The 55823-nt window shown below is 70.6% G+C and carries 56 protein-coding genes and 1 pseudogene (2 of these 57 cut by a window edge); 32 read left to right on the plus strand and 25 right to left on the minus strand.

The genetic code is table 11. The features are described 5' to 3' along the window. Window positions 1–78: the 5' portion of a DUF6542 domain-containing protein gene (locus tag M3Q35_RS41370; RefSeq protein ID WP_273938033.1), read on the minus strand. Its footprint begins 378 nt before the window's first position; 78 of the gene's 456 nt are visible here — the first part of the coding sequence; its start codon is at window positions 76–78; the stop codon falls past the left edge of the window. A gap of 135 nt (window positions 79–213) precedes the next feature. Between M3Q35_RS41370 and M3Q35_RS41375 the strand changes: the two genes are divergently transcribed. The 5 genes from M3Q35_RS41375 to M3Q35_RS41395 all read left to right on the plus strand — a co-directional run bounded on the left by M3Q35_RS41375 (window position 214) and on the right by M3Q35_RS41395 (window position 5095). Beyond that, the gene (locus M3Q35_RS41375) at window positions 214–1392 is read left to right on the plus strand and encodes an LCP family protein (RefSeq protein WP_273938034.1); all 1179 of its coding nucleotides are present in this window, start codon (window positions 214–216) and stop codon (window positions 1390–1392) included. 51 nt (window positions 1393–1443) lie between these two features. After that, on the plus strand, window positions 1444–2382 hold the full coding sequence (locus M3Q35_RS41380; protein WP_273938035.1) for a pirin family protein: 939 nt from the start codon (window positions 1444–1446) through the stop codon (window positions 2380–2382). Between the two features lie 97 nt (window positions 2383–2479). Beyond that, window positions 2480–2830 carry a YciI family protein gene (locus tag M3Q35_RS41385; protein ID WP_273938036.1) on the plus strand — a complete coding sequence of 117 codons (351 nt, stop codon included), beginning with the start codon at window positions 2480–2482 and terminating at the stop codon, window positions 2828–2830. After that, window positions 2827–4002, plus strand: coding sequence for an RNA polymerase sigma factor (locus tag M3Q35_RS41390; RefSeq protein ID WP_273938037.1), 1176 nt, complete (start codon window positions 2827–2829; stop codon window positions 4000–4002). The genes M3Q35_RS41385 and M3Q35_RS41390 overlap by 4 nt, the downstream gene beginning before the upstream one ends. Before the next feature lie 127 nt (window positions 4003–4129). Beyond that, the gene (locus M3Q35_RS41395) at window positions 4130–5095 is read left to right on the plus strand and encodes an ATP-binding cassette domain-containing protein (protein WP_273938038.1); all 966 of its coding nucleotides are present in this window, start codon (window positions 4130–4132) and stop codon (window positions 5093–5095) included. On the opposite strand, the gene M3Q35_RS41400 is transcribed toward M3Q35_RS41395, so the two are convergent. Continuing rightward, entirely contained in the window at window positions 5077–6102 is a 1026-nt protein-coding gene (locus M3Q35_RS41400; RefSeq protein WP_273938039.1) for a YncE family protein, read from the minus strand. The two genes, M3Q35_RS41395 and M3Q35_RS41400, sit on opposite strands and share 19 nt — an antisense overlap. A 97-nt stretch (window positions 6103–6199) precedes the next feature. On the opposite strand from M3Q35_RS41400, the gene M3Q35_RS41405 reads away from it, so the two are divergent. After that, window positions 6200–7084, plus strand: a complete 885-nt coding sequence (locus M3Q35_RS41405; RefSeq protein WP_273938040.1) for a LysR family transcriptional regulator — start codon at window positions 6200–6202, stop codon at window positions 7082–7084. A 62-nt stretch (window positions 7085–7146) separates the two neighbouring features. Here M3Q35_RS41405 and M3Q35_RS41410 read toward each other — a convergent pair whose 3' ends face one another. Both M3Q35_RS41410 and M3Q35_RS41415 read right to left on the minus strand, forming a co-directional pair. Then, window positions 7147–8499: a hypothetical protein gene (locus tag M3Q35_RS41410; RefSeq protein WP_273938041.1), complete on the minus strand. Its 1353-nt coding sequence runs from the start codon at window positions 8497–8499 to the stop codon at window positions 7147–7149. Between the two features lie 82 nt (window positions 8500–8581). Beyond that, window positions 8582–9538, minus strand: a complete 957-nt coding sequence (locus M3Q35_RS41415) for a helix-turn-helix transcriptional regulator (RefSeq protein ID WP_273938042.1) — start codon at window positions 9536–9538, stop codon at window positions 8582–8584. A 54-nt stretch (window positions 9539–9592) separates the two neighbouring features. Here M3Q35_RS41415 and M3Q35_RS41420 point away from each other — a divergent pair, with 54 nt between their 5' ends. Continuing rightward, on the plus strand, window positions 9593–10474 hold the full coding sequence (locus M3Q35_RS41420; protein ID WP_273938043.1) for a DNA-3-methyladenine glycosylase family protein: 882 nt from the start codon (window positions 9593–9595) through the stop codon (window positions 10472–10474). Here M3Q35_RS41420 and M3Q35_RS41425 read toward each other — a convergent pair. Next, window positions 10469–11212, minus strand: a complete 744-nt coding sequence (locus M3Q35_RS41425; RefSeq protein ID WP_273938044.1) for an IclR family transcriptional regulator — start codon at window positions 11210–11212, stop codon at window positions 10469–10471. The two genes, M3Q35_RS41420 and M3Q35_RS41425, sit on opposite strands and share 6 nt — an antisense overlap. 664 nt (window positions 11213–11876) lie before the next feature. On the opposite strand from M3Q35_RS41425, the gene M3Q35_RS41430 reads away from it, so the two are divergent. The 4 genes from M3Q35_RS41430 to M3Q35_RS41445 are packed head-to-tail and all read left to right on the plus strand — an operon-like array spanning window position 11877 to window position 14047. Continuing rightward, a complete protein-coding gene (locus M3Q35_RS41430; RefSeq protein ID WP_273938045.1) occupies window positions 11877–12320 on the plus strand; it encodes a hypothetical protein in 444 nt (147 codons plus the stop codon). Then, the gene (locus tag M3Q35_RS41435; protein WP_273938046.1) at window positions 12317–12709 is read left to right on the plus strand and encodes a transcriptional regulator; all 393 of its coding nucleotides are present in this window, start codon (window positions 12317–12319) and stop codon (window positions 12707–12709) included. Before M3Q35_RS41430 ends, M3Q35_RS41435 begins: the two co-directional genes overlap by 4 nt. Next, a complete protein-coding gene (locus tag M3Q35_RS41440) occupies window positions 12702–13331 on the plus strand; it encodes an ABC transporter ATP-binding protein (protein ID WP_273938047.1) in 630 nt (209 codons plus the stop codon). Before M3Q35_RS41435 ends, M3Q35_RS41440 begins: the two co-directional genes overlap by 8 nt. Further along, window positions 13328–14047 (plus strand): ABC transporter permease, encoded by a 720-nt coding sequence (locus M3Q35_RS41445; RefSeq protein WP_273938048.1) that lies wholly within the window; start codon window positions 13328–13330, stop codon window positions 14045–14047. The genes M3Q35_RS41440 and M3Q35_RS41445 overlap by 4 nt, the downstream gene beginning before the upstream one ends. A 3-nt stretch (window positions 14048–14050) precedes the next feature. On the opposite strand, the gene M3Q35_RS41450 is transcribed toward M3Q35_RS41445, so the two are convergent. Next, a complete protein-coding gene (locus tag M3Q35_RS41450) occupies window positions 14051–14980 on the minus strand; it encodes a catalase family peroxidase (protein ID WP_273938049.1) in 930 nt (309 codons plus the stop codon). A 140-nt stretch (window positions 14981–15120) separates the two neighbouring features. Between M3Q35_RS41450 and M3Q35_RS41455 the strand changes: the two genes are divergently transcribed. Together M3Q35_RS41455 and M3Q35_RS41460 are read left to right on the plus strand one after the other, a co-directional pair. Continuing rightward, a complete protein-coding gene (locus M3Q35_RS41455; protein WP_273938050.1) occupies window positions 15121–16053 on the plus strand; it encodes an acyl-CoA desaturase in 933 nt (310 codons plus the stop codon). Between the two features lie 5 nt (window positions 16054–16058). Beyond that, on the plus strand, window positions 16059–17348 hold the full coding sequence (locus M3Q35_RS41460) for a sensor histidine kinase (protein ID WP_273938051.1): 1290 nt from the start codon (window positions 16059–16061) through the stop codon (window positions 17346–17348). Here M3Q35_RS41460 and M3Q35_RS41465 read toward each other — a convergent pair. Further along, entirely contained in the window at window positions 17292–17828 is a 537-nt protein-coding gene (locus tag M3Q35_RS41465) for a DUF2165 domain-containing protein (RefSeq protein WP_273938052.1), read from the minus strand. The two genes, M3Q35_RS41460 and M3Q35_RS41465, sit on opposite strands and share 57 nt — an antisense overlap. 72 nt (window positions 17829–17900) lie before the next feature. Between M3Q35_RS41465 and M3Q35_RS41470 the strand changes: the two genes are divergently transcribed. Genes M3Q35_RS41470 through M3Q35_RS41485 form a run of 4 tightly spaced genes read left to right on the plus strand, consistent with a single transcriptional unit; the run spans window position 17901 to window position 20834 of the window. Next, entirely contained in the window at window positions 17901–18626 is a 726-nt protein-coding gene (locus tag M3Q35_RS41470) for a glycosyltransferase family 2 protein (protein ID WP_273938053.1), read from the plus strand. Then, window positions 18626–19339: a glycosyltransferase family 2 protein gene (locus M3Q35_RS41475; RefSeq protein WP_273938055.1), complete on the plus strand. Its 714-nt coding sequence runs from the start codon at window positions 18626–18628 to the stop codon at window positions 19337–19339. Before M3Q35_RS41470 ends, M3Q35_RS41475 begins: the two co-directional genes overlap by 1 nt. Further along, window positions 19339–20082, plus strand: coding sequence for a glycosyltransferase family 2 protein (locus tag M3Q35_RS41480; RefSeq protein ID WP_273938056.1), 744 nt, complete (start codon window positions 19339–19341; stop codon window positions 20080–20082). Before M3Q35_RS41475 ends, M3Q35_RS41480 begins: the two co-directional genes overlap by 1 nt. Then, window positions 20082–20834 carry a glycosyltransferase family 2 protein gene (locus M3Q35_RS41485; protein WP_273938057.1) on the plus strand — a complete coding sequence of 251 codons (753 nt, stop codon included), beginning with the start codon at window positions 20082–20084 and terminating at the stop codon, window positions 20832–20834. Before M3Q35_RS41480 ends, M3Q35_RS41485 begins: the two co-directional genes overlap by 1 nt. Here M3Q35_RS41485 and M3Q35_RS41490 read toward each other — a convergent pair. From M3Q35_RS41490 to M3Q35_RS41500, 3 genes are all read right to left on the minus strand, one after another. Next, window positions 20813–24787, minus strand: a complete 3975-nt coding sequence (locus M3Q35_RS41490; protein WP_273938058.1) for an nSTAND1 domain-containing NTPase — start codon at window positions 24785–24787, stop codon at window positions 20813–20815. The two genes, M3Q35_RS41485 and M3Q35_RS41490, sit on opposite strands and share 22 nt — an antisense overlap. Before the next feature lie 730 nt (window positions 24788–25517). Continuing rightward, entirely contained in the window at window positions 25518–28241 is a 2724-nt protein-coding gene (locus M3Q35_RS41495; RefSeq protein WP_273938059.1) for a hypothetical protein, read from the minus strand. Then, complete coding sequence (locus M3Q35_RS41500; RefSeq protein ID WP_273938060.1) at window positions 28238–30007, minus strand: HSP90 family protein; 1770 nt, start codon at window positions 30005–30007, stop codon at window positions 28238–28240. Before M3Q35_RS41500 ends, M3Q35_RS41495 begins: the two co-directional genes overlap by 4 nt. Window positions 30008–30331: 324 nt before the next feature. Between M3Q35_RS41500 and M3Q35_RS41505 the strand changes: the two genes are divergently transcribed. From M3Q35_RS41505 to M3Q35_RS41520, 4 genes and pseudogenes are all read left to right on the plus strand, one after another. Then, window positions 30332–31450 carry an agmatinase family protein gene (locus M3Q35_RS41505; RefSeq protein WP_273938061.1) on the plus strand — a complete coding sequence of 373 codons (1119 nt, stop codon included), beginning with the start codon at window positions 30332–30334 and terminating at the stop codon, window positions 31448–31450. Between the two features lie 98 nt (window positions 31451–31548). Then, window positions 31549–32757: pseudogene (locus tag M3Q35_RS41510) on the plus strand (amino acid permease); the annotation flags it as partial. Between the two features lie 108 nt (window positions 32758–32865). Next, window positions 32866–33477, plus strand: coding sequence for a pyridoxamine 5'-phosphate oxidase family protein (locus M3Q35_RS41515; RefSeq protein ID WP_273944671.1), 612 nt, complete (start codon window positions 32866–32868; stop codon window positions 33475–33477). Between the two features lie 95 nt (window positions 33478–33572). After that, window positions 33573–34382, plus strand: a complete 810-nt coding sequence (locus tag M3Q35_RS41520) for a polysaccharide lyase family 7 protein (protein ID WP_273938062.1) — start codon at window positions 33573–33575, stop codon at window positions 34380–34382. A 439-nt stretch (window positions 34383–34821) separates the two neighbouring features. Here the strand turns inward: M3Q35_RS41520 and M3Q35_RS41525 are convergent, their stop codons facing one another. Continuing rightward, window positions 34822–35430: an HD domain-containing protein gene (locus tag M3Q35_RS41525; protein WP_273938063.1), complete on the minus strand. Its 609-nt coding sequence runs from the start codon at window positions 35428–35430 to the stop codon at window positions 34822–34824. A gap of 31 nt (window positions 35431–35461) precedes the next feature. On the opposite strand from M3Q35_RS41525, the gene M3Q35_RS41530 reads away from it, so the two are divergent. Together M3Q35_RS41530 and M3Q35_RS41535 are read left to right on the plus strand one after the other, a co-directional pair. Further along, window positions 35462–35698 (plus strand): hypothetical protein, encoded by a 237-nt coding sequence (locus tag M3Q35_RS41530; protein WP_273938064.1) that lies wholly within the window; start codon window positions 35462–35464, stop codon window positions 35696–35698. Continuing rightward, window positions 35674–35874 carry a hypothetical protein gene (locus M3Q35_RS41535; RefSeq protein WP_273938065.1) on the plus strand — a complete coding sequence of 67 codons (201 nt, stop codon included), beginning with the start codon at window positions 35674–35676 and terminating at the stop codon, window positions 35872–35874. Before M3Q35_RS41530 ends, M3Q35_RS41535 begins: the two co-directional genes overlap by 25 nt. Here M3Q35_RS41535 and M3Q35_RS41540 read toward each other — a convergent pair. Genes M3Q35_RS41540 through M3Q35_RS41555 form a run of 4 tightly spaced genes read right to left on the minus strand, consistent with a single transcriptional unit; the run spans window position 35846 to window position 39622 of the window. Then, the gene (locus tag M3Q35_RS41540) at window positions 35846–36445 is read right to left on the minus strand and encodes a 4'-phosphopantetheinyl transferase family protein (RefSeq protein WP_273938066.1); all 600 of its coding nucleotides are present in this window, start codon (window positions 36443–36445) and stop codon (window positions 35846–35848) included. The two genes, M3Q35_RS41535 and M3Q35_RS41540, sit on opposite strands and share 29 nt — an antisense overlap. Further along, window positions 36442–37269, minus strand: coding sequence for a metallophosphoesterase family protein (locus M3Q35_RS41545; protein WP_273938067.1), 828 nt, complete (start codon window positions 37267–37269; stop codon window positions 36442–36444). The genes M3Q35_RS41540 and M3Q35_RS41545 overlap by 4 nt, the downstream gene beginning before the upstream one ends. A gap of 26 nt (window positions 37270–37295) precedes the next feature. Beyond that, window positions 37296–37952, minus strand: coding sequence for a response regulator transcription factor (locus M3Q35_RS41550; RefSeq protein ID WP_273938068.1), 657 nt, complete (start codon window positions 37950–37952; stop codon window positions 37296–37298). Continuing rightward, window positions 37904–39622 carry a sensor histidine kinase gene (locus tag M3Q35_RS41555; RefSeq protein WP_273938069.1) on the minus strand — a complete coding sequence of 573 codons (1719 nt, stop codon included), beginning with the start codon at window positions 39620–39622 and terminating at the stop codon, window positions 37904–37906. The genes M3Q35_RS41550 and M3Q35_RS41555 overlap by 49 nt, the downstream gene beginning before the upstream one ends. A gap of 71 nt (window positions 39623–39693) precedes the next feature. Between M3Q35_RS41555 and M3Q35_RS41560 the strand changes: the two genes are divergently transcribed. Further along, a complete protein-coding gene (locus tag M3Q35_RS41560; RefSeq protein ID WP_273938070.1) occupies window positions 39694–40164 on the plus strand; it encodes an SMI1/KNR4 family protein in 471 nt (156 codons plus the stop codon). Here M3Q35_RS41560 and M3Q35_RS41565 read toward each other — a convergent pair. The 3 genes from M3Q35_RS41565 to M3Q35_RS41575 all read right to left on the minus strand — a co-directional run bounded on the left by M3Q35_RS41565 (window position 40151) and on the right by M3Q35_RS41575 (window position 43009). After that, entirely contained in the window at window positions 40151–41065 is a 915-nt protein-coding gene (locus M3Q35_RS41565) for an SMP-30/gluconolactonase/LRE family protein (RefSeq protein ID WP_273944672.1), read from the minus strand. The genes M3Q35_RS41560 and M3Q35_RS41565 overlap by 14 nt on opposite strands. Window positions 41066–41155: 90 nt before the next feature. Beyond that, on the minus strand, window positions 41156–42145 hold the full coding sequence (locus tag M3Q35_RS41570) for an asparaginase (protein WP_273938071.1): 990 nt from the start codon (window positions 42143–42145) through the stop codon (window positions 41156–41158). Between the two features lie 27 nt (window positions 42146–42172). Next, window positions 42173–43009: a phosphotransferase enzyme family protein gene (locus M3Q35_RS41575; protein ID WP_273938072.1), complete on the minus strand. Its 837-nt coding sequence runs from the start codon at window positions 43007–43009 to the stop codon at window positions 42173–42175. 130 nt (window positions 43010–43139) lie between these two features. Between M3Q35_RS41575 and ctaD the strand changes: the two genes are divergently transcribed. The 7 genes from ctaD to M3Q35_RS41610 all read left to right on the plus strand — a co-directional run bounded on the left by ctaD (window position 43140) and on the right by M3Q35_RS41610 (window position 49394). After that, complete coding sequence (gene ctaD / locus M3Q35_RS41580; RefSeq protein WP_273944673.1) at window positions 43140–44882, plus strand: aa3-type cytochrome oxidase subunit I; 1743 nt, start codon at window positions 43140–43142, stop codon at window positions 44880–44882. Window positions 44883–44965: 83 nt separating this feature from the next. Next, window positions 44966–46192, plus strand: a complete 1227-nt coding sequence (serB, locus tag M3Q35_RS41585; RefSeq protein ID WP_273938073.1) for a phosphoserine phosphatase SerB — start codon at window positions 44966–44968, stop codon at window positions 46190–46192. Further along, the gene (locus M3Q35_RS41590; RefSeq protein WP_273938074.1) at window positions 46189–46950 is read left to right on the plus strand and encodes an aminoacyl-tRNA hydrolase; all 762 of its coding nucleotides are present in this window, start codon (window positions 46189–46191) and stop codon (window positions 46948–46950) included. The genes serB and M3Q35_RS41590 overlap by 4 nt, the downstream gene beginning before the upstream one ends. After that, window positions 46947–47303, plus strand: a complete 357-nt coding sequence (locus tag M3Q35_RS41595; protein WP_273938075.1) for an OsmC family protein — start codon at window positions 46947–46949, stop codon at window positions 47301–47303. The genes M3Q35_RS41590 and M3Q35_RS41595 overlap by 4 nt, the downstream gene beginning before the upstream one ends. A 166-nt stretch (window positions 47304–47469) precedes the next feature. Continuing rightward, complete coding sequence (locus M3Q35_RS41600; protein WP_273938076.1) at window positions 47470–47982, plus strand: DUF2231 domain-containing protein; 513 nt, start codon at window positions 47470–47472, stop codon at window positions 47980–47982. A gap of 35 nt (window positions 47983–48017) precedes the next feature. After that, the gene (locus M3Q35_RS41605) at window positions 48018–48455 is read left to right on the plus strand and encodes a hypothetical protein (RefSeq protein ID WP_273938078.1); all 438 of its coding nucleotides are present in this window, start codon (window positions 48018–48020) and stop codon (window positions 48453–48455) included. 186 nt (window positions 48456–48641) lie between these two features. Beyond that, a complete protein-coding gene (locus M3Q35_RS41610) occupies window positions 48642–49394 on the plus strand; it encodes a dienelactone hydrolase family protein (protein WP_273938079.1) in 753 nt (250 codons plus the stop codon). Here the strand turns inward: M3Q35_RS41610 and M3Q35_RS41615 are convergent. From M3Q35_RS41615 to M3Q35_RS41645, 7 genes are all read right to left on the minus strand, one after another. Continuing rightward, on the minus strand, window positions 49391–51421 hold the full coding sequence (locus tag M3Q35_RS41615) for an ATP-dependent DNA helicase (RefSeq protein ID WP_273938080.1): 2031 nt from the start codon (window positions 51419–51421) through the stop codon (window positions 49391–49393). The two genes, M3Q35_RS41610 and M3Q35_RS41615, sit on opposite strands and share 4 nt — an antisense overlap. A gap of 32 nt (window positions 51422–51453) precedes the next feature. Continuing rightward, the gene (gene lipB, locus M3Q35_RS41620) at window positions 51454–52080 is read right to left on the minus strand and encodes a lipoyl(octanoyl) transferase LipB (RefSeq protein WP_273938081.1); all 627 of its coding nucleotides are present in this window, start codon (window positions 52078–52080) and stop codon (window positions 51454–51456) included. A gap of 5 nt (window positions 52081–52085) precedes the next feature. Beyond that, window positions 52086–52475, minus strand: a complete 390-nt coding sequence (locus M3Q35_RS41625) for a type II toxin-antitoxin system VapC family toxin (RefSeq protein WP_273938082.1) — start codon at window positions 52473–52475, stop codon at window positions 52086–52088. After that, complete coding sequence (locus tag M3Q35_RS41630; protein WP_273938083.1) at window positions 52472–52735, minus strand: type II toxin-antitoxin system Phd/YefM family antitoxin; 264 nt, start codon at window positions 52733–52735, stop codon at window positions 52472–52474. The genes M3Q35_RS41625 and M3Q35_RS41630 overlap by 4 nt, the downstream gene beginning before the upstream one ends. A gap of 33 nt (window positions 52736–52768) precedes the next feature. After that, window positions 52769–53356 carry a biotin transporter BioY gene (locus tag M3Q35_RS41635; RefSeq protein ID WP_273938084.1) on the minus strand — a complete coding sequence of 196 codons (588 nt, stop codon included), beginning with the start codon at window positions 53354–53356 and terminating at the stop codon, window positions 52769–52771. A 71-nt stretch (window positions 53357–53427) separates the two neighbouring features. Continuing rightward, window positions 53428–54057, minus strand: coding sequence for a glycosyltransferase (locus M3Q35_RS41640; RefSeq protein WP_273944675.1), 630 nt, complete (start codon window positions 54055–54057; stop codon window positions 53428–53430). A gap of 2 nt (window positions 54058–54059) precedes the next feature. Then, window positions 54060–54452 (minus strand): hypothetical protein, encoded by a 393-nt coding sequence (locus M3Q35_RS41645; protein ID WP_273938085.1) that lies wholly within the window; start codon window positions 54450–54452, stop codon window positions 54060–54062. A gap of 294 nt (window positions 54453–54746) precedes the next feature. Between M3Q35_RS41645 and wecB the strand changes: the two genes are divergently transcribed. Beyond that, on the plus strand, window positions 54747–55823 hold the 5' portion of the coding sequence (wecB, locus tag M3Q35_RS41650; RefSeq protein ID WP_273938086.1) for a non-hydrolyzing UDP-N-acetylglucosamine 2-epimerase. 87 nt of this gene lie beyond the right edge of the window; 1077 of the gene's 1164 nt are visible here — the first part of the coding sequence; it begins with the start codon at window positions 54747–54749; the stop codon falls past the right edge of the window.

Genomic DNA, 55823 nt, shown 5'->3' on the forward strand with positions numbered 1-55823 from the left:
GGTGGTCACCAGCGGCAACAGGATCGCTGCCCACCAGGGCAGTCCCCACGGACGCGCGGTCGTCGTCTCGGTTTCCATGCTCCCTCTTCACATCGTCCCGTTCAGGGTAGAGACGTCGGACCCGGGCGATGGGTTGCGTCGCAGAACACAGGCAACCGGATCGGGGGCACCGGCGTCAGCCGTGGTGGGGGAGTACGAAGCCGGGGAGGAACAGTGCGCTCAGTCAGACCCGCCGTGGTCACGGGCAGAACCGTGGTCGCGGTGGCCTCGGTCGCCGTGATCGGCCTGTCCGGCTACGGCTGGAGCCTGCTCAGCCAGGCCCAGGCGCACCTCACCACCGACAACGTGATCGAGCACCACACGCCGCCGGCCGCGCCGGCCACCATTCAGCACCAGGACGGGCAGGACACCAACTTCCTGCTGGTCGGCATCGACAGCCGCACCGACGTGCACGGCAATCCGCTGCCGCCGGACGTGCTGGCCTCGCTGCACGCCGGCCCGGACGACCACTTCCTGAACACCGACACGCTGATCGTGGTGCACGTGCCGGGCGACGGCGGCAAGGCGTCGGCCATCTCCATCCCGCGCGACTCGTACGTGGACATCGCCGGCGGCTACGGCAAGCACAAGATCAACTCGGCGTACTCGATCGGCATGAACAACCACGGCGGCTCGCAGACCGAGGGCCGCAAGACGTTGATCCAGACGGTGGAGAAGTTCACCGGCGTCACCATCGACCACTACGCCGAGATCAACCTGTACGGCTTCGACCTGATCAGCCAGGCGCTCGGCGGCGTGCCGGTGTGCCTGAACCACGCGGTCGACGACAGCGAGTACTCCGGCGCGGTGTTCCCGGCCGGCCAGCAGACCCTGTCCGGCGTGCAGGCGTTGCAGTTCGTGCGCCAGCGCCACGGGCTGGACAACGGCGACATCGACCGCGAACGCCGTCAGCAGGCGTTCCTGGCCTCGGCCGTGCACCAGCTGCTGTCGGTCGGCACGTTGACCAGTCCCAGCAAGCTCAACGACATCATCACCGCCATGCAGAACTCCATCGTGCTGGACCAGGACTGGAACCTGTTGCAGTTCGCCCAGCAGGTGCAGGGCATCTCCGGCGGCAATATCACGTTCGACACCATCCCGATCGTCAACATCACCTACTGGACGCCGGCCGACGGCGACGCCGTGCAGGTCGACCCCGAGCAGGTGCAGGCCTTCGTGGCCGACAAGTTCGGCGACGGGCCGGCAACGCCGCCGACGTCCACAACGGACACTCCGCCCTCGTCGCCGACCGGCAAGGCGGCGGCCGACGGCAGCCGCAAGTCGCCGATCATCCCGGACACCACGACCAACCCGCCGTCGATCACCGCCACCGGCGTCACCTGCGTGAACTGAGCCCGGCCCTGTCATAGTGGTGACCAGCGCACTTCTGACAGGGGCCGGGCGATGAGCAACCAGTGCACCAATCCATCCCTTGAGACGTCCGATGTCGCCGTCGAGGACGTCCGGCTGCTCGAGGCGCGGGCCGTGCCGCTCGGCGGCCTGCGGGCGATCAAGGTCGACCGCCTGCTGCCGCACCGCACGCTGCCCACCGTCGGGGCCTGGTGCTTCCTGGACCGGTTCGGGCCGCAGCACGACGACATGACCGTGCTGCCCCATCCGCACACCGGCCTGCAGACCGTGACCTGGCCGTTCGCCGGCGAGGTCCGGCACCGCGACAGCCTCGGCAGCGACGTGCTGATCAAGCCGGGGCAGCTCAACCTGATGACCGCCGGCCGGGGCATCTCGCACTCCGAGTTCTCCCTCGGCGACCGGCCGCTGCTCGACGGCCTCCAGCTGTGGCTGGCCCTGCCGGCCGCCGCCGACGCCGTCGCCCCGTCCTTCGAACAGCACGCCGACCTGCCGGTCTTCACCGACCACAGCCTGCGGGCCCGGGTGTTCATCGGCTCCATCGGCGACGTCACGTCACCGGCCACCACGTACAGTCCGCTGGTCGGGGCCGATTTCTCGCTCGCCCCTGGCGACACCGCGACCGTGCCGCTGCGGACCGACTTCGAACACGCCCTGGTCGTCGTCGATGGTTCGCTAGCAGCGCTAGGACACGACCTGCCGTCCGGGCCGATGCTCTACCTCGGCACCAACCGCGACCACGTCACCGTGACGAGTGACAGCGGCGCCAGGGCGATCTTGCTCGGCGGCGCTCCGTACGAGGACGACCTGGTCATGTGGTGGAACTTCGTCGGCCGCAGCCACGACGACATCGCCGCGGCCCGGGCCGAGTGGGAGGACGGCGACCGCTTCGGCGTGGTCCGCGGCCACGACGGCGCGCGCATCCCGGCCCCGCCGCTGCCCGGCGTGCGCCTGACGCCCCGCCGACGCCGCTGAAGATTTTTTCGGCGGGGTGTCCATGGGCGGTCCCGGCCGTTCGTCCTTAGGGTGTCGGTCGGCGGACAGAGCCGGCCCGCATCACTCGGGAGCAGCCATGACCACGTACCTCGCCCTGATCTACACCCCCGAAATGGACTGGGACCAGTCCAAGCCCGCCGAGATGAGCGGGGAGTACGCCGAGTTCAACCGGGCCGCGGCGGCCGTGCTGCGCGGCGGCAACGCCCTCTACCCGACCGCCACCGCCACCACCGTGCGGGTCAGCGGCGGCAAGGGCGGCGACGTGCTGACCACCGACGGCCCGTACGCCGAGACCAAGGAGGCGCTGACCGGCTACTACGTGCTGGAATGCGCCGACCTGGAGGAGGCCGTGAAGACGGCGGCGCAGATCCCGGCGGCCTGGAACGGCGGGGTCGTCGAGGTCCGGCCGATCGTCCAGTTCTCGTGACCACCGCCGGTGACGCGGTCGCGCGGCTGGTACGCGAGGAACGGGCTCGCGTGCTGGCCACGCTGATCCGCGTCACCGGCAGCGTCGACCTGGCCGAGGACGCCACCCAGGACGCGGTGGTGCGGGCGCTGGAGACCTGGCCGCGCGACGGCGTGCCGGCCAATCCGCGGGCCTGGCTGCTGGTCACGGCCAAGCGCCAGGCCATCGACCACATCCGCCGCGAGGGACGCCGTACGGACAAGGAGGCCGCCGCGATGGAGCCTCCCGTGGACGAGGCCCCGGAGGAGGTCCGGGACGACCTGCTGCGGCTGGTTTTCACCTGCTGCCACCCGTTTCTGTCACTGGACGCGCAGGTGGCGCTGGCCCTGCGCACGCTGGCCGGCCTGTCGACGGCCGAGGTGGCGCGGGGTCTGCTGGTGCCCGAGGCGACCATGGCCAAGCGGCTGGTGCGGGCCAAGCAGAAGATCACCGGAGCCGGCATCCCGTACCGGGTGCCGGCGGCCGAGGAGTTGCCGGACCGGCTGGCCGGGGTGGCCACCACCGTCTACCTGATCTTCAACGAGGGCTACGACGGCCGGCCTTTGCTTGCGGCGGAGGCGATCCGGCTCGGGCGGGTGCTGGCCGAGCTGATGCCGGACGAGCCGACCGTGCTGGGTCTGCTGGCGTTGATGCTGTTGCAGGAATCCCGTCGGGCGGCCCGAGCCGGCACGGTGCTGCTGGCCGATCAGGACCGGTCGCTGTGGGACGGCGCCGCGATCAAGGAGGGGGTTGAGCTGGTCGGCGTCGCGTTGCGGCGGACGCCCGACCGGCCCGATCGCTACGTCGTGCAGGCCGCCATCGCCGCCTGTCACGCGTTGGCCCCGTCTTACGACGAGACCAACTGGGACTCGGTCGTGTCCTGGTACGACGTGCTGCTGACCGTGCACGACACGTCGGTGGTCCGGCTCAACCGGGCCGCCGCCGTGGCCGAGCGGGACGGGGCTGAGGCCGGGTTGGCGCTGGTCGACGCGATCACCGGTCTCGACGCGTACCCGTGGTGGCACGCCAGCCGGGCCGAGCTGCTGCATCGCTTGGGGGATAAAGACTCCGCCCGCGTCGCGTTCGACCGGGCGGTGGCCGCCGGGATCAACGCGCCGACGGCCGAGCACCTGCGCCGCCGGATATTCGATTGACGGCGTGATCGGCGGGCTGCCATTTTTGGCACATCATGTTGAGCTGACACCTGCTTACCCCAGGCCCGCGTCCGAGGCGTCGACCCGGCGGGTATGTCCGCATGCTTGACTCGCGGTAGGTGTCCCCATGACTGCTGTTTCCCTTGCGCCTGCTCAGCTCGCGGTCCGTCCCGGTGACCGGGTCGGCGTCGTCGGCGAGCACCGATCTGCTCTGCTGCGCCAGCTGTCCGCCCCGGATCTGCTGACGCTCGACGATCCTGTCGACGTGCCGGACGGCGACCGGATGGTGGTGGCGACGCACGATCGACTGCTGCTCGATCGCTTCGCCACCAGCATCATCGAGGTCGACGGGCCGCGGATCACCCGCTACCGCCACGGTTATGCCGGCTACCTGGCCGAGAAGTGGTCCGCCCGCAAGCGTTGGGAGCGGGAGTACCTCGCCTGGGTCACGGCGATCGAACGCGGGGCCGACCACCTGTGGCACGACCCCGTGCCCCGGCCACCCGACCCGATGCGGTTCGAGACCCACAACTCCGGCGGTCTCGTCGCCAGCGGTCTGCCGAACGTCGGCCGGCTTCACCTCGAACCGGGATCTCGTTTGCTGGTGGACGGTTCCGGCGCATCGCAGCTGCTGTCCGTACTCGCCGGACAACGCCGGCCGGGCGCGGGTTCGATCGTCCGCAGTGGACGGATTGGGTACCTGCCGCGGGAATGCGTTGTGCGGACGCCGGATCGCTCCGTGCTGGCGATGTTCGCCCGTGGCCGGCAAGGCACGTTCGACGAGCACGCCGAACGGCTGCTGTCCCTGGGCCTGTTCGACGACACCGAGCTGTCAACGTCGGTCGGCGCACTGTCCCGGGATCGCCTGCGGCGCCTGGACCTTGCCCGACTGCTGGCGTCCTCAGTGGACGTTCTACTGCTCGACGAGCCGACGCTTGGTTTGCCGCCCGTGCTGGCCGAGGAGTTGGAGGTCGCCCTGGAGCACTACGCCGGGGCCGTGGTCGCCGTCTCCAGCGACCGCATGTTCCGGTCCCGCTGGACCGGGGCGAAGCTGACGCTGCGCCCCGGCTCCCGTCAGGCCGCTGGGATGTAGGCCAATCCGTGCGCGCCGGCGATGCCGCCGCGCGGGATGGCGAGGGTGTCCAGCACCGTCGGCCGGGTCGGCACGGCCAGGTCGACCACGGTCACCGTGGAGTCGAAAATGCCGGCCAGATAAGCCCGATCGCCCTCGGGCGAGGACGTCAGGGTGAGCGCGCCGGCGCCGGCCGGGGCCGAGCCGACCGGCTCGACGGTGGTCGGCGACGGCCCGGCCCACACCGTCAATCGGCCGTCGGACTGTTGGTTCGGGCCGAACGCGACGCCGTTCGGCCCGAGCTCGCCGGCCAGCAGCAGGCCGGTCGACGTCCAGTGCACCGGGATCACGAACCGTTCGGTCGGCAGCGTCCGCACGATCGTGCCGGTCCGGGTGTCGATCAACCGCACGCCCGGCTCCGCGCCGCGGGTACTGGCCTTCGGTGCGGCCACGGCGATCGTCGAGCCGTCGGGGCTGACCGCGATGCCCTCACTGCCCGGCACGGCGATCTTGTCCACCAGCGCGCCGGTGGCCAGTTCGACGACCGTGACGTACGGGGCTTCTTTGTTGGTGGCGTAGCCGAGGTCTCCGTTGATGGCGAACCAGTGCGGACCGGGGGCCAGCGTGTCGATCCGCCGCAGCACACGACGGCTGACCGTGTCCAGCACGACCACCCCGCCGGTGCCGGCCGGCCCGGCCTCGACGCTGACGTAGAGCAGTCGCCGGGCCGCGTCCAGCGCCAGCCCGTGCGGGCCGTGCTCGGGCGACAGGTCCAGCACCTCGATGATCTTCCCGCCGTCCGGGTCGATCACGGTGAGCTGGTGGTTGCGGCCGGCATTCTTGTCGTAGTAGCCGTCGTGATACGTGGTGGTGCAGTACAGCAGGCGATGCTCGGCGTCGAACAGCAGCTCGTGCGGCTGGGCCGGCACGGTCAGCACCGTCCGCGCGCCGTGGTCGACGGCGTCCAGCAGGGTGACGGTGGCGGCGCCCTGGCTGACCACCGCGAGTTGGTCACCGGTGTTCGGCATGGTGGCCCTCCTTCGTTGTCGTGCCACCAACGCTAGGAGCGCTCCGACCGGTCGTGCCACGCAAAGATGACAATGGATAGTTGCGTACGCTGCAACTATGGAACTCGACCTGAATCTGCTGCGCGTGTTCGACGCCCTGCTCCAGGACGGCAGCGTGACGGGCGCGGCTGAGCGCCTGCACCTGTCCATCCCGGCCACGAGCCGGGCGTTGGGCCGGCTGCGGCGGGCCATGGACGACCCGATCCTGGTGCGGGCCGGCCGTGGCATGGCCCCGACGCCGTTCGCGCTGCGCACCGCGCCTCGCGTGCGGTCACTGCTGGACGAGGCCGCCGCGCTGATCAGCGCCGACCGCGAGGTCTCGGTCGCCGACCTCAAGCGGACTTTCACCTTGCGTATCAACGATGGCGTGGCCGCCACGCTCGTCACGGCCGTGATGGACGCCGTCGCGGCCGTCGCGCCCGGTGTGGTGCTGCGTTTCGTCGCCGAGGGCAGCGAGAGCACCGAGGCCTTGCGTGACGGCTCGATCGACATCGACATCGGCGTGGTCGACGACATCGCCCCGGACATCCGCACTTTGGCCCTGTACCGGGAACATCTGGTCGGCGTCGTCCGGGCGGACAGCCCGCTGAGCCGACGGCCGACCCTGGCCCAGCTGTGCCGGCATCCGCACGTCTCGGCGTCACGTCGGGGCCGGTCCCGCGGACCGCTCGACGACGTGCTGGAAGCCGTTGGGCGGCAACGGCATGTCGCCGCCGTCGTGCCGACCTTCGTGGTGGCCCTGCATCTGGTGGCGTCGAGCGGGCTGATCGGCATGGTGCCGTCACGTCTGGCCGCCATGTATGGCGAAACCGTTGGCGTGCGGTCGTTTCCCATCCCCGGAGGGTTGCCGGAGGTGGAGGTCACCATGATGTGGCACGCCCGTCTGGACGCCGATCCCGCGCAGCGCTGGCTGCGCGACGTCATCCTCGGCGCAGTGTCCTGATGTCGCACATGCGCTTCCCACTTGCCGCGGAGACGCAAATGGGAAGCGCATGTGGCAGTGGATCAGATTGTCTTGAGCAGTGCGGCGCTACCGGCCGGCACGGTGATCGTCACCGTGTGGCCGTGCACGCCGACGAGCTTCGGCGCCGGGTGGAACGAGCCGCTCTTGTCCACACCCGAGCCGGCGATGGTGATCGCCGTCGAGTTCAGCGACGGCGCGGTCAGCACGTACTCGGTGGCCATCATCGCCGTCGAGCGCAGGGTCACCGTGAACGTCTGCGCCGAGGTGCCCTTGTTGTTGACGATGACGTTGTTGCCGATGCCCCAGGCCGTCACGTTGGTCGCGCCGGTGACGGTCGCCGGGTGCAGCGCGCCCGTGCCGGCCAGCGTCCACAGCAGTTCGCCGTAGAAATCGCCCTGCACGCCCACCGGGACCAGGCCGTCGTACTTGATCGGCGAGTAGTTCAGCGGCCACTGCGTCGAGGTGCCGCCGTGGAAGTTCACGCCGTCACCGTTGTGCGCCGCGATGCCGTACATGAAGTCCAGCGACCACAAGGAAGCCGCCTGCACGTTGCTCACGCCGGCGGTGCCGCCGTGGTAGTAGGAGTTGGCCTCGCTCATCCGCCACTGCGGGATCTGGTTGGCCGCCTTGGCGTTCTGCAGCGCGGTCTCGTCCTTCTCCTCGTAGCCCTTGCCGTTGGAGGCGAGCATGCCGTCGATGGTGCCGGTGGTCATGTCGCCGATGTAGCTGTGCATAGTGAGGATCTTCAGCCCGTTGGCCTTCTCCTTGGTGGAGAACGGGGTCAGCCACGCGTTCTGGCCGTTGGTCACGCCGGGACCGTCGAAGACGGCGCCCGGCACCTTGGCCTTGATGGCCGAGACGAAGGACTCGTACGAGGCCTCGTAGGCCGCCTCGGTGCGGTAGAAGTTCGGCTCGTTGCCGATCTCGAACGCGGTCAGGCTGTCGCCGAGCGCCTTGGCCGCCACCGCCGCCTCGTCGGCCGCGAGCGCCGGCGTGCCGGTCTTGAGGTTGAGGCCGTAGATCACGTGCCAGCCGGTCGCCTTGACGAAGCCGGCCAGTTTCTGCACGTCCGGCGGAGCCACCTCGGTGGCAGAGCCGCCGGCCCCGGTCGGGTTCCACGGCGTCAGGTCGACCAGGTTGGCCCCGATGCGCAGCGAGTTCGGGCCGAGCAGCCGGAACAGCCGCACCAGGTCGGTGTCCTTGGCGTCGAACATGCCCGCGCCGACGCGGTCCTTCTCATAGCTGAAGCCGGCGAAGTCCTGGCCGACGTGGCCGTTGGTGGCCTGGCCGACCGTCACCGCCGGCCCGGCCTTGGTCGCCGCCTGGGCCGCGGGCGCGGCCAGGCAGGTCACGGCCAGCGCCACCGAACCCAGCAGGGCTGGGAACCGGATCATGGGTACACCTCCGGAAGCGTCACTCTGGCGGAGGCAGCGGTAATCCTCGCAAGCTGAACCGATTCGGTCAACGGCTGGCCGGCTATCCGTCCGTGCCGGCAGCGCGGGCTGTCCTGGAGCTCAGCGTGCGGAGGTAGTCCCGCAGCTCGGCCGGCTGCTCCACGGTGAAGTCGCAGTCCAGCGTGAGCACCCGGAAGGCGATCCAGCGCACCGAGTCGGAGGTGGCGCGAAGTCGGCAGTTGGTGGCGTCCAACGCCACCAGGTCCGCTTTCGTGCCACCCATCCGGCGGCGGACCGCGTCGATCGGGGCGTGCAGCGTGATCACCGCCTGGTAGCCGGGGGAGCGGCCGAACAGCTTGCTCGACACGTAGGCCGCCGCGTCCTCGGCCGGTATGTCGCGAGGCGTGATCTTGGCCCCGGTCGGGCTCGGCTTCTCCAGCCGGTCCACGCGGAAGATCCGCCAGTCGGCCCGGTCCAGGTCCCACGCCACCAAGTACCACTTTCGTTGCGTGGCGACGAGCCGGTGCGGCTCCACGTGCCGGCCGACGTCCGGGTCCCCGTAGCGGAACCGCAGCCGCTCGCCGCTGGCGATGGCCGCCGAGATCGCGGCCAGGTCGTCCGGCTCGACCGTCGGCCCGTCGCTGCCGAGCAATGCCTGCGTCGCCAGACTCAGCGCCTCGACTCGCCGCCGTAGCCGGGAAGGCAGCACCTGGGACAGCTTGGCCAGCGCCCGTACCGAGGCCTCCTCGATGCCGTCCACCGCCTGGCCCGCCGCCGCGCGCAGGCCGACCGCGATCGCCACCGCCTCCTCGTCGTCCAGCAGCAGCGGCGGCATCGCCTGGCCGGCGGCCAGCCGGTAGCCACCCTCCGCCCCCATCGACGCCTGTACCGGGTAGTCCAGTTCCCGCAGCCGGTCGATGTCGCGGCGGATCGTGCGCGGGCTGACGCCCAGCCGTTCGGCCAGCTCGCGGCCCGACCACTCCCGGGGCATCTGGAGCAGCGACAGCAGCCTGAGCAGCCGGGCCGGCGTGTCCGTCATGCCGTCGACTATATGGGACAGGATCTGACCTACATGGCTCGTAGCGTGGTCGCCATGGACACCGGAACCTTGCCCGCCTGCCAGCCCTTCGACCTGCGCACCTCGATCCGTTTCCTCCAGGGCTTCGGCGCCTGCCGGGGCGACCAGGTGATGACCGAGGACAGCATCACCAAGGCCGTCGCCGTCGATGGCCAGGCGTACGTCTTCCACGTGACGCCCCACCCCGACGGCGTCGCCTACCAGCTGTTTTCCGACCGTCCCGGCACCGACACCGGGCCGGTCCTGCGCAAGATCAGCGACTACCTCAGCCTCTCCGACGACCTCGCCGACTTCTACGCCAAGGCCGCTTCCGACCACCCCGGCTACGCCCGCCTGGTCCAGGACATGCGGGGCCTGCACCACGTCCGCTTCCTCACGTTGGCCGAGGTCGGCGTGTGGGCCGTGCTGACCCAGCGCACCCCGCAGCCCGTTTCACTGAGCCACAAACGCCGGATCGTCGAGGAGTTCGGCCGTCGGATCTCCCACGACGGTTTGGAGTTCATCGCCTTCCCCGAGCTGACCGACCTCCACGGCGTTTCCGCCGCCGAGTGGGCCGCCCTCGTGCGCAACGAACGCAAGGGGCGCTACCTGGCCAACCTCGTCGCCGGTCTGCTCGACATCGGCGAGGACTATCTGCGCAGTGCAAGTTACATCCAGGCCGACCGTGCCCTGCGGGCCATCACCGGCGTCGGCGAGTTCTCCGCCGGCATGATCCTCTTGCGCGGCCTCGGCCGGATGGACCACGTCCCGCTCGACATGCCCGCTTTCGCCGAAGCCATCACCGAGGTCTACGGTCCCGGCTACGACCACCGGAAACTGCGCTCCCGCTACGGCGCCAACCTCGGTTATTGGGCCTACTACCTGCGTTCCGGGCTCGGCGCGTTGAGCCGGTCATAGCATTCTGGTCTGCCTGGAGATGCCGCTGGCCGCCGTGCGGACCGCGAAGGCCAGGCGGTCGATGTCGACCGACGCGGTGGTCACGATCGACACCGCCGCCACCACCTTGCTGCCCGCCGTCACCGGTGCGGCCACCGAGCACGCGCCCAGCGTCATTTCCTCGCGGGAGTAGGCCATCTGTTCGTCCCTTACCGTCTCCAGCGTGCTGGCCAGCCGGTTCGGCTCGATGATCGTGTACCGCGTGAAGCGCCGGAATCCCTTCTCCGCCAACGCTGTCAGCAGCTCCCCGCCGGCCGCCGCCAGCAGCACTTTGCCCACTCCCGTGGCATGTAACGGCAATCGTCCGCCGATGCGGGTCTTCGCCGCCGTCGATCCATTGCCGTTGATGTTCTCCACACACAGCGCCGTCCGGCCGTCCAGCACCGCCAGCTGCACGTTCTCCCTGGTCGCCTCCTGGAGATCTTGCATGTACGGCAGGGCAAGGTCCCGCAGGTTCCGGTAGCCGGGTGCCAGCGCCCCCAGCTTCCACATCCTTGACCCAACCCGATACCTGCCGTCCGGCAGCCTTTCCAGCCATCCGCCCGTGGTCAGCTCGGCCAGAAACCGGTGCGCCGTAGGCAATGGCAGTTCCGTCCGGGCCGCGATCTCCGTCAGCGACAGCGTCGGCGTCGCCGCGTCAAAGGTCGCCAGGACGCTGAGCAGCCTGCGCACCACGCTGCGCCGGGGCTCGTCCGCCATTTGCTCGACAGTCCTTTCACGGGCTGGAAGGCCGCTGTCGACCGTACTCGTGAGTCACCGCACTGTTCCACGTCTCCTTTCGCCCCATAGCGGCAAACGGCCCATCGCCCTCCTACCCCGCCCCCGCTCCGCCTCACCCCGCCTCGCCCCACCTGAGTGGCTCGCTTGGCTTCGGCACCCAAATGAGCCACTCACGTGCCCCGCCTGGAGTGGTTCGACTCCCACGTGAGTGGCTCGCTTGGCTTCGGCACCCAAATGAGCCACTCACGTGCCCCGCCTGGAGTGGTTCGACTCCCACGTGAGTGGCTCGCTTGGCTTCAGCGCCCAAATGAGCCACTCACGTGGCCCGCCCCGCGTTGCTCGACTCCCTACCTGAGTGGCTCACTTGGCGCTCAGTGCCAACTGAGCCACTCACGTGCGACTGCCCCGCCAAGCTCTTTGTCGTGCGAGGCACTTTGTGTTACAAAGTTGGCAGGCGATCGCGAGGGGGTGGGCAGATGGAGAGCGAAGGCGAGTTGTCGCCGGCGGAGTCGCTGGCGCTGATCGAGGGGCAGCGGGCCGAGCTGCGCCGGCGGCGGGGGTACGGCCGGAGCTGATCACGTTTGCCTGGGGACTGGCGTACCTGCTGGGCTTCGGCGGCTGGTATCTGGCGCTGCAAGGCGTCGTGCCGGCGGCCGTGGCCGGCGTGGTGCTCGGGGTCCTCGGCGCGATCGCGCTTGTGCTGCCGATCGTGCTGGGGGTGCGGGCCTCGAAGGGGATGCGCGGCCCGTCCCGCACGGTCGGCGCGATGTACGGAACGGCCTGGGGGCTGTCGTTCGCGGCGAACTCGGTCGTTCAGTCGGCATTGCAGGCGCAGCTGAAGCCGTCCTGGGAGGTCACGAGCCTGATGTGGGCGTCCAGCTCGCTGGCCGTGGCGGGCCTGATGTACCTGGCCGGCGCAATGCTGTGGCGGGACGTGCCGCAGTACGTCCTCGGCGTCTGGATGCTGATCTCGGCCGCCGGCAGCGTGCTGGCCGGCGTGCCGGGCAACTTCCTGGTGCTGGCCTTCGCCGGTGGCGGCGGCATGCTGGTGCTGTCGGCGTACTACACGATCCGGCTGCGCCGATGAGCGAGCCGTGGCCGGAGCTCGACCCGGTCATCCACGCCCAGGCGCGGCTGCGCGTGATGGTGGCGCTGTCCACGCTCGCGCCCGGTGACCGGCTGACTTTCCCGCGGCTGCAACAACTTCTGGACATGACTGCGGGCAATCTGTCCACGCACCTGCGCAAGCTGGAGGACGCGGCGTACGTGGAGATCAGCAAGACCCACGAGCGGCGCACGCCCGTGACCTATGTCGCCCTGACGCCCGCCGGCCGGCGGGCGTTCGAGGCCTACACCGAGGGGCTTCGTGCCCTGCTGGGACCGAGGGGGAACCACCGTGATCATCGAAGTCGAGGGTCTGAGAAAGCGTTACGGGCCAAGGAAAGCGGTCGATGGTGTCACGCTGTCGGTGCGTGAGGGGGAGTTCTTCGGCGTGCTCGGCCCGAACGGGGCCGGCAAGTCCACGCTGGTGGAGATCATCGAGGGCCTGCGTCCCGCCGACTCCGGCACCGTCCGGGTCCTCGGCCGGCCGTCCTGGCCCCGTGATCTGGATCTGTTGGCGCGCTTGGGTATTCAGACCCAGTCGTCCGCCTTCTTCACCCGCCACACCGCCCGTGAGCACCTGCGCCGAGTCGCCGCCCTGCACCGGGTCTCGAGCGTGAAAGCCGATGGGGTCCTGACCCTCGTCGGTCTCGACGACAGCGCCGACACCCGCGTCGAGAAGCTGTCCGGCGGTCAGCGTCAGCGGTTGGCCATCGCCTCCGCACTTACTCACGATCCCGAGCTGCTGTTCCTGGACGAGCCCACCGCTGCGCTGGACCCGTTGGCGCGCAAGCAACTCTGGGGGCTGCTCAAGAGCCTGTCCGATCGAACCGTCATCTACACCACGCATCATCTCGACGAGGCTGAGACCCTGTGCGACCGGGTTGCGATCATCCAACGTGGACAGATCGTTGCCGTCGACACTCCGGTGGGTCTGCGTGAGCGGACCGGCACCGCCACTCTGGAGGACGCCTACCTGGCGTTGGTGGCCGCATGAACGCCGCCGCCGGCGCGTACCTGCTGTCCATGGTGCGCAACAGGATCGCCCTGTTCTTCAGCTTTGCCTTCCCGCTGCTGTTCATCGTCCTTTTCGGACTCATGTTCGGCGGTCCCGGCCGTATGAACCAGCTCAGCGCCGGCGTGCTCGACTGGGCCATCGGCAACGCCGCGATGTTCGGTGTGGTCTACACCATCGTGCAGTGGCGCCGGGACGACCTGCTTCGCCTCGTCCGCACCACTCCCACGCCCATGACGTCCCTGCTCTCCGGCTGGTTCATCGTCACCGTCGCACTGGCCGTCGCTCAGGCCGTGCTCCTGCTCGGCGTTTCCCTGCTACCCGTGTTCGGTCTCACCATCACCACGCCGAGCGTCGTGCTGCTGCCGTTGGTGCTCATCGTCGGCTGCTCGACCTTCTTCGCCATGGGCATCCTCGTCGGCCGCTTGGCTCCCAACCCCGACGCTGTCGCCGCCATCGCCAACTGCGTCATGATCCCCATGGCCTTCTTGTCCGGCTCCTTCTATCCCTTGGAGTTGGCCCCGCACTGGCTCACCGTCGTCTCCAAGTTCCTGCCCTTGACCTACCTCAACGACGCCGTCCGGCAAACGCTTTCCGGCGGCTACGACCTCGCCCCGCCGTTGTCGGCCCTATTCGGCTTCGCCATCCTGTTCGGAGCCATCGGGCTGCGCACCTTCAAGTGGGCCGACAACGGCTAGCGATCACTCGCCGTGGGTGCGGCGGTCGTACGAGACCGAGTAGGCGGCATTGCGCAGCTGCGGGAGGGGGTCGTCGGAGAGCTCGATGCCCGGGGTGAGGTTGGTGGGGTCGAAGATCTGCGCGGCCCAGTGGTCCTGGTCGGAGACCTCGCCGGTCACGGTGAGGGTGCCGACCTCGATGGACGGCCGGTCGGACGGCCAGACCACGGTGGCGTCATGGGTGGGGTCGCTGGGGTCGGCCAAGGTGGCGTGCAAGGTGAACGACACGGGACCGTCGGCCAAGCGGGAAGTCAGCTCGCCGATGAGGAACTGCTCTTCCTCCCGAGCGATCTCGTCGGGGCCGAGGTTCTGCTCGCCGAGGGAGGGGACCCAACGGTAGCGAACGGCCTGGCGGTCGCCGTCGGCGTTGACCCACACGAAAGCGTGCAGGGCCTGGTAGCCGGTGGTGGCGAAGCTGGCCGGCACGCCCATCTCACCCAAGGCCTGGAAGGCGGGGATGGAGCTGGGGTTCGCGCCCAGGAAGGCCTGGAGGTTGACCTTGTCGCCGGTGCCGGCGTCCTTGTCGGCGGCCAGCGCCCGCACGAGGGCGAGGAACTGCTCGGGGGTGGCCACCAGGAACCGAGGAAGGTTCACGCCGATCAGATCCGTGAACGAGCCATCGGGCAGGGCGAACTTGACGGCCATGCCCCGCCCGCCGGGCTGGGTGTCGGGCATCGCGGGATTGCCGCTGCCGTTGGAGAAGCGCACGGTGGCCGACACGGGCGCGCCGGCCAGGTGAGCGGCGGTCGTGTACTTCGCGGCGTCGCCGGAGGGCGTGAAAGTGGCCACGAAGCAGGCCCCACGGGCATGCGCGCGACGGTAGCCGGCGTGCCGGCCGTCGAGGTGCTCCATGGTGTTCACGACCTGGACGGGCAGCGAGGTTTCAGCGGTCATCAGCCAGCGGTTCCAATCGGCGTGGTGGGGGGAGTCGACAGTAGGTCTAAGCCCACCACGAGTTCGGAGTCCAGGCATCCTGACCTGGGCTTCCCCACCCGGCAGTGTTTGGGACACATTCGAACTACCCGGAGGTTCCCGTGTCCACGACGCTGGCCAGGCCCGATATCGACCCCGAGCCGAAGGGCGCCCTGGAACGGACGCTGGTGGCGGTGTTCGTGGTCGTCCCATTGCTAGCACTGCTAGCGGCCATCCCGCTGGCCTGGGGCTGGGGCCTCGGCTGGCACGACATCGTGATCGCGGTGGTGTTCTACTTCGTGTCGGGCTTCGGCGTGACGGTTGGATTCCACCGGCTGTTCACGCACGGCTCGTTCCGCGCCAAACCGGCGCTGCGCACCGGACTGGCCATCGCCGGCAGCCTGGCACTGGAGATGGGCGTGATCGACTGGGTGGCCACGCACCGCCGCCACCACAAGTACGCGGACCGGGCCGGCGACCCGCACTCGCCGTGGCGGTTCGGCTCGGACTGGAAGGCGCTGACCAAGGGCCTGCTGCACGCCCACGTGGGCTGGCTCTTTGATCGTGAGCGGACCTCGGCCGAGCGGTTCTGCCCTGACCTGCTGGCCGATCCGGCGATCAAGAAGGTGAACCAGCGCTTCGAGCTGCTGGTCGCGGTGTCGCTGCTGGCCCCGGCGCTGGTTGGCGGCCTGTGGAGCATGTCGTGGCAGGGTGCCCTGACCGCCTTCTTCTGGGGCTCGCTGGTCCGCATCGCGCTGCTGCACCACGTCACCTGGTCGATCAACTCGATCTGCCACACCTTCGGCGACGAGGAGTTCGAGGTCCGCGACAAGTCACGCAACGTGGGCTGGCTGGCCGTGCTGAGCATGGGCGAGTCCTGGCACAACCTGCACCACAGCGACCCGAGCTGCGCCCGTCACGGCGCGCTGCCCGGACAGGTCGACCCCAGCGCCCGGGTCATCTGGATCTTCGAGAAGCTGGGCTGGGCCACGGACGTGAAATGGCCGGACGCCCGGCGTCTTGCGGCAAAGCGGCTGTCCACGGCCAAGGTATGAGGAGAATGTCGGTTGTGGCCCCACCGATCACCCTGGTGTCCCGCATGATGATGCGACTGCGACTCGTGCCGGTCGCGCTCGGCCTGGCGATCGCCAGCCAGCTGGGCGTGGCCGTGCTGGTCTTCGTGATCGTCGCCGCGGCCCTGATCCCGCTGTGGGTCGGCGTGCCGGCGGTGATCGCGGCGATGGCGCTGTGCCGCCGCTTCGCCGACGTGCACCGATCGGTCGCGGGCAGCCTGCTCGGCCGGGAGGTGCCCCGCCCGTACCGGCCGATCGCCCGCACCGACAACTGGGTGACCCGGTTCCGCATCGCCGCCGCCGACCCGGCCACCTGGCGCGACCTGTCCTGGCTGCTGGCCAACGCCGTCGTCGGCGTGCTGTGCAGCGCGATGGTGCTGGGGCTGCTGTTCGGCGGCCTGTTCTGGCTGACCATGCCCCTCTGGTACGGCCTGGTGCCGGAGGGCGTCGTCATCCAGTCGTTCGGCATCTGGGAGGTCCGCAATTTCGACGACAGCCTGTGGATGGTCCCGGCCGGCGTGGCCGAACTGATCTTCTGGGGCTGGCTGTCGCCCCGGCTGATGTGGCTCAACGCCGCCGTGACCGCCGGCCTGCTCGGGCCGACCGAGACCGCGGTGGCCAACACGCAGCTGACCACGCGGGTGGCCCAGCTGTCCGAATCGAGGGCGGTGTCGGTGGACACGCACGCGTCCGAGCTGCGGCGCATCGAGCGGGACCTGCACGACGGGGCGCAGGCCCGGCTGGTGGCGCTGGGCATGAGCCTGGGCATGGCCGAGGAGACGGTGGACGACAACCCGGAGCTGGCCAAGCAGCTGCTGGCCGAGGCCCGGGAGTCGACCAACACCGCGCTGGCCGAGCTGCGCGGCCTGGTCCGCGGCATCCTGCCGCCGGTGCTGGCCGACCGTGGCCTCGAGGGCGCGTTGCAGGCGTTGGCGCTGGCCAGCCCGCTGCCCGTGCAGGTGGCCATCGACCTGCCGGGACGCCCGCCGGAGCCGGTGGAGTCGGCGGTGTACTTCGCCATCGCCGAGGCGCTGACCAACACGGCCAAGCACGGCGCGGCCGACCACGCATGGCTGCGGCTGTCCTATTCGGACGGCCGGCTGGTCGCGGTGGTCGGGGACGACGGGCGTGGCGGCGCCGACGTCGAACCGGGTGGCGGCCTGCACGGTCTGGAGCGCCGGCTGGCCGCGTTCGACGGAGTGCTGCTGGTGACCAGCCCGCTAGGCGGCCCCACCGTCGTCTACCTGGAGGTCCCCTGCGCCCTCACGCCCCCGTGAGGCGACGAGGTGGGTCAGGATCAGGCCGATCGACGCGATGATCACGTTCTGCAGCGCCGCCGACAGGCCGTTCCACTTGGACGACTGCCACATCTGGAAGTACTCGCCGCCGATGGCGATGAAGCCGCCGCCGAACAGCATGGCCTCCATCAGCCAGCCCAGCGAGGACAGCCGCTTGGCCAGCTCACTGCCTCGGATCCAGGCCACGACCGCGGCGATCAGCGCGATCGCCGCCAGCCCCTCCCAGATGATGATCAGCACGTAGGCCGCGGTCACCAGGCCGGGGTTGGTGATGGCCCGCCACATCAGGTGCGGTGACTTGAAGGTCGTGTCCATCGCGAACACGTGCTGCACGAACGCGTAGTTCGTGTCGTAGTCCGTGATGTTGCCGATCGTGATCAACGCGAGCTGTAGCGCGCTGATCGCGGTGAGCACCCCGACGACCACACGCAGGCCGCCCAGTCTGGAGAGAAGACGCATGGCGGGGACTCTACGTGGGCTCTTCGTCACCCTGGGCAGGATTGGCCCACGTGGTCAAGTACGTTCACGGTCATGCCCCTGGTCTCGGTGCTGACCGCCGCGCACGCCGGCCGCGCCCCGTTGCTGCCGGCCACCGGCGAGAGCCTGGCCGCGCAGGTCCTGCCGGCCGGCTGGGAGCTGGAGTGGATCATCGAGGAGGACGGGCCGGAGCCGGTGTTGGCGCAGGTCGCGGCCGGTTTTCCGCAGGCTTCGCATCGCGCGCTCAGGGCACAGATGGGCGTGGCCAGCACTCGAAACCTGGCGTTGTCACGGGCTCGCGGCGACCTGGTGCACGTCCTTGATTCGGACGACCTGATGGCTCCGGGCGGCCTGGCCACCGTGATCATGGCCTTCGAGCGAGATCCGGACATCGGTTGGGTCGCCGGCCAGGCCGACAACCTGATGCCGGACGGTGGTCGAGTGAGCTTCGAGCCGATCTCGCCGACCGGCCGCGTCGAGGCCGGCGCGGTCAACGACTACGTGCTCGAGCACGGCCGCGGCCCGTTCCACCCGGCCGGCCTGACGCTGCGCACCGACCTGGCTCGGGCGGTCGGCGGCTGGGCGGCGTTGCCGCGAGCCGAGGACATGGCGCTGGTCGTGGCGGCGGCCGAGGTCGCCGCCGGTTACCACACACCCGAGGTCACCTGGCTGTACCGGCAGCACCCGGGCCAGATGACCCGCGCCGACGACTGGCCGGACCTGGATCCCGCGTGCTGGACGGTGATCCGGCAGCGCATCGAGTCCATGAGGGCCCTCTGATGCCGCTGCTGTCCGTTCTCACCGCGGTGCACGGCGATCGTGCTGATGTGTTGGCTGCTGCGGGGGAATCCGTTGCGGCGCAAGAGCTTCCGGCCGGCTGGGAGCTGGAGTGGGTGGTGCAGGAGGACGGCGACCGTCCGAGGCTGGGCGGCTATGGCGAGTACGAGGCCAACGGGGCTCAGCTGGGCGTCGCCGTGACGAGAAACCTCGCGCTGGCAAGGGTTCGCGGCGAGCTCGTACGGGTGTTGGACTCCGACGACCTGCTGCTGCCGGGCGCGTTGGCCCGGGCGATCGAGGCGTTCGAAGAGCACCCCGAGATCCACTGGGTGATTGCCCGGCCGCGGATGGCCGATGCCGTCTACTTCCAGTTGCTGCCCGAGGGCGTGCACGGCCGTGGCGCGATCGGTTCGTACGTGCAGGAACACCGCCGGGCGCCGGTCCACTGCGCCGGCCTGACCGCGAAGACGGCGACCGTCCGGGCGGTCGGCGGCTGGTGCGCCAATCCACGGGCCGAGGACATCGAGCTCGTGGCGGCGATCTCCGAGCTGGCGCCCGGATATCTCGACGGCACACCGAGTTGGCTCTACCGCAACCACGACGGGCAGACCGTGCGGCAGGCGAACTGGGGCATGCTGCACGCCGAGTCGTACCTGATGATCCACCAGCGAATTGCCGCCGCCAGGGCACTGGGGCTGCGGATGGGGACGAACTGATGCCACTGCTGTCCGTGCTGACCGCGGCACACGCCGGCCGGGCCGACCTGCTCGCCCGGGCCGGAGAAAGCGTTGCCGCGCAACGGCTTCCCGAAGGCTGGACGCTGGAGTGGGTTGTGCAGGAGGACGGCCCCGAGCCGTCACTGGCTCCAATTGTCGAACGGTTCCCGTTCGGTCGACACGCCGCGCACGGCGAGCAGCTCGGCATTGCCACCACCCGAAACCTGGCGCTGACCCGGGTCGACGGCGAGCTCGTGCACGTGCTCGACTCGGACGACGAACTGCTGCCGGACGCGATTTCCGTTGCGCTGAAGGCGTTCGAGAAGTTCCCCGCGGTGCACTGGGTCGCCGCGCAGGCCGACGACCTGCTGCCGGACGACACCCGCCGATCGTTCGCCCTGGAGTACCCGGCCGGTTACGTCGAACCCGGCAAGATGAACGAGTTCACCAACGGCCGCGGCGAGCCGCCGATCCACTGCGCCGGGCTGACCATGCGCACCCGGACCGTGCGCGCACTCGGCGGCTGGGCGGCGAATCCGCGCTCCGAGGACAGCGCCCTGTTCGTCGCACTGGCCGAGCTGACGCCCGGTTTCGTCACGCCGGAAGTCACGTGGCTACACCGGTTGCACACGGCTCAGACCACCGGCGAACACGCCTGGAAAACGCTGCGGGCGGAGTCGATGACCATGGTCCGCCAGCGCCTGGCCGCGCTGCGCGAGCTCGGCCTGGAACTGGACGTCTGATGCCGCTGATCTCGCTGCTCACGCCCGTGCTGGCCGACCGGGCTGCCCTGCTCGTCGAGGCGGGGGAAAGCATTGCCGCGCAACACCTTCCCGACGGCTGGGAGGTCGAGTGGATCGTGCAGGAGGACGGCTCGGAGCCGTCACTGCGCGAGATCACCGAGCGCTTCCCGTTCGCTCGGTACGAGGCCAACGGCGAGCCGCTAGGCGTTGCCGTGACGCGGAATCTGGCGTTGTCCCGGGCCGCCGGCGAGCTGGTGCACGTCCTCGACTCCGACGATCTCCTGCTGCCCCAAGGACTTGCGGTCCACATCGAGGCGTTCGCCGAGCACCCCGACCTGCACTGGGTCGCCGGCCAGGGCGATGACCTCCTGGCTGACGGCAGCCGCCGCTCCGTCACCCTCGACCTTGCCGCCGGCCGGGTCGAACGCGGCGTGCTGACCCAGTACTTCGTCGACCACGGCGGCGTTCCGATCCATCCCGCCGGCCTCACCATGCGCACCAACACCGTACGAGCCCTCGGCGGCTGGGCCGCCGCGCCACGATCCGAAGACGTCGCCCTCCTCGTCGCCGTCGCCGACCTGGCCCCCGGCTACCTCACCCCGGCCGCCACCTGGCTGGCCCGCCAACACCCCGGCCAGACCACGCGCCGGCCCGGCTGGCAGGCCCTCTTCGCCACCGCCGACCTCCAGATCGCCCAACGCATCGAGGCCCAGCGGACCGCGCATCTGCGCTACTTGCAGGGTGGGTCGTAGGGGAGATCGGGCAGCCGCAGGCTCCAGACGGACTGCGTCAACACGTTACGGGTGGAGGCGCAGATGCGGTCGATGGCGTGGTCCAGGTTCAGGTCCATGGTCCGCAGCGCGGAGTCCGGCGAGGTCGTGTACACGATGTAGTTGGTGTCGGGCAGGTACGCGGCGAAGTCGCCGGCCAGGTTGCGCTGCACCACCGACGGGCCCATCGCGACCGGATGCGACGGGCTGGAGACATCCCACATCCGCACACCCTGGTCGGCGTTGCCGGTGATCAGCGTGCGGCCGTCGGCGCTGAACCGCACCGACTGCATGCCCTTGTTGTAGCCGGTCAGCTTGCTGAGCTGACGGGGATGGGTCGGGTCGGCAACGTCCCACAGCAGCACGAAGTCGTCGTCGCCGGCGGTGGCCAGGGTCTGCCCGTCGGGCGTCAGCGCCAGCATGCCGACGGCGTCCTGGTGCCCGGTGAGCGGCTGCCCCAACGGCTTCGGCGCGGCCGGGTCGGAGATGTCCCACAGCCGCACGGTGTTGGTCGCGCTGGCGGTGATCAGGGTCTTGCTGTCCGGCGTGAACACGGCGGCGTAGATGTAGTCGCTGGGCCGGTCGCCGTGCTTGATCACCGGCCCGCCCAGCGGCTTGGCGTGCGCGGGATCGCTGATGTCGTACAGCTGGGCGCTGTGGTCGTCCCGGTCGGAGGCCATCAACCGGCCGTCCGGGCTGACCGCGAGCATCGACGAGTACCGCGTCTGCAACGGAATCGTGGCGCCGAGCTGAGCGGGATGGTTCGGGTCGGACACGTCGTAGAGCCGGACGCCCTTGTTGCCGCCGGTCACGATCAGCACCTTGCCGTTGGGCGTGAACCGCAGCTGGCTGACGCCGTCCAACCCGGAGATCAGCCCGAGCGGCCGCGGCCGGGCCGGGTCCGAGGTGTCCCACAGCCGCACCGAGCCGTCGGAGGTGCCGGTGGCCACCACCTTGCCGTCCGGCCGCGGCGCGGGCGGCCCGATGCCGCCGGGCTGGCCGATACCGAGCGGTGCCGGCATGGTCCACAGCCGCACCTCGGTGTCACCGCCGCCGGTGACCAGGGTGTTGCCGTCGGGGCTGAAGCCCATCGCGTACAGGTTGTTGCTGCCGGTCAGCGGCTGGCCGATCAGGCCGGGCTGAGCCGGGTCGGCCAGGTTCCACAACCGGGCCGAGCCGTCCTGCCCGGCGGCGCCGAGTATCCGGCCGTCCGGCGTGAAGGCCACCGACCACTGCGGGCTCAGGCCGCTCAGCGGCAGCCCGATCTCCGGCATCGACGACGGGTTGCGCACGTCCCACAGCCGCACCGAGCCGTCCTCGCTGCCGCTGGCCAGCATCGAGCTGTCCCGGTTGAACGCCACCGAGTGCACGGTGCCCTTGTAGCCGGTCATCGGCGCGCCGACCTGCACCGCGGCCCGCGGATCGGTCACGTCGTAGAGCAGCACGCTCTGGTCGTCGCCGCCGGCGGCCAGGTAGTGGCCGTTGGGGCTGAAGGCGATCGACCGCACCGGCTTGACGTGCCCGGTCAGCGGGGGCAGCGCCTCGGGGCGGGCCAGGTCGTGCACGTCCCACAGCTGCGCCTTCTGGTGCTCGCAGGCGGCGGCCAGCGTCTTGCCGTCCGGGCTGAACGCGATCAGGTAGACGGTGCCGGTGTCCTGGTTGAGCGGCTGGCCGATGAGCTTCGGATGCGCGGGGTCGGTGATGTCGAACAGCCGGACCAGGTGGTCGTCGCCGGCCGCGGCCAGCGTCTTGCCGTCCGGGCTGAACACGGCCGAGCTGACCCAGCTGCCGAAACCGGTGATCGGCTGTCCGAGCGGCGTCGGCCGCTGCCGGTCGTGCACGTCCCACAGGCGGACGGTGTTGTCGTAGCTGGCGGTGGCCAGCAGCTTGCCGTCGGGGCTGAAGGTGGTCAGGTAGACCGCGCCGGTATGCCCGTCGAGCACGGTGGCCAGCGGCGCCGATGCCGCGGACAGCACGCGCGAGGTCGCGGCCGGGTCTTCGGGCCGCATGCGGTGCGCCACCAGCGCCAGCTGCGCGGCCAACGACGGGTCCGTGGTCATCGCGTTGTCGGCCTCGGCCAGCACGCCGGAGTACAGCGCGTCGTCACGCTGGTTGAACGCCAGCGTCGCGGCGACCACGGCGATCGTCACCAGCACGGCCACCGCCGCCACACCGGACCGGCGCAGCCACAGCGCACGCCGGCGGTGCCGGATCGAGTTGTCCAGGTACGCCTTGGCCACGGTGGTCAGCACGCCCGGATCGGCCGTGCGAGCCCACTGCTGGGCCGCCTCCAGCCGACCGCCGCGGTACAGCAGCGTGCTGTCCCGGTGCTCGGCCTCCCAGCTCTCGGCGTCCTCCTCCAGCCGCTGCCGCAGCAGGTTGCCGGCGCGGTCCCGGTCGATCCAGCCGCGCAGCCGCGGCCACGCCTGCAGCAGCGCCTCGTGCGTGATCTCCACGATGCCGGCGTCCAGCGTGATCAGCCGGGCCCGGGCCAGCACCTCCAGCGCCTCTTCCGCCGGGGCCGGGCTGACCGCCTGCTCCAGCAGCTCCTGCCGGCTGGACCGGCGGCGCGTGTCCTGCGTGTCCTCGCCGACGCGGACCAGGCGCAGCAGCACCGGCCGCGCCGCCGCCTGACCGGCCACGTCCAGATCGGCCCAGGCCCGCTCGGCCGTCGCCGCGACCGCGCCCTGGATGCCGCCGGCCGCGCGGTAGCCGGCCACGGTCATGCGGCCGGCCTGCCGACGCTGCCACGTCGCCAGCAGAGCGTGCGAAAGCAGCGGCAGCGCGCCCGCGTCGTAGGTGCCCTGGCCGTTGCGCGTGGTGTTCACACCGAGGTCGGACAGCATCAGGTCGACCAGGCCCGCCTCCAGCGTGAGGCCCACGGCGCGGGCCGGCCGGGCCACGGCCTCCCGCAGCTCGGCGACCGTCATCGCGCCCAGCACCATCTGCCGGTCCTGGAGCGCCTCGGCCAACTCGCGGTAGTCCAGGCAGCGGCCGTAGAAGTCGGCTCGCACGCCCAGCACCACCAGCGCCTGCCCCTCGCCCGTGCACGCCGCGTGCAGCGCCGCCACGAACAGCCCGCGCCGCTCCTCGTCGTCAGCGAGGGTGAACGTCTCCTCGAACTGGTCGACCATCAGCACCGGCCGCGCGCCCGCGCCGGCCACGCGCTCGCCGTACGCCGCGACCGCCTCGCGGACCTTGGCCGTGAACTTGTCCTCGTCGTAGTCGGCGCTGCCGTCGTCGATCGCCTCGGCCAGCTCCGGCACCAGCCGGACCAGCTCCTTGAGCGGGTCCACGGTCGGCGTCAGCACCACCGTCGGCCACTCGCCCGGACCGAGCGCACCCTCCTGCACCGCCGGCCCCAGACCGGCCCGCATCAGCGACGACTTGCCCGCGCCCGAGGCCCCGACCAGCATCACGATGCCGCCGGTCCGCACCGCCGAGGCCAGCCGCGACACCAGGGCCGCCGTGCTGCGCTCACGGCCGTAGAACCAGCCCGCGTCCTCCTGCCGGAACACCGCCAGGCCGCGGTACGGGCAGGCGCCGCTGTCCTCCGCCGCCGGCTCCGCCGGCGCGCCTTCCTCCTCCGAGGTGACCGGGCTGGCCAGCGCCTGCTCCCACAGCCGCCGCCAGTCCGCCAGGTCGTAGAGGCCCTCCACCACCGGCGTCGCCCGCAGCTTGCGCGCCTCGCCGACCAACACCTCGAGGACAGCCTGCAACGCCGAGAACCGCGCCGGCACGTTCCGGCCGCGCCGCCAGTCGCTCACCCGCTGCGCCGGCACCCGCACCGGGCGGCCCCGCTCGTCCACCTTCCGGGCCCGCGCCACCGACTCGGTGACCCGCTTCAGCGGCGGCTCGCCCGCCTCGGCGTACAGCAGCGCGAACCGCTCCGCGAACTGTCCCCGAGGGCCGAGCACCGGTCCCGAACTGCTCATGTGTGGCGGCCGTCCTGTAGTGGTGTGTGTCCGGACCGGAAAACCGTGTTCCCCATCTGAGCAGGCATTTTACGGACCGGAACGGCGCGCGCGGGCCCGCCCCCCACGCGCGCCTGACATGCTCTGGCCGGTGTGTTCCCGAAGGGTCCTCGTTGGGGAAGGCGGGGCGTTTCGGGGATGAGGTTCCAGCGGTGGCGACCCCCGTTCGCCACTGAGGAGCAGAGGGGTCTCCTCAGTGGCGGGAAGTCGCCGAACTGGCGCCCGCACTGGGGGGAGACGACGACCCACCGGCCGCGCAGCCGGTACGTGCCGGTGGGTCCGAAGGGCTTGTCGACCGCCGCACCCGCTACGGCGAGCCGACGGACCCGCGGCGCGGCGGGTCCGCCCTGGTCGTCCGCACCAGGCCGTACCCGCCGTGTTGTCTGCGCCGCCTCCGGCGTCGCGGCTCGGCCCCTCGTGACCCCTGCCTCGCCCTTGCCGGATTTTTCGAGGCCCGCATCGGGCCAGGTGGTGGGGCGTGTTGGGTGGCGGACCTCGAAAAATCCAGCAACCGGGCGAAGCAGGGGCGGGGCCGAGCGGTTGTTCGGCGCACCGGATTCCGACATCGAGCCTCCCCACACGGACCCGCCACGGGTCCCCTCCCCCTGATCGGACCCGTGGCCTCTCCACTCCAAGATCAAGGGACCGATCCTGGCGTTGAATGTCAGGAAGGACCCCTTCCTGACACGGCCTACCCCTTGATCCGCTCCAACAATGCCGCCAACTGCTGCCTTGGCCCCTGGAGCTCCTCCGGCAACGCCGCGAGGGCGTCGGTGAGCACCTGCTCCGCCTCGGCCAGCCGATCGAGGTCCACGAGCAGCCGTCCGCGCAGGGCCTCGGTCATGGCCGCCTCGGTGTACGCCTGTAGCCGCCGGAACCGCTCGGCGACCGGGGCGACGCGGATGAGCGCCTCCCCGAACCGCTCGGTGTTGGCCAGCACCCGCGCCCCGTCGTAGCCGAGCATGGCGTGCTCCCACACCAGCGCCGGCTCGGTCTCGCCGAGCTCGGCGGCCAGCACGTCGGCGGTGCCCAGGGCCTCGACGGCCAGCTCGTGCTCGCCGCCCCACAGCCATGACGTGGCGCAACGTCGCCGACAGGACAGCTCCTCCACCGGCAGCTCGGCCTCGTGATACGCGGCGGCGGCCTCGGCGAACCGCTGCGCGGCCTCGGCGTCACGGTCCAGCGAGTCAAGGATCTCGGCCGACGCGGACAGCATCTGCCCGGTGCCGGCCGGGTTGCCGCCCTCGCGGCAATGGTCGGCGACCAGGTCCAGCAGCTCAAGGGCCTGCACGCCGCGCCCGAGCGCCCGGTACGCCTTGGCCAGCAGGAACCGTCCCCGGGCGATCTCGTCGGCGTCGCCGACCCGCAGCAGCACCGGCAACGCGTCCTCGACGGCGTCGGCCAGCTCGTCCGGCCGGTCCAGGCCCAGACACGCCGCCGCCAGGTCGACCTGCGCGTAGGCCACGCCGACGCGCTCCTCGGCCGACGTCAACGCGGCGATGGCGTCGACCAGCGCTTCGTAGGCATCGTTCGCACGGTCCAGGTCCAGGGCCATCCGCCCGCGCTGGTGCGCGGCACGTCCCCGCAGCTGCGGGTCGGTCGCCGTGACGGCCTCGCCGATCACCTCGTACGCACGGGCGACGTCGCCGGCCCGGGCGTGAGCGTTGGCCGCGACCACGACAGCCCTGCACAGCGCGTTGCACGGCCCGACCACGCGCCACAGCTCCACCGCTCGCTCGGCGTCCTCGATGGAACCGCTGCGCTGGGCCCGTTCGAACGCCACCTGCGCGGCCATGTCCGGCTTGCCCGACTCAGCGACCAGCGGGTCCAGCCCCGCCAGCACCGCGTCGGCCTCCTCGTGCCGGTGCAACGCCTGCAAACCGGAGGCCAGCCGCAGCTGCGCCGCCAGCCGACGGTCCGCGTCGCCGACCCGGTCGATCGCCTCGCACGTCTCGACCAGCAACGGAAAGCCCTCGTCACCACGGTCGGTCAGGCAGTACAGCATCGCCAGCCGGCCCAGCGTGGCCTGCCGGCGCGGCTCGTCGCCGGCCTCGGCACACAGCTCGGCGGCCCGGAGCAAGGTCTGCTCGGCCACGGCCGGGTCCTGGTTGGCCTGCACGACGCCGAGCGCGTTCAACCGCCGGGCCAGCAGCGTGCCCTCGGGCTCCGGGCAGACCTCGTCGAAACGCCGCCACGTCGCGAGGGCCTCGTCGATGTCGGCCTTCGACCACTGCGCGTCGGCGAGGTCGGCCAGCTCGGACGGCGAATCCGGCAGCTCGACCCTCGGCGGCTCGGGCGCCGGCCGGGCCGCCGCCTTGCGCGCCGTGCCGGACAGCGGCAGGTGGTCGACGAGCGGCTCGGCGGCCAGGTCGTCGGCGACGTTCCGGCTGATCTCGTCGGTGCCGTTGCGGGCGTCGAACCGCGCGGCGAGGGCCAGCGCCCGCTCGGTCAGCTCGTCGCGCAACTCGGCCACACCGGTTTCGTCAGACCCCCGGCGTACGGTCAGTCCCGAGTGGCCCGCGTCGGCGATCCGCCCCAGCGCCCCCGCGGCCACGGCACTGAACCGCATGTCCGAGAACGGGGTCGGCGGCTCGTCGAGCCAGCTCAGGTGCCGCTCGACCAGCTCGAGTGCCCGCGCATGATTGCCGGTGCGGGTGCAGAAGCCGACGTGATCGGCCACCGCGGTCAGCTCAGCGCGGTTGCCCTGGACCGCCCGGTACGCCGTCCGGTGTGCGTCGGCGGCCTCGGTCAACCGACCCGTGCGCAGGTACGGGACCAGCAGCTCGGTGAGGATGCTGTGCGGCTGCTCGACGCACGTCAGCTGGCCGTCCAGCACCGGCAGCGCCAGCGCCACCGCGTCCTCGTGCCGGCCTTCCCAGGTCAGGTACGCGACCTTGGCCGTCGGCTCACAGCCGATGCAGTCGGCCATCGCGCCGCGCGGCGTGGCACACCACAGCCGGTACTGCTCGGCCGCGGTCTCACGGTCGCCGACGTGCTGCGCGACCATGCGACGGTGCTGGTGCACCGGGTTCAGCGTGTGCCCGGCCAGCCGGTAGCGACGCTCCATGTCGTCGAGCACGCCGTAGGTCCGGTCCAGCGGCACCTCGGGGAACATGGTCAGCGAGCTGACCATCCACTTGAAGTACCAGAACAGGTGGTGGTCCTGGGCCGGGTCGCCCTCGCCGCGGTCGTAGGCCGCGAGGCACCAGGAGAAGGTGACGAACGCCTTGGCCGGCTCGCCGCCGTACTGGTAGGCGGTGGTGGCCAGCAGCCGCGTGACGTACTTGAGGTTGTCGCTGCCGGCCGCGTCCACGTGCCGCAGCAGCTCCTCGACCGCGGCCACCTGGCCACGCCCGTACGGCATGCGCCCGACCTGGTCCAGCCGGTCGGCCAGTTCCTCCTCGGAGTAACTCATGGCGTCCCCTCGGTCGGCACCGCCTGCTCGAGCAGGCCGAGGAAGGAGCGGTTGAGCAGCGCCGCGTCGGCCGGCCGGATCGGGTGGTAGCCCAGCAGCAGCGCCTGCCCGTACAGCGCCTCGACCGACAGGCCGACCAGGTCCGGGTCGGTCAGCCCGCACACTCGGCGTACCAGCGGGTTGCGGTGGTTGAGCACCAGCTGTGGCCGGTCGTCGGCCGGCTTGTCGAAGGCCGACAGCACGCCGGCCCACAGCTCGTCCACCCGCTGCTTGGTCGCCCGCAGCTCGGCCTGGAACGCCGCCGACCGGTCGACCAGGAACAGCACCGGCAGCGACGCCGGCTCGTACGAGCGCAGCACGACCTCGCAGCCCAGCCGGTCCATGGCCCGCTGCGCCGCGGTCAGGAACGGCCGCAGCGCCAGCTCGGTGGCCGGCGGCAGCGCGTCGAACCGGGTGGCCAGGTCGGTCGGGTCCAGCCGCGACACGGTCAGCCCCGGCTCGAGCGCCGGCAGCCGCTCGATGATCTCCGCGTCGTACGTGTAGCCGCCGTTGACCAGCGCGATGTCCTGGGCCGCGGCCACCCCGGCGAGCTGGCGGAAGTCGTCGGCGGTGGCGCAGTAGCGGATCTCGCCGTGCTGGGCCCGGAAGTCGGCCAGCGTCATCCGGCCGACGTTGGTCTCCATCGGCCACCACTGCTCGACCAGCCGCAGCATGTCGTCGTCGTGCAGGGCCAGCGCCTTGACGCCGAGGTGGTGCACGCCGAGGAACTTGTGCAGCCGGGACTGGTCGGCGCGGGCCAGGCCGACCAGCCAGCCGCGCAGCTGGTCACCCAGCGCCTGCCTGGTCTCGTCGAGCAGCGTGTCCGAGTACAGCGCCTCGCGGCTCGCCGTCGGCCGCAGCTCGCCCGCGTCGACCACGCAGCGGGCGAAGAACGCCCAGTCCGGCAGCAGGCCCTGCGCGCTCTCGGTGAGCAGCATGCCCTTCAGGTAGACACGGTGGCCGGCGTGCTCGGCCGGGTTCGCCGGGAACGGCAGCACGTAGGCCACGCCGGTCAGCCCGGCCTCCGGCACCGCGAGGTCGATCACGTCGAACGGGGTGAAGCCCAGCGTCTCCTGCGCGTAGCCGACCAGATCCGCGCGGCGCAGCCCCGGCTCGCGGTCGTCCTCGCGCCAGGGCGTGCCGTCGCCGCTGACCGCGACACCGTCCACGGTGACCGGCACCGGCAGCATCGAGCCGTACAGGCGGGCCAGCTCGGTCACCGTCGGCGGCTCGAACCACTGCTCCGAGCCCGGGCGTGCGGTCAGCTCGACCGTGGTGCCGACCTCGTCGCGCTGCGCCGGCTTGATGTCGTACGTGCCGTCGGCGCGCCCGGTCCACAGCACCGCCGGCGCGCCGTCGGCCTTGGTCGTCACGCGCACCTCGTCCGCGACCACGAACGCCGACAGCAGGCCGATGCCGAACTGGCCGAGGAACTCGTGCCGCGCGAAGCCCAATTCGTCCCGCTTGGAGCTGCGGCCGATGGTCGCCAGCAGCTCGTGCACCTGCGCCTCGGTCAGGCCGATCCCGGTGTCCGTCACGGTGATCGCGGCCGGCCCTGTCACCACGCTGATCGCCGCCCGCGCGTTCGGCACCTCCGCCCGCCGCGCCGTCACCGCGTCCACCGCGTTCTGCATCAGCTCGCGCAGATACACCCGTGGGCTCGCGTACAGGTGATGGCTGAGCAGGTCCACGACGCCGCGCAGGTCGACCTGGAACGTGCGGTTCACGGTGCTGACGTCCCCCTGGGTGGGTCGACAAAGCCTGTTCCGGTTGGCCAGGGTAGAGGGTCGGGCTGCGCCGTGCGTTCGAGTTCCGCGTACCGGGTACGCCGAATCCCGCAAATCCCACCCTTTTCGGCGACGTGCTCGCAGCGTGACCGATTGTGCCGTCTCAGTGTTCGGTGCGATCCTGTTGCCAGGCCGGCACAATGCCGGCGCCCGCCATCCTCGGCCGAGCCGCGTGCCGGCCGCACCGCACCACGGCGGGACTTGCGCCCGGGGGGACGCCTTGTGCGTGGCGGCGTGCGCCCGGCGTCGACCGCGGAGGCGCGCATGGGGCACCTGCACGACAACTACGGTCCGGAGGCTCGCTACGCCGTCGAGGCGGAGGCGGCGCTGCCCACCACGAGGTGGGACGAGGAGGTGGCCCGGGGGTTGGAGCTCGGGCTGCCCGGCGCCGATTCCATCGTGGACCGGCGGATTCCCACCTTCTCCCGCGGCGAGCTGCCGCATTTCGCCGGTATCAACACCTTTCTCAAGGCGCCTTACGTCGAGGACGTCCGGCGCTGCGGCGAGTACGACGTCGCCGTGCTCGGCGCCCCGTTCGACGGCGGCACCACCTACCGGTCCGGCACCCGGTTCGGGCCGCAGGGCATTCGCAAGATCTCCGCGCTGTACGGGCCGTACAGCTTCGAACTGGGCGTGGACCTGCGGGAGTCCATCACCATCGGCGATCTCGGTGACATCTTCACCATTCCCGGCAACATCGAGAAGACCTTCGACCAGATCACCAAGGCCGTTTCCCACGTCTACGAGTCCGGGGCGTTCCCGGTGGTGCTCGGCGGCGACCACTCCATCGGCTATCCGACCACCCGCGGCGTCGCCCCGCACCTGGGCGGCGGCAACCTCGGCATCATCCACTTCGACCGGCACGTGGACACCCAGGAAACCGATCTCGACGAACGCATGCACACCACGCCGTGGTTCCACGCCACCGACATTCCCAACGTGCCGGCCAAGAACCTGGTGCAGATCGGTATCGGCGGCTGGCAGGCGCCGCGGCCCGGCGTGCGGATCGGGCGGGAGCGCGGCACCACGATCATGACCGTCACCGACTGCGTGGAGATGGGTATCGAGCAGGCCGCGGCCCGCGCCCTCGACGTGGCCTGGGACGGGGCCGATGCGGTGTGGCTGTCGTTCGACGTCGACTGCCTCGACGCCGCCTTCGTGCCCGGCACCGGCTGGCCCGAGCCCGGCGGTTTCCTGCCCCGCGAGGTGCTCAAGTTCATCCAGCTGGTGGCCGAGCGGCCGCTGGCCGGCATCGAGGTCGTGGAGTGCTCGCCGCCGTACGACAACGCCGAGATCACCGCGCTGATCGCCACCCGGGTCATCTGCGACACCCTCGGCTGCCTGGTGCGGGCCGGCCACCTGCCGCGTCGGGAGGGCTCGTGACCACGACTGATGCCCAGGACCTTGCCCGTTTCGGTTATCCGCAACAGTTGCGCCGCAAGCTCGGCGGCTACGCGTCCTTTGCCGCCGGCTTCTCCTTCGTGTCCATCCTGACCACCGTCTTCCAGCTGTTCGCGTTCGGATTCTCCTTCGGCGGCACCGCGTTCTTCTGGACCTGGCCGATGGTTTTCGTGGGGCAGCTGGCGGTGGCGCTGGTCTTCGCCGAGCTGGCCGCGCGCTACCCGATCGCCGGCTGCGTCTACCAGTGGGCGCGGCGGGTGTCCGGGCCGGTGATCGGCTGGTTCGCCGGCTGGCTCATGCTGCTCGGCCAGATCGTCTGCGTGGCCGGCGCGGCGATCGCGTTGCAGGTGGTGCTGCCGGTGATCTGGCCGGGTTTCCAGCTGATCGACGGGCCCGGCAACGCGATCCTGCTCGGCGCGGGGCTGATCGTGCTGACCACCGTGGTCAACGCCTTCGGCATCCGGGTCATGTCGATGATCAACTCCATTGGTGTGACGTGTGAGCTGGTCGGCGTGGCGGTGCTGGTCGTGTTGCTGTTCGGGAACGCCGAACGCGGGCCGTCGGTCGTCTTCTCGGGCAGCGTCGGCCTCGAGCCGTTCCTGATCTCCGCGCTGATGGCCGCGTACGTGCTGATCGGCTTCGACAGCGCCGGCGAGCTGGCCGAGGAGACCCGGTCCCCGCGCCGCACCGCGCCGCGGGCCATTCTGCGGGCCCTGTCCGCCGCCGGGCTCGGCGGCGTGTTGTTGCTGCTCGGCGCCCTGGTCGCCGCGCCGAGCCAGACCGACGGGAACCTGGCCTCCGGCGGGCTGCCCTATGTGCTGACCAGTCGGCTCGGCAGCGGCGTCGGCACCGTGCTGCTGATCGACGTGGCGATCGCGATCATCGTCTGCACACTGGCCATCCAGACCGCCGCCACGCGGATGATGTTCTCCATGAGCCGTGACGCAATGTTGCCGTGGCGCGCGTCTCTCGGTCGGGTGTCGCCGCGTACCGGCACGCCGATCGTGCCGGCCGTTGTCGTCGGCGCCGCCGCGATCCTGGTGCTGCTGCTGAACATCGGCCAGGCGACGCTGTTCACCGCCGTCACCAGTGTCTCCGTTGTGTTGGTGTATCTGGCTTATCTGCTCGTGACCACGCCGACGCTGGTCGCCCGATTACGGGGACGGCTTCCTTCCTCCGCACATTTCTCCTTGGGGCGCTGGGGAATTCTCGTCAACGCCGTGGCCGTCGGGTGGGGCGTTTTCATGGCCGTCGACATCGGCTGGCCCCGCTCCGAGGTGTACGACCCGCCGTGGTTCGCCATCGGGCTGCTCGCCGCCCTGCTGGTTGTCGGCGGGCTCGTTTTCGGGCGAACGCGTAGGGTCGGGGGCGGACCGTCCGTTGACGAGGGGGAGACCTTGCGCGAGATCACGTCTCTTGACGAGCTCACCGAGCTGGTGGGCGAACCGGTCAAACGCGTCGCCGAGAAGGTGCGGCCCGCGCTGCACGAGCTGGACCGGCAGTGGCTGGCCGCTTCGCCGTTCTGCCTTGTCGCCACGTCCGCCGCCGACGGCAGCTGCGACGTGTCGCCCAAGGGCGATCCGCCCGGGTTCACGGTGGTGCTCGACGAGCGCACCATCGCCGTGCCCGACCGGCCCGGCAACCGCCGGGTCGACGGTTGGCGCAACATCCTGTCCAATCCCCAGGTCGGGCTGCTCTACCTGATCCCCGGCCGCGGCGACACCCTGCGTATCAACGGCCGTGCCCGGCTGCTCTCCGACGCCCCGTTCTTCGACGACATGATCGTCAAGAACCACCGTCCCAAGATCGTCATGCTGGTGGAGATCGACGAGGTCTTCCACCACTGCGCCAAGGCCTTCCTGCGCTCCGCGTTGTGGAACCCCGACACGTGGGAGCCCGGGGCCGTCGACTCCCGGCCCGCCATCGCCAAGGCCCTGGAACGGCCCGAGGACTCCATCTCCGATCTTGAGCACTACTACGGTGCGGCGTACGCCGCCAACCTGTACTGATCCGGGTCCGGTTCACGTCCGTGACCGGGCGTGAACCGGTTCCGGTCGGCCCGCGTCTGCACCACTCGTAGCACCGGAGTGGAAGGCGGATTCACATGCTTGGACACCTGTTGCGCTCGATGCCGGTCCGCCGGCGGCGCACCTTGATCGCCGCCGTTGCCGGCGTTGTCGTCGTCGGGGCCGGCGCCATCGGCTTCTCTTCCGCCCAGGGGCCCGCCAGCGCCGCCGCCGCCGTGTCCTTGTCCGGTTGGCGCCTCACCCTCCCCGTCGACTCCGCCGGCCGTCAAAGCGGCGCTTCCTCCACCGTCAGTCCCGCCAAGGTCACTTCCCCTTGGCTCACCCGTACCGCTTCCGGCGCCTTGGCCTTCTTCGCCCCCACCAAGGGCGCCCATACCCCCAACTCGCCCCACCCTCGCACCGAGTTGGTCAGCGACAACGACTTCGCCGCCGGATCCGGCACCCATTCCCTGTCCGCCACCATGATCATGCAGCAGCTCCCCAGCGCGCAGGACATCATCATCGGCCAGATCCACGGCGGCGGCCCCATCTCCTCGGTGCCCCTCCTCATGCTCCACTACCGCCACACCTCCGCCGACGCCCCCGATTCCGGCCGCGTCACCCTCACCATCCGCAAGAACCCCACCGTCTCCGGCAGTGACCTCTCCACCGTCCTCACCGCCGTACCCATGAACGCCCCTTTCTCTTACACCATCACCGAATCCCCTTCCGGCTTCACCGTCACCGCCACCTCCGCCGGCCGCACCGGCAAGCAGACCGTCGCCCTCAACCCGTCCTTCCAGGGCAAGGACGTCCGCTTCCAGGTCGGCGACTACCAGCAGACCGAGGCCAACAACTCCGCCACCGACGCCGGCAAACTCACCATCACCGCCTTGACCGACAACTAGTCCTCATGTCGAAACGTCCACCCGGCGCACACCCTTTGTCCACAACTCCCTGTCAGACTGAAACGGTGTTGCCGAATGGTTTGACCGGAGCCTCGGCGTTCATCGAGTGGGTGGGGACAATGTTCAGTGTTGCCTGGGGAGCAGTGATCGCCGCCTTCTTGGCCGTGGCGCTCGTGGGGTGCAGCCACAGTGTCCAGCAGGTGTCAGCCACGAGTGCCGATCTGGTCGGCACGTGGCGGGCCGAGGACGGTACGCAGGTGACCTTTCGGGCTGACGGCACCTTCACCGCCTCGCACTGGCCGGATTCCTCCGGGCGCTCCGTTGTGTATCGCGAAAGTTCCGGAAAGTGGCGAAATCGAGCACGGACGCGGTCTTGGTTATGGCTTCGCGATGCTCGACTATCACATCTGCGGCTACGGTGTTCTTCTGCGGGTATAGCTCAGCGGCTGAGATCGCCTAGTTCGCGGGCCACGTTGCGGCGGGCTCGCCCCTCCCAGCGGTTTCGGCCAACCGGTGTGAGGAACAGCTTGTCCCGCTCCAGCAACGAGTTCAGCACTCGCGCACGGCCTGTGCGCCACGCTTCGTCCGGGACGGCGGAGTACTCCTGGCGCACCGCCGCCGCGTAGGCGTCGTAGTCGGCGGGGGAGGAGCCGAGGATGGCAAGGTCGGCGTCCAACAAGGCGCAGGCGACGTGGTCGCTGGGATCGGCAGAGTGCTTGATGGTCATGAGGATCAGGTCCGCGACGCGGGAGGCGTACGGCTCCAAGCCGGAGCGAGAAAGCCAGTCGCGGGCCCAGGAGGCGCTGAGCTGCTCGTCGGTGCCGGGGATGGCGTCGTAGACGACGTCGTGGGCGCAGGCGGCGAGGGTTAGGACGGCCGTTTCCGTTGAGGACAAGGGAACCAAGGTGACGGCGTCGCGGGCGACGGAGCGGGCGTGGGAGAGGTTGTGGTAGCGGCGGTGGGGCTCGCTGTAGCGGGCGACGAGGTCGGTCGGAACGGGGGTGCCGCCGAGGGCGGAAACGGCTTGGTGCCAAGCGAGGTCAGGCATAAGGTGCCGCCCGGAGCGAGGGGAGGCGCGGATGGACGCCATGGAGCAGTGGATCTTCGATGACCGCTGGTTCGAGCTGGACGGGGCGGTCCTGCTGAAGGGCTGGCACGCCAGCTATCACGGGGATCGGGCGAGGTTCACGGACACTACGGGTTACGAGCTGGCGGTGAACGGTCGTGGCATCCCGGATCTGGACCTGGCGGAAGAGGGCGAGGCTCGGGCGGAGCGGCTGCGGGGAGAGGCGTGGCCTTTGCCGAAGCAGCGTTGAAGCGGGCCGAGAAGGACCTCCCGCACGTGGAGGTCGTGGCCTACGTGTCCGTGTCGCCGACCCTGTTCGACCCGGATCGGTACACGGGCAACGTGACCTTCTGCGCGGTCCGCCAGGGCGACCCGCCGTACCCGGACGCGATCGAGATCAGGCAACGGGCACCACGATCGAGGTGATGACGAAGCCGTCGCGGATGAGCCAACGGCCGGAGAAGCCCGACACGGGGCCGGGGACGAGGATGCGGGCGGAGAACGTGCCGTCGTCGAAGTTGAGCTCGGCCTCGGAGAAGTCGAGGAAGACTCGGGCCAAGGGGAACCACGCCTTGTAGACGGACTCCTTGGCACTGAACAGAAGGCGGCCGTGTACGGAACGCTCCGAAGGCAGGGCGATGGCGTCCAGGACGCCATCGGGGAGGGGCTCGTCGGGCTCGGCGTCGATGCCTACGGTGACGATGTCCCGCGAGAAAGCCAAAGCGGCGGCGCGGTAGCCGAGGCAATGGGTCATGGAGCCGACGACGCCGGAAGGCCAGATGGGGGCGCCGCGCTCGCCGGGCAACACAGCCGAAGGAGGAAGACCGAGGGACTTCATGGCCTGACGGGCGCAATAGCGGACGGTGGAGAACTCCCGGCGGCGCTTGTCGACGGCCCGGGAGATGACGGCTTCCTCAGCGGGAAGGAGCTCAACGGCGGAGTGGTCGTCGAAGGCCTCGGCGTACGCCACCGCAGGCGGCAGCAGCTCCTCGATCACGGCTTCACCGGCAAGATCTGGCGCAGCCAACCATCAGTACGCCCCCACTTCTTCCACTCCCGCGGATAGCCAACGGAAACCTCCTCGAACCGCACGTCGTCGTAGTGGGTGGTCCGCGGAATGTGCAGGTGCCCGTAGACCGAACACGCCGAGCGGAAGCGGAGGTGCCAGTCGGCGGTGAGCACGGTGCCGCACCACTGGGCGAACTCGGGGTAGTACATGACCCGCGTGGGCTCACGGACCATGGGCCAATGGTTGATCAACACGGTCGGCAGCTCGGGCGGCAGCGCGGAAAGCCGCTTCTCGGTGAGCTCGACGCGAGCCTCGCACCACGCCTCACGGCTGGGATAAGGGTCGGGATGCAGGAAGTACTCGTCGGTGCAGACGACGCCGGCCGCATGGGCCTTGGCCAGCGCCTCTTCCTTGTTCGACGTGCCCTCGGGACGGAAGGTGTAGTCGTACAGGAGGAACAGCGGCGCGATGACGGCCGGACCGCCCTCGCCGGGCCAGATCGGATAGTCGTCCTCGGGCGTGACGACGTCGAGCCGACGGCACATCTCGACCAGGTACTCGTAGCGCTCGACGCCACGAAGCTGCACCGGATCGTCCTTGGGCGTCCACAGCTCATGGTTGCCGGGCACCCAGATGACCTTGGCGAAACGCTCCCGCAGCAGCCCGAGCGCCCACTCGATGTCCGAGGCCGTCTCGCCGACATCGCCGGCGACGATGAGCCAGTCGTCGGCCGACTCGGGGCGCAGCCCATCGGTGATCGTCCGGTTCTCCTCGTACGCGACGTGCAGGTCGCTGACCGCGAGCAGCTTCACCGTTCGATCGTAGGCAATCCAGGGGGTCAGGGGTGGTTGTGTGACGAATTGCCGGTGATGTGTGCGAGCACGGCCAGCACCCGCCGGTTGTCGTCGTCGGACGCGGCCAGCCCGAGCTTGCCGAAGATGGCGGCGATGTGCTTGCTCACGGCGCTGTCGGACAGGTGCAGCCGCTGCGAGATGGCGGCATTGGACCGTCCCTCGGCCATCAGTTCCAGCACCTCACGCTCCCGCGGGCTCAACGTGGCCAGCGGCGGCGTCCCGGAGATCAGCTTGGTCACGACGTCGGGGTCCATGGCGGTGCCGCCGGCGGCGACGCGCCGCAGGGCGTCCACGAACTGCTCGTCGTTGAACACGCGGTCTTTGAGCAGGTAGCCGACACCGGCACCGCCGTCGGCCAGCAGCTCACGGGCGTAAAGCTGCTGCACGTGCTGCGACAGCACGACAACCGGCAGCCCGGGATGGATGCGCCGGGCCTCGATGGCGGCGCGAAGACCCTCATCGGTGAAAGTGGGCGGCAGCCGCACATCGACAACGGCCACGTCGGGCCGGTGTTCGATGAGCGCGGCCAGCAGCTCGGGCCCGGATTCCACGGCCGCGACCACCGAGAAGTCGTACGCCTCCAGCAGCCGGGTCAGCCCGGCTCGGAGGAGGTAGACGTCCTCCGCGATGACAACGCGCACGGGATCTCCATCGTCAGTGTCGTGGGTCCGCCGAGAGGACTGCGCACGTCCAGGACCCCGTCGAAGGTACCGAGTCGCCGCTGCACGCCGATCAACCCGGTGCCGCAGGCCGGGTCGGCGCCGCCGCGGCCGTCGTCGTGCACGGTGATGCGCAGCAGCTCGTCAAAGTGGTGCACGTCGATCCGGATCCGCGCAGCCCCGGAGTGCTTGGCGGCATTGGTGAGTAGCTCGCGTACGGCGAAGTAGGCGGCGGATTCGACCGGCGGATCGAGCCGTCCGGGCAGGTCGGCGGCCACCTCCACGTCCAGCGGGCAGTCCAGCGCCACCACCCGGATCGCGTCGGCCAGACCGCGTTCGGCCAGCACCGGCGGATGGATGCCGTGCACCAGCTCACGGATCTCGTTCAGCGCGACCGAGGTGTTCTCACGGACCTCGACGATCAGCCGCCGGGCCGTCTCCGGATCCCGGTCCAGCAGCCGTTCCACGGTCCGCAGCGCCATGCCCATCGCCACCAGCCGACCTTGGGCGCCGTCATGCAGGTCGCGTTCGATCCGCCGCAGCTCGGCGGCCTGCGTGTCGACGGCGTCCGCCCGCGTCTCGGTCAGCCGCCGCACCCGTTGGGCCAGCCGCGCCGCCTTGGTCGGCGCGAGCAGCACGGACGTCCAGCGGTCGTGCCAACGACGCAGCGTCGGGCCCATGACCAGCGCGAACGCGACCAACGCGACACCGGACAGCACGTACTGCCACCGCTGGGTGTGCCCCCACAGAGCGCTGACCAACGTCGTCACCTGGGCGAAGCCCCAGAAGAGACCGGCGCACGGCACCGCGAGCAGCGTCACCGCGACCAACGGGTTGACCAGCATCCACAGGAAGTCACTGCCGGAGGCCGGGTCCCCGGTCAGCCAGTACAGCCGGGCCAGTCGCACCGGGATCGTCGGCGACCGGAAAAGCCGTCGCCCGACCCGGTACCGGCCATCGGGTTCGGGCCTCGGCGCGGGCGGCGCCGGTCGATACGGCTCGTCGACGCCGACCCGCCGCCGGTAGTAGTTGGTGTAGCCGCGGGAGTTCTCGATCAGCACGATCAACGGCCACGTCACGCCGACGAGCGCCAGCGCCGCCGAGACCAGCTGCAACACCGCCAGCAGCAGCCCGGCCAGCGACTGCGCCGACAGCTGCGCGCCGTCCAGGAGCAGCACCACGCGTTCCTTGACCCAGTTCGGCCACGGTCGCCGCGCCCCGAGCAGCGCTCGTGTCCAGCGGCCGTGCCAGCGCAGCGCCGGCTGCCCGACGATCACCCCGGCCAGTCCCAGTGCCGTGCCGGCGATCGGGTTCACGACCAACCACAACAGGTCGAGCCAGGTCGCGCCGTCCGACGCCACCCAGTGGGCCCGTTGCCGATACGCGGGTACGTGCGGCCGGCGATACAGCCGCCTCCGTACCTCGTACATGCCGTCGGGCCTAGCGCGCGGCGGTGGCGGCACCGGGTCGTACGGGTCGGCGATCGGTACCTCGCACCACTCGCCGGCCAGCCGTCGCGCGACCACCGGCCAGCGCCGGATCCACAGCACGACCGGTGTCACGCCGAACACCAGCGCCACCAGGTCCATGGCCGCGAGCACGGGACCGACCGCCGCCAGCGCGGCCAGCCCCAACCCCCGTAGCCGTGCCATGCACCGAGTGTCGCCGATGCGGCGGCGCGCCGGCAGTGGAGCTACCTGTACACCGGGCCTAGGCTGCCCCGGTGGCGGACTTCGACGAGATCAAGGTCGCGTTCTGGGGCGACGGCACCTACGACGTGCACCCGCTGCTGACCGACGCAGTCGTCCGTGAGGCCGAGGCCGTGCTCGGTGTCCCGCTGCCGGCGGCGCTGCTCGACCTGCTCCGCGTGCAGAACGGCGGCATGGTGGCGTGCGGCCGGCGTCGATACCCGACCACCGCGCCAACCTCCTGGGCCGACGACCACGTGCCGCTGCCCGATCTCATGGGCATCGGCCACACCAAGGGCGTGACCTCGTTGCTCGACGTTCCGGACCTGGTCGAGGAATGGGGCCTGCCGACCGGCGTCGTGCCGATCTCCGGCGACGGACCGACCTGGGTCGCGCTGGACTACCGCCGACAAGGCGAGCCCACGGTGGTGTGGCTGGAGAGCGGCCGCGAACTGGCCCTGGCCCCGGACTTCCGCTCGTTCGTCGAGGGCCTCACAGGTCGATGACGGCAATGCCCTGCTCCCGCAGGCTGCCGAGGTAGAGCTTGCCGTTGTGCTGTCGGACGCCGGTGACCATGTGATAGCCCGGTGCCGAGGTCTGGAGGTCGTGCACGATCCGGCCGGTGTCGTCGACGGCGACGACCCACGTCGTGCGCACCTCGAGCTTGGCCAGCATGGCCGGCGGCAGCGCCCACGTCGCCCGGCGCAGCACCGGATACCGCGAGGTCCGGTCGAGCACGGGATTGCGCGGCGACACGAGCGCGACCCAGATCAAACCGTCCTGACCGGTGCTCAGGTTGTCGGGAATGCCCGGCAGGTTGTCCACGAGCACGTCGCTGCGGCCGGAGTCCAGCCACACCCGCCGGATCTGGTACGACCCGGTCTCCGCGACCGCCACGTACGACTCGTCGGCGGCCAGCGCGACGCCGTTGGCGAACTGTAGTCCGTCCAGCAGCTCGGTGACCTCGCCCGAGACGTCGCGACGCAGCAGCCGTCCGGTGCCGCTGTGTTCCAGCAGGTCAGCCATGAAGTTCTCGAGGCCGAACCGCTGGGTCGAATCCGTGAAGAACACCGTGCCGTCCCGGGCGACGGCCGCGTTGTTGCACAGGTTGAGCGGTCTCGACGCCGTGATCGAGCCCCCCGTGACTTTTGGCTCAACCGAGCCAGTGGCGGGATCCACCACCAGTAGCCCGGCCCGGGCGTCGCACACGAGCAGCCGTCCGTCGCCGAACAACTCCAGGCCCAGCGGCCGGCCGCCGGTGTCGGCGACCACCTCGATCCGACGGCCCTCGTCGGACAGCCGCAGGATCCGGCCGTCGTCGACGCCGGTCAGCAGACGGCCCTCCTCGTCGACGAGAACGTCCTCGGGCCCGGTGCCGTTGACCGCCAGCACCTGCGGCGCGGGCATGGGCGGCGAGCTGTCCGACCGCCGGGATCGTTCGGGCGCGACCGGCGACTGCCACGCCACGGGACTGATGGACGGACGAGCCATCGCCATTCACTCCTCGCCGAGGAAGGCCTTCCGGATGTCGTCGATGCCGGCTCGGGCGGCCAGCAGCTGGCGCAGCAGGATGCGCGCCTTGACCGGGCTGAGGAAGCCGGCCCCGATCAGGCCGCGGCGCAGCAGGTCCTGCTCCGAGCCCGGGAATCCGTACGTCTCGGCCAGCACCGGACCGGCGCCGGTCCGCGAGGCCAGGATCACCGGCATCCGCTGGGCCAGCGCGGTCAGCGGCTCGACCAGGGCCAGCGGCACGTGCCCGGCGCCGAAAGCCGCCACGACCAGGCCGTCCACGGCGTCGCCGATGGCCTTGAGCACGGAGCCGTCGTCGCCGAGAGTCACCGTGACCAGGCCGATCGTCGGCTGCGGCGCGCCCTGCGGCACGTACACCTTGAGCACGTCGGCCGGCCGGTTCAGCAGCCGGAACTTGCCCTCGACGACGTAGCCGATCGGCCCGGTGTTCGGTGACACGAAAGCGCCGATGCTGGCGCTGTGCGCCTTCGACACGTATCTGGCGGCGTGGACCTCGTCGGCGAACACCACCACGCAGCCCAGTCCGTCGGCCTGCTCACTGGCCGCCACCTGGACCGCGGCCAGCAGGTTGGCCGGGCCGTCCGCGCCGGCCAGCGACGGGTTGCGCATCGCGCCCGTGACCACCACCGGCGCGCCGTCCAGCACGCTCGTGTCGAGGAAGAACGCCGTCTCCTCGATGGTGTCGGTGCCCTGCGTGACCACCACGCCGCAGGCGCCGGCGTCGATCTCGGCCGTGATCAGCTCAGCCAGCGCTGTCAGGTCGTCGAAGCCGACCGACGCCCCCGGCAGCGCGCGGAACGCGATCGTGCGGAGTTTGATGTCGACCTTGTCCAGTCCGGGCACGGACGCCAGCAGCTCGTCGACGTCGAGCGCCGGCACGGCCCCCGTGCTGCCGTCGGCCGGCCGGGCCATGGCGATGGTTCCACCGAGCGCGATCACCGTCACGAAGTCGGTCACCTGAACTGGCGTACCACATGCGCTCCCTCACCGATACCCCGGCGAATGGGCGGCGAGCCAGCGGGACAGGTCGGCTTCGGCCTCGGCCTGGCGGGCCGGGTCGCGCAGTACGGCGGCGTGCCGCCAGATCTGCACCTGGAGCCACCGGATCTCGCGGCAGACGGCCACCAGTTCGGCGTCGTACGAGCCGGGGTAGGCGTCCAGCGCCTGCGCGCCGTCCAGCAGCGAGGTTCTGGCCATCACGGCCAGGTCCCACTCCAGCGGCCCGCGCCACGTGTCCTCGAAGTCGTTCCAGACCAGGCCGTCCGCCGTCACCAGCACGTTGCCCGGGTGGGCGTCGCCGTGCAGCGCCTGCCCACCGCCCGGCAGCAATGCCGACAGCCGCGCATGCTCCGCCCGCAGTGCTTCGGCATGCGCGCCGAGCAGCGGCAACCCGAGCAGCACGTCGTCCAGCGGACCCGACACGGGCAGCGGGCCGGCGTAGTCGGCCAACGCCCCGTGAAGATCGGCCAACGACTCGGCGAACTCGGCGGGCTTGATCGATGCAGCGGGGTCATGCGGCACGAAACGCCAGAACGTCATCGTCTGGCCGGCATGCTCGACCGGACCGCGCGGCAGGTCAGAGCTGGGGGCGACGACCGGAAAGCCGTGTCCGAGTAGGTGATCCACCAGGGCGATCTCGCGGTCGAACCAGTCGGCGACCGGCCGGCGAACCAGCCCCGTGGTGCCGGCGACGCGGGCCACGACCGGCGCCGGCCGCAGGTGGACCAGCACGTTGCTGCCGTTCTTGAGCACCGCGGGCTCGGCCGACCGCACGCCGTGGGCCGCGGCGAAGGAGACCGCCGCCCGAATCGCCTGTTCCATGCCGGAACATGCTGTCACGCGCCGTGACGGGGGTCACTCGATTTCCCCAGTGCCGGCCCAGCCGAGCTGACCTGATCTCGCCGGTCTACCATCCTGATGGTTTCCCGAGATGACACTGGCTGGAGGCATCGTGACGGCCGTAGCACCGCAGCCGATCGCTACGCGTCCTTATCCGACGCGCACGACGGTGAAGGGTTCCCTCCTGCTGCGGTTGTTCCGTACTACGGACCACAAGCAGATCGGAATCATGTACCTGGTCACCTCGTTCGTCTTCTTCATGGTGGGCGGCGCGATGGCCCTCCTGATGCGGACCGAGCTGGCCCGGCCGGGGCTGCAGTTCCTGTCGCAGGAGCAGTTCAACCAGCTGTTCACCATGCACGGCACGATCATGCTGCTGCTGTACGCGACGCCGATCGTGTTCGGCTTCGCCAACTTCGTGCTGCCGCTGCAGATCGGCTCGCCCGACGTGGCCTTCCCGCGGCTGAACGCGTTCGCCTACTGGGCCTACCTGTTCGGCGGCACCATCGTGGTGGCCGGCTTCCTGACCCCGGGCGGCGCGGCCGACTTCGGCTGGTTCGCCTACACCCCGCTGTCGGACATGGTCCACTCGCCGGGCGTCGGCGCCGACATGTGGATCACCGGTCTGATCCTGTCCGGCCTCGGCACCATCCTCGGCGGCGTCAACATGATCACCACGGTGGTCTGCCTGCGCGCCCCCGGCATGACCATGTTCCGGATGCCGATCTTCACCTGGAACATCCTGGTCACCTCGATCCTGGTGCTGCTGGCCTTCCCGATCCTGACCGCCGCCCTGTTCGGCCTGCTGGCCGACCGGCACCTCGGCGCGCACGTGTTCGACCCGGCCAACGGCGGCGTGATCCTCTGGCAGCACCTGTTCTGGTTCTTCGGCCATCCCGAGGTCTACATCGTCGCGCTGCCGTTCTTCGGCATCGTGTCCGAGATCTTCCCGGTGTTCAGCCGCAAGCCGCTGTTCGGCTACAAGGGCCTGATCTACGCCACGCTGGGCATCGCCGCCCTTTCGGTCACGGTGTGGGCCCACCACATGTACGCCACCGGCGCGGTGCTGCTGCCGTTCTTCTCCTTCATGACCTTCCTGATCGCGGTCCCGACCGGTGTGAAGTTCTTCAACTGGATCGGCACCATGTGGAAGGGGCAGCTGACCTTCGAGACGCCGATGCTGTTCAGCGTCGGCTTCCTGATCACCTTCCTCTTCGGCGGCCTGACCGGCGTGCTGCTGGCCGCGCCGGCCATCGACTTCCACGTCTCCGACTCGTACTTCGTGGTGGCGCACTTCCACTACGTGCTCTTCGGCACCATCGTGTTCGCCACCTACGCGGGCATCTACTTCTGGTTCCCGAAGATCACCGGCCGGATGCTGGACGAGGGCCTTGGCAAGCTGCACTTCTGGACCACGTTCATCGGCTTCCACACCACCTTCCTGGTCCAGCACTGGCTGGGTGCCGAGGGCATGCCCCGCCGGTACGCCGACTACCTGTCCAGCGACGGCTTCACCACGCTGAACACGGTGTCCACCATCGGCGCGTACATCCTGGGCGCCTCCACCCTGCCGTTCCTGTGGAACGTGTTCCGCAGCTATCGGTACGGCGAGGTCGTCGAGGTGGACGACCCGTGGGGCTACTGCAACTCGCTGGAGTGGGCGACCTCCTGCCCGCCGCCGCGGCACAACTTCACCTCGCTGCCCCGGATCCGCTCCGAGCGCCCGGCGTTCGAGCTGCACTACCCGCACATGGTCGAGCGGCTGCGGCTGGAGGCCGAGTACGGCCACATCCCGGCCCCGTCCGAGGCGCTCACCGCGGCCGTCACGGGTAGCGACGACCCGACGGAGAAGTGACCGTCAGCTGAACATGTGAACAAGCGGGCCCCGGTGATCACGGACACACCGGGGCCCGGTTGTATTTCCGGCAAACTGTCCGGGTGACCAGTTCCCACGCAGCCACGGTCCTGATCACCGTCACCGGACCGGACAAGCCCGGCGTGTCGTCGGTGCTGTTCGCCGTGCTCACCCGGCACGGCGTCGAGGTGCTCGACGTCGAGCAGGTGGTGATCCGGGGCAAGCTGGTGCTGGGTGTGCTGGTCAACGCCGACCGCGACCCCGAGGGCCTCCAGGAGACCGTCGAGCAGGCCATGGCCAGCGTCGCGATGAACGTGGACGTGGAGATCGGGGCCGATCCGCGCAGCTCGTCCCAGCAGGGCTCCAGCCATGTGCTGGTCGTGATGGGCCGCCCGGTGACTGCCCGGGCCTTCACCGAGGTCGCCCGCAAGCTGGCCGCGCTCGGCGTGAACATCGACGCCATCCACCGGGTCGCCGACTACCCGGTTACCGGCCTTGAGCTGCGGGTTTCCGTGCCCGACGACACCGCAGAGCAGGACGCCCTGCTGCGCAACGCCGTCGCCGAGATCTCCGCGCGGGTGAACCTGGACGTGGCCGTTGAGCGGGCCGGGCTGACCCGGCGGGCCAAGCGCCTGGTCGTGTTCGACGTCGACTCCACGCTCGTGCAGGGCGAGGTCATCGAGATGCTGGCCGCGCGGGCCGGCTGCGAGGACAAGGTCCGCGAGATCACCGAGGCCGCCATGCGCGGCGAGCTGGACTTCGCTCAGTCGTTGGAGCGGCGGGTCGCGCTGCTGGCCGGGCTGCCCGAGACGGTGCTGGACGACGTCGCCGCCCAGCTCGAGCTCACCCCCGGCGCCCGCACCACCGTCCGCACGCTCAAGCGGCTCGGCTTCCGCTGCGGCGTCGTCTCCGGCGGCTTCACCCGGGTCATCCGGGGCCTGGCCGACGAGCTCGGGCTCGACTTCTGCATGGCCAACCAGCTCGAGGTGGCCGACGGACGGCTCACCGGGCGCACCACCGGCCGGGTCATCGACCGCGCCGGCAAGGCCCAGGCCCTGCGGGAGTTCGCCGACGCGTACCACATCCCGCTGGCCCAGTGCGTCGCAGTCGGCGACGGGGCCAACGACATCGACATGCTGTCAGCCGCCGGCATGGGCGTCGCCTTCAACGCCAAGCCCGCCCTGCGCGAGGTCGCCGACGCCGCCCTGTCGCACCCGTTCCTCGACGCCGTGCTCTTCGTGCTCGGCGTCACCCGCGCCGAGGTCGAGGCGGCCGACGCCGCCGACGGTCTGGAACCATTGCGACTGTGAACGTGCTTCAACCGCTTGCCGATCGTTACGCCTGGTGGCTCCGTCGGCCCGCCCCGCAGGACACCTCCGACGAGGATCCGGCGGAGGTACGGGCCATGCCGATCGTGCTGCGCATCGAGAAGGCCGCGCCGCCCGCGCGGACGGCGTTGCTGGAGGCGGCCGCGGCGGCGGCGATCGCCGTCTGCCTCGATCCGCGGGCCACGGAGCCCGAGGGGGAGTGGCACGCCGACGTGGCGGCGTGGATCGACGGCCGGATCCGGAAGGTGTCGCGGCGGGCCCGCGGGGCGCACTGGGAGGCCGTGCAGGCGTTGCCCGGTGTGACCGTGCGGGTCGGGGACGCCGAGGCACGGGCGTTGCTGCCGTGGAAGGTGGCCGAGACGCCGTACGAGGTGAAGCGGCTCCAGATCACCGGCAGTGAGCTGCCCGTCGACGAGCCCGGTCCGGCGGCGGACGGCGTTCCGGTGCTGTGGATCAATCCCGATGTGCCGATGACCGCCGGCAAGGCCGCCGCCCAGGTCGGGCACGCCACCATGCTGCTCGCGGCCCTGTTGCCACCGGCCGAGCTGGAAGCCTGGCAAGCCGCCGGATTCCCTTGTGCAGTCAGGACTCCCGAGCCCGCCGACTGGAAGCTCCTGGTCCCCGGCGACGATCCCGCCGGCGCCTGGCAGTCCCGCGGCGTCGTCGCCGTCCGGGACGCCGGCTTCACTGAAGTCGCTCCCGGCACGGTCACCGTCGTCGCGCAGCGGGCCTCGTCGTGACCGTCTCCGTCCGACGGGTCGGCGACGGTCGCTTCGTCGCCACCGCGCCCGGCGGTGCCACGGTCGAGATCGGCGGCGACGGCTTCTCACCCGTCCAGCTGCTCGAAGCCGCCCTCGCCGCCTGTGCGGCCATGACCGCCGAGCAGCTCATCGTCCGTCGCACCCATGCCGACTTCACCGTCACCGCCACGGGCGACGAGGCCGCCCATGAGCTCCGCAGCGTCGACCTCGCCTTCGACCTGCCGGCCGACGAGCCGCTGGCCACCGTCATCCCCCGGGCCGTGGCCCGCGAGTGCAAGGTCAGCCGCACCGTCGAGCACGGCGCCCCGGTCACGGTCCGCCTCCAGGACTGAGTAACCGCAGGTAGACCCGGTGTCCTCGCGCGCCTCCGGCCGCGACTGGATAACGCCAACGTTTCTTTCCGAAGAAGGCGTGTACCTCGATCGACTGGCCCCGCTTGACGGTCGGAGGTAATAAGACCAAAATTCGCTGGCGAAACTCGGCGTGTGGAGGTCGACGATGACCAACGAGGTGCAGCAGGCGAAACGGCCGGTGAGCGCGGCCCTGGCCGGCCCGTACGGCCACCCGTTCCATCCGATGCTGGTCACGGTGCCGATCGGGGCGTGGGTGGCGGCGCTGGTGTTCGACATCGCGTCTCGCTTCGTGGCCGAGCCGGCCTTCCTCGTCGCGGGATCGCTGTGGCTGATCGGGATCGGCGTGCTGGGCGCGCTGGCCGCGGCGATGGTCGGCTTCCTGGACCTGTTCGCGATCCCCACCGGCACGCCGGCCTTCCGCACCGGGCTGACCCACATGAGCCTGAACCTGACGGTCACCGTCGGCTACGTGGCGAACTTCCTGTGGCGGCGGGCCGCGGACACCGTGAACGGCCCGGTCGGCCTCGGCCCGCTGCTGCTGTCGGTGGTCTGCCTGCTGCTACTGGCCGCGGCCGGCTACCTCGGCGGCAAGCTCGCCTACCACTACGGCGTCCGGGTGGCCGACGAAGCCACCCAGGCCGACGGCTTCCGCCGCTGACTTTCCCTTCCCACCACGGAACAAGGAGTACCGACATGGCCATCACCGCACTGATCACCTGGCTGCTCACCGCCATCGGCGGCTTCGTCATGCTGGGCCTGTGGATCGCCAAGGGCGGTCTGCGCCAGCCCCGCACCAGCCACTTCCCGCCCGCGGTGATCTTCGGCCACTTCGCGCTGGCCGCGGCCGGCCTGGTGGTGTGGATCGTGTACCTGCTGCTGGCCACCCGGTCGCTAGCCTGGGTCTCGTTCGTGCTGCTGCTTCCGGTGGCCCTGCTGGGTTTCGTGATGCTGTTCCGCTGGATCCCGGTCTACCGCGCCCGCGCGGCGGTGGCCACCGGCGGCCCGGGCTCGACCGGCGCGGCCGACCAGGCCCCGGCCGAGCGCAGCTTCCCGCTGGTGATCGTGCTCGGCCACGGCCTGTTCGCCGTGATCACGCTGGTGCTGGTGCTGCTGGTCGCGCTCAAGGGCTGAACCCGGAAAACCGGTGGGCCGGATGATCTCCGGCCTGTTAGCCTGCGCGGGACCGCGGCACCAGTCGAGGAGGTGAGACCCATGAACGTTCGCACGTGGGTGCTCCCCTCGTCGTCACGGTCGGGCGCTTGACCTAGTGGTCTCGCCGGGAGCGCCCTCGTAGAGGCACTCCCGAAAGGCACGACCATGACTTCCTTGCGTTTCACCTCCCGTACGACGTCGGACGGCGTCGTCGAGCGCGACTTCACCGTGGGCGAGGTCCCCGGTGTGCTCTGGTCGCCCGCGGCCGGCCCCGATCACGCCCCGGTGGTGCTGATGGGGCACGGCGGCGGCCTGCACAAGAAGACGCCGGCGCAGCGGGCCCGGGCCGTCGACACGGTGACCAGGTGGGGTTTCCATGTGGTGGCCATCGACGCGCCCGGGCACGGCGAACGCCCGCTGTCGGCCGAGGACGAGCAGGTCCGCGACGAGTTCAAGCAGGCCATGAAGACCGGCGACATCGAGCGGTTCCGCAAGGTCAGCGTGGGCTACGCGCTCTCGCTGGCCGAGCGGGCGGTGCCGGAGTGGCAGCGGACCCTGGACGCGGTCCAGGAACTGCCGGAGATCGGCACCGAGGCGCCGATCGGCTACGGCGGCGGCATCTCGCTGGGCACCGCGATCGGGATTCCGTTGGTGGCCGCGGATTCGCGTATCTCAGCGGCCATCTTCGGCGGCGGTTTCTTCGCGTACGAAGAGGAACTCGCGGCGGCGCGGCACATCACGGTCCCCGTGCTGTTCCTACTGCCCTGGGACGACCAGTACGTGGACCGCCAGGACGGCCTGGAGTTGTTCGACGCCTTCGCGTCCAAGGAGAAGACGTTGCACGCCAACCCGGGCGACCATCGCACCATCCGCTGGCACGGGGTCGACGACGGTTTCCTGGCCCGGCATCTCGGCTAGTTCGCCGCGGCGTCCAGGCGTTTGAGGGCGGCGCGCACCACCTCCGGGTCGTGCGTGGTCCAGAACGGCGGCAGCGAAGCACGCAGGAAACCGCCGTAACGGGCGGTGGCCAGCCTCGGATCGAGGATGGCCACCACGCCCTTGTCGTTGGTCGACCGCAGCAGCCGGCCGGCGCCCTGGGCCAGCAGCAGCGCGGCGTGCGTGGCGGCGACGGTGAGGAAACCGTTGCCGCCGCGGGCTTCCACGGCCCGCTGCCGGGCCGAGGCGAGCGGGTCGTCCGGGCGGGGGAACGGAATCCGGTCCACCACAACGAGTTGCAGCGAGTCGCCGGGCACGTCGACGCCCTGCCACAGGGACAGCGTGCCGAACAGGCAGCAGCGCACGTCCTCGGCGAACTTCTTGACCAGCTGGGCGGTCGAGTCCTCGCCCTGGCACAGCACCGGATACTCGATACGGGACCGGATGGCCTCGGTGGCCTGCTTGGCCGCGCGCATCGAGGAGAACAGGCCGAGCGTCCGCCCGCCGGCCGCGTTGACCAGGTCGACGAGCTCGTCCACATAGGCCGGCGGCAGGCCGTCCCGTCCGGGCGTGGGCAGATGCCTTGCCAGGTAAAGGATTCCGCTGCGGCCGTGCTCGAACGGGGAGCCGACGTCCATGCCGCTCCAGCGCGGGCTGCCCAGGTCGGACGGCGCTTCCTTCTCGGTCGCGGTGGCGTCGATCACCGGAACCTGGCTGCTGGCCGGCAATCCCCACTGCCGGGCCAGCGCGTCGAAGGTGCCGCCGAGGGTGAGCGTGGCCGAGGTGAGCACCGTGGTCCGCGGCGCGAACAGCCGCTCCCGGAGCAGGCCGCCGACGCCCAGCGGCGCCACCTTCACGGTCGGCGGCTTGCTGTCGTCACGGAAATCGCCGGCCAGCCACACCACGTCCCGCCGGTGGGCCTCGTCCTCGTCGAACGCCTCCAGCAGCCGCACCGCGGTGTCGTGGATCTCGTCGAGCAGGGCCAGGGCCAGCTTGCGGCCGACCGCGCCCTCGGGATCCTCCTTGCGCTCCGGGCCGAGCGCGGTGATGCAGCGATGCGACGAGTCCCGTACCGCGGCCAGGGCTCCGGCCAGCGCTTTCGGCATCGCGTCGAGCCGGCCGACCGGCATCTCCGACAGCACGATCTCCAGGCCCTCGCCGGCCTCGGACAGCTGGTCGGCGACGTCGTCCTCGATCTGCCGCCCGCAGCGGCGCACGGCGATGGCCAGCGCCGCCGTGGACAGCTCGGCCGTGGCCACCGACGTCACCCGGTCGACCAGGTCGTGCGCCTCGTCCACGATCACCAGATCGTGCTCCGGCAACACCTTGTAGCCCTCGAGCGCGTCGATCGCCAGCAGCGCGTGGTTGGTCACCACCACATCGGCCCGGCCGGCCTCGGCCTTGGCCCGCTCGGCGAAGCAGTCGACGCCGACCGGGCACTTGGACACGCCGAGGCATTCCTTGGCACTGACCGAAAGCTGCCGCCAGGCCTGGTCGCTCACGCCCGGCACCAGCTCATCGCGGTCGCCCGTCTCGGTGTCCGACGACCACTCGTGCAGCCGGGCCACGTCCCGGCCCAGCCGAGAGATCGCGAACGGGTCGAACAGGCCTTCGTCCTCCGGTTCGTCCGGCGCTCCCGAGTGCACCCGGTGCATGCACAGGTAGTTGCGGCGGCCCTTGAGGATCGCGAACGTGGGCTCCCGCCCCAGCGCCTTCTTCAGCGCCCCTGCCAGCCTCGGCAGGTCGCGGTCCACCAGCTGCCGTTGCAACGCGATCGTGGCCGTCGACACCACCACCGTCGCGTCTTCCGCCACCGCGTGCCGCACCGCCGGCACGAGGTAGCCCAACGACTTTCCGGTGCCCGTGCCCGCCTGCACCGCCAGGTGCTCGCCCGTCCGGATCGCCCGCTCGACGGCCAGCGCCATCTCCACCTGCCCGGGCCGCTGCTTGCCGCCGAGGGCTTCCACGGCTTCGGCGAGCAGGTCTTCGACTGAGGGCAGTTCCGGCACGGACAGAACGTTACCCGCAACCCCCGACAGGCTTATGCAGCGCCGAGCGCGTCGGCCACCGCATCCCGCACCGCCGCCTCCGACGGCGTCGAAACTCCCTGCTCCGCAGCCAATTCAGACAGCGAGCACATTGTCACGCCGGGCAGCGCGCAGGCCGTGAAGTCGCGGTACACCGACATGTCCGGGTCCACGTTGACGGCGAACCCGTGGCTGGTCACCCCGCGCCGGATCCGCATGCCGATCGACACCAGCTTGCGGTGGTCCGGCGTCCACACCCCGACCAGGCTGCCCTCGCCGGCCGGCGTGTCCCGGCGGATGGTCGCGAACCCCAACGCCGCCAGCGCCTCGATCAGCCCGTTCTCCACCCACCGCACGATGTCCACCGGCCCGCGCCGACGCACGTCGACCACCAGATACCCGACCAGCTGCCCCGGCCCGTGATACGTGGCGTACCCGCCACGGTCCACCTCAACCAGCTGCATCCCGGTCGGCAGATCCGCCGGATCGGTCCGCGGGCTGTACGTCACCACGGGCGGGTGGCTGAGCAGGAAGAGCCGGTCCTCGGCCCGCCCTTCCTGCCGCTCGGCCACCCACCCGCGCATGTCCGCGGCCGCCCGCTCGTAGTCGACGACCCCGAGATCGACGCGCTGCACGGTCACCGCCTTCAGAGCTTGATGACTTCGAGACCCGGCGTGCCGTCGTAGTCGTCGTCCTGTGTGACCACCGGCAGCCCATGGGCGATCGCGGTGGCCGCGATCCACGAGTCGTTCACGGGCATTCGCCGCCCGGCAGCCCGCAAATCACTTCTCAGCTCAGCCCACGCGACGGCCACCTGATCGTCGACGGGGATCGGCTCGGTCTCCAATGCCTTGGTGAGCGTGCGAAGCCGAGCGGCGCGACTCCGCTCGTCACCGGCGGTGAGCACACCGGCTCGGAGCTCGCCGATGGTGATCGTAGATACCTGATACCGCTGGGGAATGTCGGCTCGCAGCGGCCGACCCGTTTCAACGGCTATGAAGAAGGAGGTGTCCGCAAGGACCGTGCGGGGACTCACTGCCGAGCTGCCTTCTCCCAAGGATCGTCGAGGTCGTCAGTCGTCTCCGGCAGCATCTCGCGCAACTCGTCATACAGTCCGGCGTCGGCGCGGTTCGCCACGATCTCCGAAAGAGTGAGATACGGCCGCCGACGCGGTAACGGGACAAGCCGAGCCACGGGGCGGCCGCTGACGGTGACGGTCAGCTCCTCGCCGGCCTCGACGCGGTGCAGCACCTCACTGGTGTGGTTCCGCAGTTCGCGCAGCGCGATCTCGTCCATGAAACAAGCGTAGCACTGTTGCTACGGGTGTGGTCAGGGCTGCTGGAAGCGGCGGACCAGGGCCCAGGTGCCGGGGAGCAGGCCGGCGGCCAGGGCGATCTTGAGGGCGTCGCCGAGCAGGAACGGCACGACGCCGGCGACGAGGGCGGCGCGGAGGTCCATGCCGGTGGCGACCATGAGCCACGGCACGCCGAAGGCGTAGACGACGAGGTTGCCGAGCGCCATGGTGCCGGCGGTGCGCAACGGGGTGCGGTCGCCGCCGACGCGGGCCAGCGCGCCGACGAGGGCGCTGGCGGCGATGAAGCCGACGAGGTAACCGCCGGTGACGGCGGCCCAGCCGGACGCCCCGCCGGTGAACCACGGCACGCCGGCGAGACCGGCGACGAAGTACAGGGCCAGCGACAGGGCGCCGCGCTGCCAGCCGAGGGCTGCCCCGACGAGCAGGGCGGCGAAGGTCTGGCCGGTGACCGGTACCGGGCTGCCCGGGATGGGCACGGCGATCTGCGCGGCCAACCCGGTCAGCACGGCGCCGGACACCACCAGCGCGACGTTCTTGGCCAGCGCGCCGGGAATGACGTCGGCCAGCACGGCACGCCGTCCGGTCAGGGCGAGCACGGACATCAGGTCCCCTCCTCACAAGTCGACGGAAGTGACCCTAATCGCCGAAACGCGGGGGACAGTTGGGACTTTTCTCACGCGGCCCGGGCTTGGTGGTAGACGAAGGTGTCCCGGGTGAGGCCGGCGTGCCACGCGGCGGACAGGGGGACGCCGCGCCACGGCCGGCCCTCGGGCCCGGCGATCGAGTCGAGTGCGGACAGCCGGATGAACTGTCCGTTGCCGCACAAGGGTTTGCTGTCGTTGCGACGGGTGCTGAGCCAACCGAGCCAGCCCCGCCGCGGGGTGCTGGACCGCACGTCGACCTGCACGGAGCCCATGCGCGGATCATCGAAGTGGGCGGCGGTCAGCTCGAGGCAGTTCCACAGTGGACGGCTGTCGGCGTCGAGCACCACGACCACGGCGCGCGACGGCGCGGCATGCCGGCCCTGCCACGTCTTCAGGGCCCGGTAAGCGGCGTTGAGGGCGTCCTCCTTCCCGGTCCGTGCCTGCGGCCGGTAGCGCTGCACGAGGTGGATGTGCCGACCCTCGACACGGCGAAGGTTCCGCACCACGGTGGCGGTGCGGTCGTCGGAGCCGTCGTCGACGACCCAGACGTGCGCGGCCCGGAAACGCTGCCGCAGGTACGTCATGGTCGCCCCGATGACGGCCTGCTCGTCCCGGCACGGCACGAAGAAGTGCCACTCCAGCTTGGTCGGATCGCCCATGGTCACGGCCTTTCCCGGCGTACGGTCAACCAGCAGAACAACACCACCGCCGCCACGCCGCCGCCCACGTCGGCCGAGGGGCCCAGCAAAACTGTGAGCTGGTCGAACGCCACCAACGTCACGGTGGTGCATCCCAGCGCCACCAACGTCTTGCCGGTGATGCGGGGGATCAGCGCGACCAGCACCGAGCTGAGCAGCAGCAGCGGCACCAGCATCTGGGCCGAGGAGCCCAGCTGTCCTATGTGGACGGATGGGCTGGCCAGCCGGGCCACGGCCAGCTCGACGCCCTGGTAGGGGCGATGGGCGAGCACCAGTCCGGCGGCCGCCGCGACCAGCAGCACCGCGACGGCACGGGCCGCGGGCGCCCGGCGGTGCGGGGTTGTCACAGCTGTCACGCGTGGTCCTTTCACGTTCGCATCGGTGCAGGTATCGGGACGGACTCCGTTCCGCTGAACGGCCGGATCGGGTGGCCAGGTGACGCTGGACCGGCTGATATCGGCACACTGCGTAACGACTGCTGGGCGAAACGGCTGAACGTTGTCCCTCGTGTGGGTCGCTGGGCTTTGCCTATTTCGGGTGAAGGTTGATAGTCCAAAGCCGCGGGTGATCACTGCACCCCGCGTCCCCGGAAGCCCCAGACCCTGTCGGGAGAAACCATGCCCACCCGGGACATGTGAGGAGCCGAACCATTGAGCACCGAAGTGCTGTTGCTGGCCGGGACCCGGCCGGAGGCACTCAAGGCCGCGCCGGTGGCCAAGGCGCTGGCCGGCCATCCCCTGCTGCGTCCGATGATCGTGCACAGCGGTCAGCACGTCGGCATGGTCGAGCAGGCGCTGTCCGCCTTCGACCTGCGCCCGGACGCGTTCGTGCCGCTGCGCCGCGAGATCGGCAGCCAGGCCGAGCTGGTCGCCGGCATGCTGCGCCGGCTGGACGAGCTGATCGTGCGCCGCCGCCCGGCGGCGGTGATGGTGCAGGGCGACACGTCCACCGCACTGGCCGGCGCGCTGGCCGGGTTCTGGCGTGGCGTGCCCGTCGCGCACCTGGGCGCCGGCCTGCGCACCGGCGACCTGACCGCGCCCTTCCCCGAGGAGGGCAACCGGCAGATGATCTCGCGCATCGCCGCGCTGCACCTCGCGCCGACCGAGGCCGCTGCCCGCACATTGCAGGCCGAGGCCGTGCCGAGCAAGCGCATCACCGTCACCGGCAACACCATTGTGGACGCGCTCGAGTACGTCGCGGCGGCGAAGCTGCCGCCGCGCAGCGAGACCCTGCTCGACCTGGAGGCGCGCGTCAGCGCCGACGGTGCCCGGATCGTGCTGGTCACCATGCACCGCCGCGAGTCGTGGGGTGACCCGCTCGACCGGGTGCTCGCCGCCGTACGGTCCATGGTGGACCGTCACCCTGACATTCACGTCCTGCTGCCGGCCCACCCGAATCCGGCGGTGCAGGCCCAGGTGTCCGGCGCGTTGCGGGGCCACGACCGGGTCTGGCTGAGTGAGCCGCTGGACTACCCGGACCTGATCCGCGTGCTGCGGCAGACCGCGCTGGTGGTGACCGATTCCGGCGGCCTACAGGAGGAGGCGCCGAGCTTCGGCGTGCCGGTGCTGGTGGTGCGGGACAACACCGACCGCACCGAGGCGGTCGACGCCGGCTACGCCTGGGTGGTCGGCACCGACGACACCCGCATCGTGGCCGAGGCGGACTGGCTGCTGGGCTCGCACCTGCGGCTGCCGGCCGGGCACAACCCGTTCGGTGACGGGCAGGCC

Source organism: Kutzneria chonburiensis, from assembly GCF_028622115.1.
Taxonomy (GTDB): Bacteria; Actinomycetota; Actinomycetes; order Mycobacteriales; family Pseudonocardiaceae; genus Kutzneria; species Kutzneria chonburiensis.

Coding starts and splice junctions, on each gene's coding strand:
- M3Q35_RS41380 (WP_273938035.1), top strand. CDS start 1,444: ATGAGCAACCAGTGCACCAATCCATCCCTTGAGACGTCCGATGTCGCC.
- M3Q35_RS41385 (WP_273938036.1), top strand. CDS start 2,480: ATGACCACGTACCTCGCCCTGATCTACACCCCCGAAATGGACTGGGAC.
- M3Q35_RS41395 (WP_273938038.1), top strand. CDS start 4,130: ATGACTGCTGTTTCCCTTGCGCCTGCTCAGCTCGCGGTCCGTCCCGGT.
- M3Q35_RS41400 (WP_273938039.1), bottom strand. CDS start 6,102: ATGCCGAACACCGGTGACCAACTCGCGGTGGTCAGCCAGGGCGCCGCC.
- M3Q35_RS41405 (WP_273938040.1), top strand. CDS start 6,200: ATGGAACTCGACCTGAATCTGCTGCGCGTGTTCGACGCCCTGCTCCAG.
- M3Q35_RS41410 (WP_273938041.1), bottom strand. CDS start 8,499: ATGATCCGGTTCCCAGCCCTGCTGGGTTCGGTGGCGCTGGCCGTGACC.
- M3Q35_RS41415 (WP_273938042.1), bottom strand. CDS start 9,538: ATGACGGACACGCCGGCCCGGCTGCTCAGGCTGCTGTCGCTGCTCCAG.
- M3Q35_RS41420 (WP_273938043.1), top strand. CDS start 9,593: ATGGACACCGGAACCTTGCCCGCCTGCCAGCCCTTCGACCTGCGCACC.
- M3Q35_RS41425 (WP_273938044.1), bottom strand. CDS start 11,212: ATGGCGGACGAGCCCCGGCGCAGCGTGGTGCGCAGGCTGCTCAGCGTC.
- M3Q35_RS41435 (WP_273938046.1), top strand. CDS start 12,317: ATGAGCGAGCCGTGGCCGGAGCTCGACCCGGTCATCCACGCCCAGGCG.
- M3Q35_RS41445 (WP_273938048.1), top strand. CDS start 13,328: ATGAACGCCGCCGCCGGCGCGTACCTGCTGTCCATGGTGCGCAACAGG.
- M3Q35_RS41450 (WP_273938049.1), bottom strand. CDS start 14,980: ATGACCGCTGAAACCTCGCTGCCCGTCCAGGTCGTGAACACCATGGAG.
- M3Q35_RS41460 (WP_273938051.1), top strand. CDS start 16,059: ATGTCGGTTGTGGCCCCACCGATCACCCTGGTGTCCCGCATGATGATG.
- M3Q35_RS41465 (WP_273938052.1), bottom strand. CDS start 17,828: ATGCGTCTTCTCTCCAGACTGGGCGGCCTGCGTGTGGTCGTCGGGGTG.
- M3Q35_RS41470 (WP_273938053.1), top strand. CDS start 17,901: ATGCCCCTGGTCTCGGTGCTGACCGCCGCGCACGCCGGCCGCGCCCCG.
- M3Q35_RS41475 (WP_273938055.1), top strand. CDS start 18,626: ATGCCGCTGCTGTCCGTTCTCACCGCGGTGCACGGCGATCGTGCTGAT.
- M3Q35_RS41480 (WP_273938056.1), top strand. CDS start 19,339: ATGCCACTGCTGTCCGTGCTGACCGCGGCACACGCCGGCCGGGCCGAC.
- M3Q35_RS41485 (WP_273938057.1), top strand. CDS start 20,082: ATGCCGCTGATCTCGCTGCTCACGCCCGTGCTGGCCGACCGGGCTGCC.
- M3Q35_RS41490 (WP_273938058.1), bottom strand. CDS start 24,787: ATGAGCAGTTCGGGACCGGTGCTCGGCCCTCGGGGACAGTTCGCGGAG.
- M3Q35_RS41495 (WP_273938059.1), bottom strand. CDS start 28,241: ATGAGTTACTCCGAGGAGGAACTGGCCGACCGGCTGGACCAGGTCGGG.
- M3Q35_RS41505 (WP_273938061.1), top strand. CDS start 30,332: ATGGGGCACCTGCACGACAACTACGGTCCGGAGGCTCGCTACGCCGTC.
- M3Q35_RS41520 (WP_273938062.1), top strand. CDS start 33,573: ATGCTTGGACACCTGTTGCGCTCGATGCCGGTCCGCCGGCGGCGCACC.
- M3Q35_RS41525 (WP_273938063.1), bottom strand. CDS start 35,430: ATGCCTGACCTCGCTTGGCACCAAGCCGTTTCCGCCCTCGGCGGCACC.
- M3Q35_RS41530 (WP_273938064.1), top strand. CDS start 35,462: ATGGACGCCATGGAGCAGTGGATCTTCGATGACCGCTGGTTCGAGCTG.
- M3Q35_RS41555 (WP_273938069.1), bottom strand. CDS start 39,622: ATGGCACGGCTACGGGGGTTGGGGCTGGCCGCGCTGGCGGCGGTCGGT.
- M3Q35_RS41565 (WP_273944672.1), bottom strand. CDS start 41,065: ATGCCCGCGCCGCAGGTGCTGGCGGTCAACGGCACCGGGCCCGAGGAC.
- M3Q35_RS41575 (WP_273938072.1), bottom strand. CDS start 43,009: ATGGAACAGGCGATTCGGGCGGCGGTCTCCTTCGCCGCGGCCCACGGC.
- M3Q35_RS41600 (WP_273938076.1), top strand. CDS start 47,470: ATGACCAACGAGGTGCAGCAGGCGAAACGGCCGGTGAGCGCGGCCCTG.
- M3Q35_RS41605 (WP_273938078.1), top strand. CDS start 48,018: ATGGCCATCACCGCACTGATCACCTGGCTGCTCACCGCCATCGGCGGC.
- M3Q35_RS41610 (WP_273938079.1), top strand. CDS start 48,642: ATGACTTCCTTGCGTTTCACCTCCCGTACGACGTCGGACGGCGTCGTC.
- M3Q35_RS41630 (WP_273938083.1), bottom strand. CDS start 52,735: ATGGACGAGATCGCGCTGCGCGAACTGCGGAACCACACCAGTGAGGTG.
- M3Q35_RS41635 (WP_273938084.1), bottom strand. CDS start 53,356: ATGTCCGTGCTCGCCCTGACCGGACGGCGTGCCGTGCTGGCCGACGTC.
- M3Q35_RS41640 (WP_273944675.1), bottom strand. CDS start 54,057: ATGGGCGATCCGACCAAGCTGGAGTGGCACTTCTTCGTGCCGTGCCGG.